This is a genomic window from Pseudomonas syringae group sp. 247E2 (assembly GCF_032587795.1).
Lineage (GTDB): Bacteria > Pseudomonadota > Gammaproteobacteria > Pseudomonadales > Pseudomonadaceae > Aquipseudomonas > Aquipseudomonas amygdali.
The window spans coordinates 172,680-228,531 of the sequence record NZ_JAWHPK010000014.1 but is presented as its reverse complement, the minus strand read 5'-3'; the positions used below and the strand labels follow the sequence as shown (position 1 = coordinate 228,531).

59 protein-coding genes (2 of these 59 only partly in view) are annotated in these 55,852 nt (G+C 59.3%); 18 read left to right on the top strand and 41 right to left on the bottom strand.

The window, feature by feature from the left end:
* Positions 1–124, bottom strand: partial view of an OsmC family protein gene (locus tag RYC18_RS15170; protein ID WP_005743963.1) — the 5' end (the start) only. 299 nt of this gene lie to the left of the window's left edge; 124 of the gene's 423 nt are visible here — the first part of the coding sequence; it begins with the start codon at positions 122–124; its stop codon lies beyond the left edge, outside the window.
* A 209-nt stretch (positions 125–333) separates the two neighbouring features.
* Here RYC18_RS15170 and crp point away from each other — a divergent pair, with 209 nt between their 5' ends.
* Positions 334–978 (top strand): cAMP-activated global transcriptional regulator CRP, encoded by a 645-nt coding sequence (crp, locus tag RYC18_RS15165; protein WP_005743964.1) that lies wholly within the window; start codon positions 334–336, stop codon positions 976–978.
* Between the two features lie 11 nt (positions 979–989).
* On the opposite strand, the gene RYC18_RS15160 is transcribed toward crp, so the two are convergent.
* The 25 genes from RYC18_RS15160 to RYC18_RS15040 all read right to left on the bottom strand — a co-directional run bounded on the left by RYC18_RS15160 (position 990) and on the right by RYC18_RS15040 (position 21,193).
* On the bottom strand, positions 990–1,685 hold the full coding sequence (locus RYC18_RS15160) for a lipoyl protein ligase domain-containing protein (protein ID WP_117140599.1): 696 nt from the start codon (positions 1,683–1,685) through the stop codon (positions 990–992).
* 29 nt (positions 1,686–1,714) lie between these two features.
* Positions 1,715–2,551 (bottom strand): indole-3-glycerol phosphate synthase TrpC, encoded by an 837-nt coding sequence (gene trpC / locus RYC18_RS15155; protein WP_005781013.1) that lies wholly within the window; start codon positions 2,549–2,551, stop codon positions 1,715–1,717.
* Positions 2,548–3,597, bottom strand: coding sequence for an anthranilate phosphoribosyltransferase (gene trpD, locus RYC18_RS15150; protein ID WP_004663830.1), 1,050 nt, complete (start codon positions 3,595–3,597; stop codon positions 2,548–2,550). The genes trpC and trpD overlap by 4 nt, the downstream gene beginning before the upstream one ends.
* Positions 3,598–3,618: 21 nt before the next feature.
* A complete protein-coding gene (locus tag RYC18_RS15145) occupies positions 3,619–4,218 on the bottom strand; it encodes an aminodeoxychorismate/anthranilate synthase component II (RefSeq protein ID WP_002551940.1) in 600 nt (199 codons plus the stop codon).
* 409 nt (positions 4,219–4,627) lie between these two features.
* The gene (locus RYC18_RS15140; protein WP_162883013.1) at positions 4,628–5,137 is read right to left on the bottom strand and encodes a lysis system i-spanin subunit Rz; all 510 of its coding nucleotides are present in this window, start codon (positions 5,135–5,137) and stop codon (positions 4,628–4,630) included.
* Positions 5,134–5,679 carry a glycoside hydrolase family 19 protein gene (locus RYC18_RS15135; protein ID WP_316886436.1) on the bottom strand — a complete coding sequence of 182 codons (546 nt, stop codon included), beginning with the start codon at positions 5,677–5,679 and terminating at the stop codon, positions 5,134–5,136. The genes RYC18_RS15140 and RYC18_RS15135 overlap by 4 nt, the downstream gene beginning before the upstream one ends.
* A gap of 112 nt (positions 5,680–5,791) precedes the next feature.
* On the bottom strand, positions 5,792–6,337 hold the full coding sequence (locus RYC18_RS15130; protein ID WP_005758025.1) for a hypothetical protein: 546 nt from the start codon (positions 6,335–6,337) through the stop codon (positions 5,792–5,794).
* Positions 6,338–6,347: 10 nt separating this feature from the next.
* Complete coding sequence (locus tag RYC18_RS15125) at positions 6,348–7,880, bottom strand: phage tail protein (RefSeq protein ID WP_316886435.1); 1,533 nt, start codon at positions 7,878–7,880, stop codon at positions 6,348–6,350.
* Positions 7,881–7,890: 10 nt separating this feature from the next.
* Positions 7,891–8,490, bottom strand: a complete 600-nt coding sequence (locus RYC18_RS15120) for a YmfQ family protein (RefSeq protein WP_010439013.1) — start codon at positions 8,488–8,490, stop codon at positions 7,891–7,893.
* Positions 8,478–9,518, bottom strand: a complete 1,041-nt coding sequence (locus tag RYC18_RS15115; RefSeq protein WP_003372716.1) for a baseplate J/gp47 family protein — start codon at positions 9,516–9,518, stop codon at positions 8,478–8,480. The genes RYC18_RS15120 and RYC18_RS15115 overlap by 13 nt, the downstream gene beginning before the upstream one ends.
* Complete coding sequence (locus tag RYC18_RS15110) at positions 9,508–9,906, bottom strand: phage GP46 family protein (RefSeq protein ID WP_004663819.1); 399 nt, start codon at positions 9,904–9,906, stop codon at positions 9,508–9,510. Before RYC18_RS15110 ends, RYC18_RS15115 begins: the two co-directional genes overlap by 11 nt.
* Positions 9,903–10,415 (bottom strand): phage baseplate assembly protein V, encoded by a 513-nt coding sequence (locus tag RYC18_RS15105; protein WP_016982698.1) that lies wholly within the window; start codon positions 10,413–10,415, stop codon positions 9,903–9,905. The genes RYC18_RS15110 and RYC18_RS15105 overlap by 4 nt, the downstream gene beginning before the upstream one ends.
* Positions 10,412–11,539 carry a phage baseplate assembly protein gene (locus RYC18_RS15100; RefSeq protein WP_004660747.1) on the bottom strand — a complete coding sequence of 376 codons (1,128 nt, stop codon included), beginning with the start codon at positions 11,537–11,539 and terminating at the stop codon, positions 10,412–10,414. The genes RYC18_RS15105 and RYC18_RS15100 overlap by 4 nt, the downstream gene beginning before the upstream one ends.
* Before the next feature lie 3 nt (positions 11,540–11,542).
* Positions 11,543–12,967, bottom strand: a complete 1,425-nt coding sequence (locus RYC18_RS15095; protein WP_316886434.1) for a DNA circularization N-terminal domain-containing protein — start codon at positions 12,965–12,967, stop codon at positions 11,543–11,545.
* A complete protein-coding gene (locus RYC18_RS15090; RefSeq protein ID WP_316886433.1) occupies positions 12,964–15,108 on the bottom strand; it encodes a phage tail tape measure protein in 2,145 nt (714 codons plus the stop codon). The genes RYC18_RS15095 and RYC18_RS15090 overlap by 4 nt, the downstream gene beginning before the upstream one ends.
* A 130-nt stretch (positions 15,109–15,238) precedes the next feature.
* Positions 15,239–15,535, bottom strand: a complete 297-nt coding sequence (locus RYC18_RS15085) for a phage tail assembly protein (protein ID WP_002551918.1) — start codon at positions 15,533–15,535, stop codon at positions 15,239–15,241.
* Positions 15,532–15,879, bottom strand: a complete 348-nt coding sequence (locus RYC18_RS15080; RefSeq protein WP_003316279.1) for a phage tail tube protein — start codon at positions 15,877–15,879, stop codon at positions 15,532–15,534. Before RYC18_RS15080 ends, RYC18_RS15085 begins: the two co-directional genes overlap by 4 nt.
* Before the next feature lie 60 nt (positions 15,880–15,939).
* Complete coding sequence (locus RYC18_RS15075; protein WP_057404121.1) at positions 15,940–17,436, bottom strand: phage tail sheath subtilisin-like domain-containing protein; 1,497 nt, start codon at positions 17,434–17,436, stop codon at positions 15,940–15,942.
* Between the two features lie 18 nt (positions 17,437–17,454).
* Complete coding sequence (locus tag RYC18_RS15070) at positions 17,455–17,643, bottom strand: DUF2635 domain-containing protein (RefSeq protein ID WP_316886432.1); 189 nt, start codon at positions 17,641–17,643, stop codon at positions 17,455–17,457.
* Positions 17,640–18,230 carry a hypothetical protein gene (locus RYC18_RS15065; RefSeq protein WP_316886431.1) on the bottom strand — a complete coding sequence of 197 codons (591 nt, stop codon included), beginning with the start codon at positions 18,228–18,230 and terminating at the stop codon, positions 17,640–17,642. The genes RYC18_RS15070 and RYC18_RS15065 overlap by 4 nt, the downstream gene beginning before the upstream one ends.
* 46 nt (positions 18,231–18,276) lie before the next feature.
* Positions 18,277–18,615 carry a hypothetical protein gene (locus tag RYC18_RS15060; RefSeq protein WP_003372736.1) on the bottom strand — a complete coding sequence of 113 codons (339 nt, stop codon included), beginning with the start codon at positions 18,613–18,615 and terminating at the stop codon, positions 18,277–18,279.
* Complete coding sequence (locus tag RYC18_RS15055) at positions 18,596–18,985, bottom strand: hypothetical protein (protein WP_003411734.1); 390 nt, start codon at positions 18,983–18,985, stop codon at positions 18,596–18,598. The genes RYC18_RS15060 and RYC18_RS15055 overlap by 20 nt, the downstream gene beginning before the upstream one ends.
* 122 nt (positions 18,986–19,107) lie before the next feature.
* Positions 19,108–20,280 carry a cellulase family glycosylhydrolase gene (locus tag RYC18_RS15050; RefSeq protein WP_044324306.1) on the bottom strand — a complete coding sequence of 391 codons (1,173 nt, stop codon included), beginning with the start codon at positions 20,278–20,280 and terminating at the stop codon, positions 19,108–19,110.
* A gap of 2 nt (positions 20,281–20,282) precedes the next feature.
* On the bottom strand, positions 20,283–20,477 hold the full coding sequence (locus RYC18_RS15045; protein WP_005733278.1) for a Com family DNA-binding transcriptional regulator: 195 nt from the start codon (positions 20,475–20,477) through the stop codon (positions 20,283–20,285).
* 272 nt (positions 20,478–20,749) lie between these two features.
* On the bottom strand, positions 20,750–21,193 hold the full coding sequence (locus tag RYC18_RS15040; RefSeq protein ID WP_004642425.1) for a hypothetical protein: 444 nt from the start codon (positions 21,191–21,193) through the stop codon (positions 20,750–20,752).
* A gap of 189 nt (positions 21,194–21,382) precedes the next feature.
* Here RYC18_RS15040 and RYC18_RS15035 point away from each other — a divergent pair, with 189 nt between their 5' ends.
* The 4 genes from RYC18_RS15035 to estP all read left to right on the top strand — a co-directional run bounded on the left by RYC18_RS15035 (position 21,383) and on the right by estP (position 24,787).
* Positions 21,383–21,994 carry a LexA family protein gene (locus RYC18_RS15035; RefSeq protein ID WP_003372744.1) on the top strand — a complete coding sequence of 204 codons (612 nt, stop codon included), beginning with the start codon at positions 21,383–21,385 and terminating at the stop codon, positions 21,992–21,994.
* Between the two features lie 152 nt (positions 21,995–22,146).
* Positions 22,147–22,395, top strand: coding sequence for a DUF1654 domain-containing protein (locus RYC18_RS15030; protein WP_002551908.1), 249 nt, complete (start codon positions 22,147–22,149; stop codon positions 22,393–22,395).
* 121 nt (positions 22,396–22,516) lie between these two features.
* Positions 22,517–22,759: a pyocin activator PrtN family protein gene (locus RYC18_RS15025; RefSeq protein WP_003316268.1), complete on the top strand. Its 243-nt coding sequence runs from the start codon at positions 22,517–22,519 to the stop codon at positions 22,757–22,759.
* Positions 22,760–22,864: 105 nt separating this feature from the next.
* On the top strand, positions 22,865–24,787 hold the full coding sequence (estP, locus tag RYC18_RS15020; RefSeq protein WP_316886430.1) for an esterase EstP: 1,923 nt from the start codon (positions 22,865–22,867) through the stop codon (positions 24,785–24,787).
* 355 nt (positions 24,788–25,142) lie between these two features.
* Here estP and trpE read toward each other — a convergent pair whose 3' ends face one another.
* From trpE to RYC18_RS14975, 9 genes are all read right to left on the bottom strand, one after another.
* Positions 25,143–26,624 carry an anthranilate synthase component I gene (trpE, locus tag RYC18_RS15015; protein ID WP_005743990.1) on the bottom strand — a complete coding sequence of 494 codons (1,482 nt, stop codon included), beginning with the start codon at positions 26,622–26,624 and terminating at the stop codon, positions 25,143–25,145.
* Between the two features lie 69 nt (positions 26,625–26,693).
* A complete protein-coding gene (locus RYC18_RS15010; protein ID WP_004667099.1) occupies positions 26,694–27,512 on the bottom strand; it encodes a phosphoglycolate phosphatase in 819 nt (272 codons plus the stop codon).
* On the bottom strand, positions 27,509–28,183 hold the full coding sequence (rpe, locus tag RYC18_RS15005) for a ribulose-phosphate 3-epimerase (protein ID WP_005733270.1): 675 nt from the start codon (positions 28,181–28,183) through the stop codon (positions 27,509–27,511). The genes RYC18_RS15010 and rpe overlap by 4 nt, the downstream gene beginning before the upstream one ends.
* A gap of 126 nt (positions 28,184–28,309) precedes the next feature.
* Positions 28,310–29,131: an ABC transporter permease gene (locus RYC18_RS15000; RefSeq protein ID WP_002551902.1), complete on the bottom strand. Its 822-nt coding sequence runs from the start codon at positions 29,129–29,131 to the stop codon at positions 28,310–28,312.
* Between the two features lie 11 nt (positions 29,132–29,142).
* Positions 29,143–30,390, bottom strand: a complete 1,248-nt coding sequence (locus RYC18_RS14995; protein WP_316886429.1) for an ABC transporter permease — start codon at positions 30,388–30,390, stop codon at positions 29,143–29,145.
* Between the two features lie 77 nt (positions 30,391–30,467).
* Positions 30,468–31,502: a polyamine ABC transporter substrate-binding protein gene (locus RYC18_RS14990; protein ID WP_002551900.1), complete on the bottom strand. Its 1,035-nt coding sequence runs from the start codon at positions 31,500–31,502 to the stop codon at positions 30,468–30,470.
* Positions 31,503–31,584: 82 nt separating this feature from the next.
* Positions 31,585–32,709, bottom strand: coding sequence for an ABC transporter ATP-binding protein (locus RYC18_RS14985; RefSeq protein WP_005733265.1), 1,125 nt, complete (start codon positions 32,707–32,709; stop codon positions 31,585–31,587).
* Positions 32,710–33,024: 315 nt separating this feature from the next.
* Positions 33,025–33,654, bottom strand: a complete 630-nt coding sequence (locus RYC18_RS14980; protein WP_004660136.1) for a response regulator transcription factor — start codon at positions 33,652–33,654, stop codon at positions 33,025–33,027.
* A complete protein-coding gene (locus RYC18_RS14975; protein ID WP_316886428.1) occupies positions 33,651–35,699 on the bottom strand; it encodes a histidine kinase in 2,049 nt (682 codons plus the stop codon). The genes RYC18_RS14980 and RYC18_RS14975 overlap by 4 nt, the downstream gene beginning before the upstream one ends.
* Positions 35,700–35,777: 78 nt before the next feature.
* On the opposite strand from RYC18_RS14975, the gene RYC18_RS14970 reads away from it, so the two are divergent.
* Positions 35,778–36,764: an alpha/beta hydrolase family protein gene (locus tag RYC18_RS14970; RefSeq protein WP_004663780.1), complete on the top strand. Its 987-nt coding sequence runs from the start codon at positions 35,778–35,780 to the stop codon at positions 36,762–36,764.
* 32 nt (positions 36,765–36,796) lie between these two features.
* Here the strand turns inward: RYC18_RS14970 and RYC18_RS14965 are convergent, their stop codons facing one another.
* From RYC18_RS14965 to RYC18_RS14955, 3 genes are all read right to left on the bottom strand, one after another.
* Positions 36,797–37,564, bottom strand: coding sequence for a TerB family tellurite resistance protein (locus RYC18_RS14965; protein WP_004660130.1), 768 nt, complete (start codon positions 37,562–37,564; stop codon positions 36,797–36,799).
* Positions 37,565–38,236, bottom strand: a complete 672-nt coding sequence (gene murU / locus RYC18_RS14960; protein WP_257111276.1) for an N-acetylmuramate alpha-1-phosphate uridylyltransferase MurU — start codon at positions 38,234–38,236, stop codon at positions 37,565–37,567.
* A 64-nt stretch (positions 38,237–38,300) separates the two neighbouring features.
* Positions 38,301–39,326: an aminoglycoside phosphotransferase family protein gene (locus RYC18_RS14955; protein ID WP_044321423.1), complete on the bottom strand. Its 1,026-nt coding sequence runs from the start codon at positions 39,324–39,326 to the stop codon at positions 38,301–38,303.
* A 129-nt stretch (positions 39,327–39,455) separates the two neighbouring features.
* On the opposite strand from RYC18_RS14955, the gene RYC18_RS14950 reads away from it, so the two are divergent.
* The 11 genes from RYC18_RS14950 (at position 39,456) to RYC18_RS14900 (ending at position 53,522) form a co-directional block, all read left to right on the top strand.
* Positions 39,456–42,236 carry an LPS-assembly protein LptD gene (locus RYC18_RS14950; RefSeq protein ID WP_002551892.1) on the top strand — a complete coding sequence of 927 codons (2,781 nt, stop codon included), beginning with the start codon at positions 39,456–39,458 and terminating at the stop codon, positions 42,234–42,236.
* Entirely contained in the window at positions 42,217–43,539 is a 1,323-nt protein-coding gene (locus RYC18_RS14945; protein ID WP_002551891.1) for a peptidylprolyl isomerase, read from the top strand. Before RYC18_RS14950 ends, RYC18_RS14945 begins: the two co-directional genes overlap by 20 nt.
* On the top strand, positions 43,536–44,525 hold the full coding sequence (pdxA, locus tag RYC18_RS14940; RefSeq protein ID WP_005744001.1) for a 4-hydroxythreonine-4-phosphate dehydrogenase PdxA: 990 nt from the start codon (positions 43,536–43,538) through the stop codon (positions 44,523–44,525). Before RYC18_RS14945 ends, pdxA begins: the two co-directional genes overlap by 4 nt.
* Positions 44,522–45,328, top strand: coding sequence for a 16S rRNA (adenine(1518)-N(6)/adenine(1519)-N(6))-dimethyltransferase RsmA (gene rsmA / locus RYC18_RS14935; protein WP_004660123.1), 807 nt, complete (start codon positions 44,522–44,524; stop codon positions 45,326–45,328). Before pdxA ends, rsmA begins: the two co-directional genes overlap by 4 nt.
* A 113-nt stretch (positions 45,329–45,441) precedes the next feature.
* Complete coding sequence (gene apaG, locus RYC18_RS14930) at positions 45,442–45,822, top strand: Co2+/Mg2+ efflux protein ApaG (RefSeq protein WP_005744003.1); 381 nt, start codon at positions 45,442–45,444, stop codon at positions 45,820–45,822.
* The gene (locus tag RYC18_RS14925) at positions 45,822–46,718 is read left to right on the top strand and encodes a symmetrical bis(5'-nucleosyl)-tetraphosphatase (RefSeq protein WP_005744004.1); all 897 of its coding nucleotides are present in this window, start codon (positions 45,822–45,824) and stop codon (positions 46,716–46,718) included. The genes apaG and RYC18_RS14925 overlap by 1 nt, the downstream gene beginning before the upstream one ends.
* Positions 46,715–47,035, top strand: a complete 321-nt coding sequence (gene glpE, locus RYC18_RS14920; RefSeq protein ID WP_316886427.1) for a thiosulfate sulfurtransferase GlpE — start codon at positions 46,715–46,717, stop codon at positions 47,033–47,035. The genes RYC18_RS14925 and glpE overlap by 4 nt, the downstream gene beginning before the upstream one ends.
* A 284-nt stretch (positions 47,036–47,319) precedes the next feature.
* A complete protein-coding gene (locus tag RYC18_RS14915; protein WP_002551885.1) occupies positions 47,320–49,242 on the top strand; it encodes a PrkA family serine protein kinase in 1,923 nt (640 codons plus the stop codon).
* Positions 49,243–49,363: 121 nt separating this feature from the next.
* Positions 49,364–50,635, top strand: a complete 1,272-nt coding sequence (locus RYC18_RS14910) for a YeaH/YhbH family protein (RefSeq protein ID WP_002551884.1) — start codon at positions 49,364–49,366, stop codon at positions 50,633–50,635.
* The gene (locus RYC18_RS14905) at positions 50,632–52,194 is read left to right on the top strand and encodes a SpoVR family protein (RefSeq protein ID WP_002551883.1); all 1,563 of its coding nucleotides are present in this window, start codon (positions 50,632–50,634) and stop codon (positions 52,192–52,194) included. Before RYC18_RS14910 ends, RYC18_RS14905 begins: the two co-directional genes overlap by 4 nt.
* A 98-nt stretch (positions 52,195–52,292) precedes the next feature.
* On the top strand, positions 52,293–53,522 hold the full coding sequence (locus RYC18_RS14900) for a multifunctional CCA addition/repair protein (RefSeq protein ID WP_004667103.1): 1,230 nt from the start codon (positions 52,293–52,295) through the stop codon (positions 53,520–53,522).
* A gap of 96 nt (positions 53,523–53,618) precedes the next feature.
* Here the strand turns inward: RYC18_RS14900 and folK are convergent, their stop codons facing one another.
* On the bottom strand, positions 53,619–54,143 hold the full coding sequence (gene folK / locus RYC18_RS14895; protein WP_316886426.1) for a 2-amino-4-hydroxy-6-hydroxymethyldihydropteridine diphosphokinase: 525 nt from the start codon (positions 54,141–54,143) through the stop codon (positions 53,619–53,621).
* Entirely contained in the window at positions 54,134–54,487 is a 354-nt protein-coding gene (gene folB, locus RYC18_RS14890; protein ID WP_002551880.1) for a dihydroneopterin aldolase, read from the bottom strand. The genes folK and folB overlap by 10 nt, the downstream gene beginning before the upstream one ends.
* Before the next feature lie 74 nt (positions 54,488–54,561).
* Here folB and plsY point away from each other — a divergent pair, with 74 nt between their 5' ends.
* Complete coding sequence (gene plsY / locus RYC18_RS14885) at positions 54,562–55,131, top strand: glycerol-3-phosphate 1-O-acyltransferase PlsY (RefSeq protein WP_004660108.1); 570 nt, start codon at positions 54,562–54,564, stop codon at positions 55,129–55,131.
* Positions 55,132–55,166: 35 nt separating this feature from the next.
* On the opposite strand, the gene tsaD is transcribed toward plsY, so the two are convergent.
* Positions 55,167–55,852 carry the 3' portion of a tRNA (adenosine(37)-N6)-threonylcarbamoyltransferase complex transferase subunit TsaD gene (gene tsaD / locus RYC18_RS14880; protein ID WP_005757941.1) on the bottom strand. Its footprint extends 340 nt past the window's final position, so only the last 686 of its 1,026 coding nucleotides appear in the window; its start codon lies beyond the right edge, outside the window; its stop codon occupies positions 55,167–55,169.

Below are 55,852 nucleotides of genomic sequence, written 5' to 3'. Positions count from 1 at the left end.
CCATCGGGCGTACACCCAGGTTGCGGCCACCGCTTTCAGGCGGGCCGTCCATCACTACCACATGACCGCTGCCGGATTCGCCGAGGAACATGGCTTCGCCAGCCCATTGAATGCGTGCCTTCATCGCCAGGACTCCACTGTAAAAAAGGGGTCGCCAGCTTAGCACAGCGCCAAACGCTGCCTGGACGCATTGGAAAAATGCTTTTCGTAGGAAACGCGTAGGAATATTCGCAAATAGCTTCCTACACGTCTGGAAAAGCTGGTGAGAATGCAGGCGCAGCCGATACCTACAGGTATGCCATTTGGCCATACACCTTATTTCGGAAGTCACGCATGGTCGCAATAACTTTTACGCCCAAAGCAAACAGTCTCGACAAGCTGCTGCCCCATGCGGAACGCCGCCGCTGCCCCGCCAAAAGCAACATCATCAATGCGGGTGATCGCTCTGAGTCGCTGTTTCTGATCTTGAAAGGCTCAGTCACGGTTCTGATCGAAGATGACGAAAGACGCGAGATGATCGTCGCCTATCTCAACAGCGGGGATTTTTTTGGTGAACTAGGTCTGTTTGAGCAGCCGGGACGCGAATCCGTGCGCAGCGCATGGGTGCGAGCCAAGACCGAATGCGAAGTGGCCGAGATTTCATACGGCGCCTTCCGCGAGCTGACCCGCCAGGAGCCGGAAATTCTCTACGCTTTGGGCAGTCAGATGGCCGAGCGCCTGCGCAACACCACACGCAAGGTCGGTGATCTGGCGTTTCTCGATGTCACCGGGCGAGTAGCTCGCACGTTGCTTGAGCTGTGCAAGCAGCCAGATGCAATGACCCACCCGGACGGGATGCAGATCAAGATTACCCGCCAGGAGATCGGACGCATCGTAGGCTGTTCAAGAGAAATGGTGGGGCGCGTGCTCAAAGCCCTGGAAGAGCAGAGCCTGGTCAACGTCAAGGGAAAAACGATGGTGGTGTACGGTACGCGCTGAACCTCTGCCAGTCAGAGTTCAGCGAGTAGCTGCCGATAGGCCTGCGCCAGGCGAGACAGAACGTCGACATCCGGAAACACTTCGTGCAAGGCAACGTGGCTTTCGGCCCGAATACGTGGCTCAAGCTCACAAAGCTCGTTGAAGCGGTTGACCGCTCCCGCCATCTGTACACGTTCATCATCCAGCAGCAATGCGCCGTGGGCCAACACCACAGGACGCGTTCCGCCCTGACTCTGCCGCCAGCGCTGGGCTGTTCCGACCATCTTGCGACCATCAAGGTTGACGTTGAAGCGGCCGTCACAGAATGCACCTGCCACTTCGCCCAATGAAGCCTGGCCGCCCAATTCGACCAGCAGGTCGAGCAGCGGCTGGCACAAGCGCAGGTAGGCGGTTTCTATGCGGTCACGATCAACATCAGCAGCGGGCTGTGCATAGACCAGTGCGATATTCACCGTGGAAGAGGATTGTGGCACCGGCTCACCACCGGTTTCACGCAACAACACGGGCCATCCGTTGTCAGCCAGAGTCTCGCTGGCCTCGACAAAACCCGGCAAGCGGCTCATGCGCCGCGGCATGACCAGCGCCCGATCAGTAGGTCGCCAGAACAGCAAACCATGATCGGCAGCGCCGGAGCACACAGCCGCCAGAAGGTCCTGCTCGGCCTGCAAGCCTTGTTCGACGCAGATGTCGATGATCGAGTCTTGCATGCCGGACCTCAGCGTGGTGTTCAGTTCAGTCAGTCGATGGACGGGCCGCTCGCCGCAAGCTTGCGCTCCGGAAAGAACAGCCGCTGCAACTCGGCGCCCGGGTGTTCGGCGCGCATGAAAGCCTCGCCCACCAGGAACGAATAGACATCGTTGATTTCCATCAGCTCGACATCCGCACGATTGAGAATGCCGCTTTCGGTAATGACCAAGCGATCACGCGGGATGCGCGGTAGCAACTCCAGCGTGGTTTCCAGGCTCACTTCAAAGGTGTGGAGGTTGCGATTGTTGACACCCACCAGCGGTGTATCAAGCGTCTTGAGTGCGCGCTCCAGCTCGTCGCCGTCGTGCACCTCGACCAGTACGTCCAGCCCGACACGCTTGGCAACGTCGGCCAGCTCAGCCATTTGCGCGTCTTCCAGTGCCGACACGATCAGCAGAATGCAGTCAGCGCCCAGCGCGCGAGCCTCGACCACTTGATAAGGATCGATCATGAAATCCTTACGGATCACCGGCAAATTGCACGCCGCCCGCGCTTCCTGAAGATAGGCATCGGAACCCTGAAAGAAATCGACATCAGTGAGCACTGAAAGACAGGTAGCGCCTCCCGCCTGATAACTTCTGGCGATCTCGCCCGGCAGAAAATTCTCCCGGATAACGCCTTTGCTTGGAGACGCCTTTTTGACTTCTGCGATGACGGCAGGCAGCTTCAACCTGGCCTGAGTGATCAGCGCGTTGGCAAAGCCACGTGGCGCATCGACGCTGGCGACCTGTTGTTCAAGTTCGGCGAGGCTGACAATTGCTCGACGGGCCGCAATTTCCTCGGCCTTTCGGACAAGAATCTTTTCCAGTACGGTTGGCACGCTCATGCTTCGTTCTCCTGTTTGAATACTGCCGTGAAGGCACCCAACTCTTCCAGCTTTTCCCGCGCAAGGCCGGTGTGCAGGGCATCGTGTGCCAAGGCCACACCCTCTTTCAGGCTGGTCGCATGATCGGCAGCATAGAGCGCGGCACCGGCATTAAGCACGATCATTTCCGCGGCTTTCTGCCCGTTCTCGGTCTTGCGTCGCCCAAGCGCATCACGAATCAGTTCCAGCGAAACTGCCGGACTTTCCACAGCGAGGCCATACAGACTCTGGCTTTTGATGCCCAGGTCTTCGGGCTGTACCCAGTATTCAGTCACTTCGCCATTTTTCAGCTCGGCAACGAAGGTCGGCGCGGCCAGACTGAACTCGTCCAGGCCGTCCTGCGAGTGCACCACCAGCACATGCTTGCTGCCCAAACGCAGCAGCACCTCGGCCAGCGGCCGGCACAACGCCTGATTGAACACACCGACGATCTGGTGACGAACGCCCGCCGGATTGGTCAGCGGACCAAGCATATTGAACAGTGTGCGCAGCCCCAGCTCGCGGCGCGGCCCGGCAGTGTGCTTCATAGCCGTGTGATGAGACTGGGCGAACATGAAACCGATGCCCACGCTGTCAATGCAGCGAGCCACCTGAACAGGCGTAAGGTTCAGATAAACCCCGGCGGCTTCCAGCAGGTCGGCGCTGCCGCTCTTGCCCGACACGGCGCGGTTGCCGTGTTTGGCCACCGTGCAGCCAGCAGCTGCGATGACAAAAGCCGACGCCGTGGACACGTTGAAAATATTTGCGCCGTCACCGCCAGTGCCAACGATGTCTACAACGCCATCCAGTGTTTTCAGCTCAACACTGCTGGCCAGCTCACGCATGACCGAAACAGCACCGACGATCTCATCGATGGTTTCACTCTTCATGCGCATGCCCATCAGAAACGCACCGATCTGCGCTTCGGTGCATTGGCCGGTCATGATCTCGCGCATGACGTCGCGCATCTCGTCAGTGGTCAGGTCCAGCTGGTTGACCACGCGGTTCAGCGCGCTTTTGATGTTCATGGGGGTAGTCATAAAAAATCCTTAGCCCTGACGATGGCCGCCGCTCTGCTTGAGAAAGTTGGCGAACAGCTCGTGGCCCTGCTCGGTCAGAATCGACTCAGGGTGAAACTGTACCCCTTCCACGTTCAACGTTTTGTGACGCAGGCCCATTATCTCGTCAACCGAGCCGTCTTCCAGCGCAGTCCAGGCGGTCACTTCCAGGCACTCGGGCAAGGTATCGCTTTTTACCACCAGCGAGTGGTAGCGGGTTACTACCAGTGGATGATTAAGGCCTTCGAACACGCCGCCGTCCTGATGCACCACCGGGCTGGTTTTGCCGTGCATCACCTGACGCGCACGCACCACATCGCCACCAAAGGCCTGCCCGATGGACTGATGCCCCAGGCACACACCCAGAATCGGCAGTTTGCCCGCGAAATGTTTGATCACTTCAAGCGAGACACCGGCTTCATTGGGTGTGCACGGGCCAGGCGAGACCACGATGCGCTCGGGGTTCAGGGCCTCGATCTGTTCAATGGTCAGTTCGTCGTTACGAATGACTTTGACATCGGCCCCCAGCTCACCGAGGTACTGCACGACGTTGTAGGTGAACGAATCGTAGTTATCGATCATCAGCAGCATTTTGCTATCAACCTTTTGATTTACTGACTTGATTCAGGCCTTCCGGATTCTGCTTCACTCATGCATCCCCTTGTCAGCCATAAGGCCGGGGGACGGAGAAAAACATCACAAAATCGAAGGCATACAGGTACGGGACCGGCAGGGCCGGCAAGGAAATAGTCAGGCGCGCCAACGCCAACGGGCGTGAGCCTTGATAACGCGCATCAAGAGTTTGCTGACAGTCGTCACGGAAGGGGTCTCATCGGTACGTTTCGGGACATTAGCGTACCGAACCGACCGGTGCAATATGAATGTACCGGGCTGCGCCGATTGAAAAGCGGTTAAAGGCTGAAAAGAGGGCCGCGCCTCCTTGTGGAGGCGGGATTGAGGCAGGGACACGATGGCCGAGGGTGGGGAGCCGAGAGGAACATCAGTGCGCAATCTCGCGCACGTAGGCTTGGCAGGCCTTCAAAGCGATCAATCCCTGATCGCCGTGGTCGGTGATGGCGACAATTCGTCCAGCAGCCGCTGGGTCAAGTTCGCCTCGCGAGCTTCCATGAACCACGCCGCCGGAACCGGAGGCGGTTGGCATTCCATCGCCACCGGTGGGGCCGGCAAGGAGGACTGACAGCCGCAAATCAGCGGTAGCCAGACGATCACGCAAGCGGGCCTGAGAAGTCTGTGCATCGCTCAATTCCTTATGAATGGTTGTATCGTTATCTTGCAGACGGAGTTCCAGCGCCCGCCTTCGCGCTTGTTCAGCGTTCTGCCAGTCGACGACCGCCAGCGCCGCCTGCTCGCGCTCTTGCTGCCAAGCCAGCGTTTGCGTAGACATTTGCAGACCATATTGAGCCGCCTGCCACTGCCAGGCGGCCCATGTACCCAGCCCTGACCCCAGCACGAATGCGAGGATCAGGAATCGCATCTCCAGCACTTTCACGGCAGCACCTCCAATGCCCGCTGGTAAAGCGCCTGCCGATCTGCCAGGCCATTGGTGCCTCCGTTGATACGCCGGGTGATCATCAGAAAATCACCCTTGTCTGCCAGCGCGTTGAGGTTGGCACGGTCCCAGAACCACGCTGCCGACATGGCGGCATGCTCCGGCTGTTCAAGCAGTTGCGGCTGGCGCAACAAGTCCAGCCCCAGCGCCTCCCCGCACGCTTCGTAGTTAGCCCGCCCCGTCACCTGAATCAGCCCGCGCCCTCGGTACAGTTGACCGTCGCCATCTGCCTCTGGCGTGTTGCCCAGACGCAGCGCCAACTGCCCGGTGTCGTACTTGGCCAGATAGCTGTCGCTACCCAGCTCGCGCACATAACGAAGCTGCCCGGATTCATGCCCGATCTGAGCGATGAACCCAGCGATACGCAGGCGGGTGTTGATGGCGTAAAGGGCCATGGCGGCGTTGAGCGCAGGAACAAAAACGCCGGCTTTAGGGCCGGCGTTGGGGAGGATTTTTAGTAGTTGTTGCTGGCTGATAGGCATCGGTCCTCCTATTAGGGGTTACAGGACTAACCCGCCCCCTGAGTCGATAAAATTCCCCTGTTTAAAAGCAAGTTGAACGGCAGATAAAACAACGCCCCGTCAATGCGGGGCGTTATGGCTTGGGCAGTTCGTCTTCACTTACGCCCCTTGGAATCGCGAGCTTTTCCGGAGGCCGCACGTCGACAAATGGCGTAGCAGGCGGAACGGGCCAATCGAACGACATAGGAAAGCCTGAGCGTGCGTCGAGCTGAGCAAGTTGCACCCGATAAAGCCTATACGCATCTAACTCAGCTTTCAGCACAGGCAGCGCTTCCCGTTGAGCCTCAGTAGCCAAACCCAATGCGACGGCATCTTGCAAAGTATCCAGCTCATTAGCCAATGCGTTGATTTTTTCCGTAGCCCCGGCCGAATAGCCGCCGCGCAGAATCATGACATGTGCCATGACCATCTCTTCGGTCGGCTCAAGAATCTCGCCAAATTCACCGGCGATTGCGCGATTGAAAAGATCTACGCCATGCGGCTCCGAGTCATCGGCGGAGGCAGCGAAAGGTACCTCGCCATACAAATCCTTGGTTTCCTCGAAGATTACCCAAAGAACAATGGATGTATGGGCCTGATCAGCCCAGCGAGGGTTGCGAGCGCTTGATACTGTGTTCATATGATTACCTTTACGAAACTCGTTGAAAGAGAGTGCGTTCACCGCTAGAGAAGGCGCCGTGTGCACGCCAGGTGCCTACGCCAATGAGGCCAGAGTTGTTACCAGCGCCATCGCCGCCGTTTGTGGAGCTATAAATCAGATTGGAACCCGCTATCATCCCTCCCTGATTGACTTGGCCCTGAGAAGAAATGACCCGCGCAAAAGCGTAAGAACCAATTGCACTCATACCCAACCCGGCAAGTTTCGTAGGCAGGTTGTAATCATTCGTCAGGTCGCCGAAGTCAGTGACATCTACTTGAAGGCGCAGGCTGCCGGCACTGTTATAGCCAAGGCGAACTTTGTTGGTCGACATGTTCGGGCCGCCGCCCTGTTCAATAGGCGGAAATCCCAGACGCGGCTGCAAGTAATAAACCTGGCCATCCGAAGCCCTGCGCATGTACGGAAGGTTTACGTCATTACCGGCAAACCCCACATATGAAATAGAATCCGCCATAGCCCGCTGTAAGTCACGGGCATCACTTTCAGCCTTTGTATACGCATTGGTAATGCCATACGCAGCAAGCGTACTGCCCCAATTGGCTTTGCTACCTGGATCGAAGTTGTTGGCGTACCAGAGAGTCCCCATATCAGTAGCATCAACGGTCGCCTTGAGACCGTTGTCCGACCAACCAATCTTCACAACATTATTGAGCTGCCCTACGCCAGTGCCCTGCTGAACGGGTGCGTAAAGCAATTTAGTCTGAAGCCAGCAGGTAGCGGAGTCAGAAGAACGTCGCATGTAGGGCTGTCCCAGAACTCCGCCTGCAAGCCCCACGTAAGAGATGGCATCGGCTAAAGCCCTGCTGTCCAAGCGCGTGTCAACTTCACTTTTGGCATACACCTCAGCCTTGGTGTACGCATCCGAAATACCATTACCGCTAAGTGTCGTAGGGTTACTCCCCACCTCAACCTGCCCGAACTTATTGACCTTGACCCGCGTGTAATCACCCGCGGCCACACCACTGCGTCCCAGCAGACGCTCGAACGCAAGGTCAGTTGTACCCAGCACCGGCACTGTCGTATTGACCAGCTGCCATACGGTGCCTGCGTTTTTCGTGCCAGCCTGCACCGGCACCAGATGACCCGGCGTGCATTCGGTGCTTTCGTTCGCATCCTGCGCACGTGCCCAGGCGCCTGCCGCGGCCACGTAAATCCAGTTCTGCGACGCAGTGTCCTGATTCTTGACCAGCACCCGATCACCGGCCACCAGCGTGACGTCATCAATGGTCTGCAAACCGCTCAGCCCAATGGAAACTGTCGTGGCGCAACGCACGGATTTTTTGTAATCGGATGCTGCCAGGCCAAGAATGGCTCGATGTAACTGGGTGACATCCTCCTCGTTAGGTACGAGACCAGCCCCCAGGATCACGTTCAAGATCTCCTGCGTCACCGAGTTGCCCCACTGCGCCGGGATCAGCGAACCAGGGGTGCCGGTTGCTGGGTTTTCATCTACAAACTTGCCGCTTGCCAAGCCTACGCCCGGCACACTCTTGGGATAATCCACATTGTGTTCCTCAGTTGAAGTTTACGAATTCGACGCTGTGCGCCGGTGCTGCTCGACGGATCAAACATTCGATTGCGAGCCCGGGATTCACCCCGAACCGCTCGCCCCAGTAGCTGGCCCCGAAGCGTCGGCCCAGCCGCTGGCGACCGCCGGTGTTCAGGGTCCACATGAACTGCGCATTCCAGGTGCCGAAGTGCGCCTGGCCAAAACGCGAACGCCCCATACGGGGCGCTCGGTGTTCGGTCACGGTGGCATCGGGGTAGCCCTGGCTGATGGCAATGTCGATGTAGAACGCCGCGTTCTGCCCTCCTGTCGCCACAAGCCGCTGGCGCACCGACAGACGCCGGTCTGCAAACAACGGTTTGAGCCCCAGGCACGGATCAGGCAGGTTCATCACCCGCTCCCAGTCCGGTACCAATTCACTGACGGTTGCAGGGTCCATCTCGTTGAGCAGGTCGAACGCGCGGCCATCGATGCGTGCGAACTCGCGGGACAGGCCGGTAATGACCTGCTGCAATTCCGGCACCCGCTCCGGATCCCACGCGGGACCAGGTGGCAACAGCGCCTGCAGTTGTCCGGCGTAATGTTCGGCAGTTCTTATGACGACCATTGAATACCCCCGAACGTGAGCAACTGGTTGGCCGCAGCAGTAACGTTGGCCACGGGTGAAACCAGCACATGATCGGTTTCGCCTGTCGCGCGGCTGATGGCCTCGGCGATGTGCGTGAGCAACAGGGTTTCGCCCAGTCCGCCCTCACGGTTGTGCAGGTCCAGCAGTTGCGCTTCGACCGCCGCCCGCACGGCGGAGGTATCCGGTGTGAGCCGGATGGTGTAGACCACCGGTTTCTGCACCGGCGCCAGCACATACACGTCTGCGGTGACCGGACGCAGCGGCTCGATATACGCAGCGACCGCAGCCAGCTGCTCGGCGTCAGGAATGGGATCGGCCTGGTCGTCACGCATGAAGAACACCGCCACCGTCCCCGGCCCCATGAACCGGCGCACACACCAGGCGCGCGTCACGCCCGGCACTTCCAGCGCCCAGGTCACGTAATCATCCTGATTGCCGCCATGCGGGATGACCCGGTAGGAGCGCACTACACGCGCACGCAACGACTCGATACTTTCCTGCGAGATGCCGCCGGAAAGTCCGTCGGCAATGACGGTGAAGGTGCTGTCGATGCCTTCGACCGGTTGCACGGCAGTCATGACCAGACCGGCATCCGCATTACCCAGAACACCGGCATCGACCGCTTCGACCGTGGTGGTATTATTGCCCGCAACCGTGGTGACGCCTTTGGTCACGCGGTAGAAGCGTCCATCACTGAACTGCAGCACAGTGTCCGCATCCAGCACCGCGCCGGCTGCAGCGGTAAAGCGCACCGTGCCGGTAGCGGCCTGTGCCACCTTGCGCGGTTGCCTCAGGCGCAGGATGGCCTGCCGCTCAAGGGTTTCCTCGTCGGCGGTGTCCGGCAGAATCTGGTCGGCGATCCAGTCCTGATAGCCATACAGTCCGTAGGCCGCGCCGCTGTGCGCACGGGACAGTACCCGAGCATCGGACTGACGCAGCGCTTCGTCGGCGAGGTCGACCTGGGTTCGGTTGATCAGCGCCGGTAACGTAGGTGTTTCAAACGGCATAAATCACCTGCCACTGTTCAGAAGGGTTGAAGCGCACGATCTGACCGTCCGAAACGACCAGCTCGACGCCCAGGTTCAGGCGATTGCTCTGAACCTGTTCGGTAAGGATGTTGATGTTGCTGACCTGACCGTCATCGATCAGCCAGGCAAGCGCTTCGCGCGCATAGAACTCGGCGTCGCGCTGGGTCTGCGCAGTGAGCCGGACCCTGCGCAGCAGCCACAGCCTGGAGCCGATACGGTCATTGGCCTGTGCCGGGTAGGTGTCGCCCCACCAGCCATAGCGCTCGGCATCGTCGAACGGGTCGTCCGCTTCGGCACGCCGCCAGGTGAACAGGCTGATGACCACCGAGCGCAGCAAGGACGCCTGCAGAGAGCCTTCAATAATCATCCGGCACCTCCAGTGGGCGGTCCGCTCTGGCCGTTACCTGCCTGAACACCGCCATGCAGATGGCTGATCTGACTGATGCCAGCGGCAAGCTGGTCGCCTTTGGAAACAATCTTTCCGGTCTGGGTGATCTGCGGTGTGTCGAAGTTCACCGCTACCGCGGCCTTGATGTTCAAGGTGTCGGTTTCAATGTCGATGACCTTGCCGCGCTTGAGGTGAATCTTGTCGCCCTCGTCGGTATAGATCGCCACTTCGCCCGACTCCAGGCCCTTGAGGCGATAGCGCCGGTCGGCCACTACCAGCAGCAGACCGTGCGACCGGTCGCCACCAATGAAGGCGGCGATGCCCTCGGCGCCGGCCAGCGGGTTGCTGGTGAAGCCATAGGGTTCGAAGTGCTCCATGTCGTCCTTGACCTCTCCGGCGGTGAGGCGCATTTGCAGCGCCTGCATTTTGCTGCTGGCCCTGGCGAGCACCACCGTGCCGCGCACCAGCATGCGATTGAGTAAGCTCATGAGGTTGTTTCCTCGTCTATGGGCAGCAGCCAGGAGTAAGCGTCCTGATTGACCTGCACCTTGCTGCGCTTGTTGGGGTCACCTGGCTCGGCCTGGAAACCTTCAGGCGGACCGACCACCAGTGTGGTGATCGTGCCTTGGTCGCTCAGCGAGTAGGTCACGGCTGAAATCAGCATGTTGCGGCTTGTGAAACCGATGACCGGATCAATCACCCGGACCATGGTGTTGTGCCGCCAGAGCGCCCCGTTGGACTGCCGCCAGCCCTGGACCTTGTAGGTGGTGAGCAGTGCCTTGCCGGCCCGCTGACCACGCTCCCAATTGGCGCGACTCAGGGCGAGCTTCGGTGTGATCGGCGCATCCTCATGAACGACCAGTACGCGAAGACGCTTTTTATGCGCGGGGTCGTCATGCCGGTCATCCGTGACCTCTGCCGAGACCTCCGACGACTCCTTGCCGAACGTCTGGTCATTACCGGTCTGTTGACCAATGACCCGGTATTCGGAAAAAAGCCCGGAAAAGTCCCGCGCGATGACGGCGCTCAACACATTCTTGCCGAGTTCGAGCGCGTCTGCGCTCTGCCCGCGACTACCCGGCCTGGCCAGCACCACATTGCCGTATTCGTCATCGGTGGAAAAAATCCGGAACAGGGTCAGCAGCCGGTCAATGGACTTGAACACGGTTTCGGCAGGCTCGATGGTGTGATCGGCCATCTTCGAGGTCTCCGGTATTTCGCTGATCACCGACAAACCATAAGGAGCAGCCAGCGCTTCAACGATCTTCAACACCCCCACCTCCTTCCACTGGCTCGGCCTGTTGATGGCCGAGCAGTCGATGAGGTCGGCGGTTTTCGAGCGTCCGGAAATCTTTAGCGTGATTTGCTTGCCGTCATAGCTGATCGGCGCGGCAAACACCCAGCCGGTCAGAATCAACTCGCCGCCGATACGTACTTCGCACGCTGCGCCGGGCGTGATCGGATGCGAGATTTCAGTGCCCGGCCACTGCCAGGTAATGCTCACGTCAAAGCTGCGCGCCTGACGCTCGATCCCGGCAGAGATTTCCACCGACTTCCAGCCGGCATAGTCGTGCTCATCAACCGTCAGGGTGACAACGTTAGGGTCGATCATGGGTCACTCCTGTGCGATCTTCAGCGTGCCTGGCGGTACGAAACCCGGGTGGGCCAGCCGATTGCGCTGCACCATTTCCTGCGCCCGGCTGGCGTCACCGAATCGGCGGTAGGCCAGCACCAGCGCGGGCAAAGGCTCGGAGACCTTCATGTCCACCAGACGTACACCGGAGGCCGCCACCGCGTTGAGGTGCCTGATCAACGCCTGACGCAACGTGTTGAGCGCCAGGTAATGTCCGGGATCGGCTTTCAACGACGCTTCCCAGATGGCCGAACTCAGCGTGTCGCGCAGTTCGATGACGTCATCGGCAACCGGCACATCCACGCGTTGCAGGGCTTGCGTCACCTGCTGATCAAGCGAGGGCACCACGTTGAGCGGCGTGACCGTCGTCGCAATCGGCATGCTCGCGACGATTCTCGCCACCTTGACCAACAGCGCATCCTGAACCAGGTTGGCAGTGGCCTGAGCCGTCACACTGGTATCACGACCGCTGCCCTGGCTGACCAGATTGATACCGGACACCGCCTCTGCCTGTTGTGTGGCCTCGGAAATCACAGACCGGTAATCGACCGTTTCAACAGAGGACACGCCGCCATTGCTGCCGGACCTTGCTGCCGCGCTACTCGCAGCGGTGCCGTTACTGCCACTCGCGGAACCGCTGCCTGAACCGCCCCCTGTCGAGCTGCCGGAACCTGACCCGGCATTCGTTCCGGTACTCGCCCCGCCAATACTGCTGGTGCCGTTCGCTCTTCTGGCTCGACGACTGTCCCCGTCGAAACTGGCGAAGAACGTGGTAAACAGCGTACTGACCGTCAACGGCGCATTGACCAGCGAATGCACCAGCGCGGTGACATCCGAATAGATCGTCATGAACGGTGTGAACTGCCGCTGAATGGTCGCGAATACACCCGACAGGGCGCTGCGCAGCGCCTGAATATTGATACGCACCGCGTCCACCGTGGCCATCACCGAGCGGTAGCGCCTGAGCGCCGAGTCCAGCAGGCTCTCGGACGCGCCCAGCAACTGCCGTCGCGTATTGAGGGTCGACACGGGAAACTTGAGCGGGTTGGCCGGATAGAATTTCAGGTCCAGCCGGACGAGCCCGCCTTCGCTCAGGTTGTGTGTGACGCCACATTCGCCGACCTGGACCTGCACGCGACCCAGCCAGGGATGCACCAGCTCGCCGGCACCTTCCTGCTCCAGTGCCTGTAGCAGTCTGTCTCGCTGTTCGAAACAGTCGGGACCGACAATGAACCCCGTCAGCGTATGCACTTTCGACTGTTTGCCCAGCGACTCGAAATAAGGCTCGTCGCGTTGTGGAAACTCATGCAACTGCCCCTTGCGGCCTGCCGGGACGACGGCTTTTTCAATGAAAAAACCGACGCCCCGGAAAGACGCTGGTAGCAGGCTGTCACGCCATGTACTCATGATCCGGCTCCTGCGCCGAGGGTTCGATAACCGACGTTTGGCGATATCGTCAAACCCGGCTGGTTGGTTTGCACTTGTCCGGCGCGCATGCCCGGCGGCGCGTTTTCAAAGCGAATGTTGAGCTCGCCCTCAAGTCGCGGGCCGGCCCCGGCTGCGCCCTGTTGCAACAACAGGCTGCCGGGGGCCAGCGGGGTGGGTACGCCGAGCAATTGGCTGGTCGAGGGCACGCCAGTGGCCTGATTGAGCAACTGCTGATTCGTGCGAACGTTCTCGACGGCACCGGCCGCCAGAAACGCCCCGGTCCCGCCGCCTGGCCCTGCGTTACGTATCCGCTGTTCTTCCGCGAACTGATTGGCCTTCTCGGTCGCCCGCTGCAGGACGGTCTTATTCGTGTCGCCACCAAACCAGCTCATGATCGGCTCGATGAATGGCTTGATGTCCGCCCACAGACCTGCGAACCAGGTTTTGATCGGCTGCCAGTTCTCGATGACCATGCCCAGCGGCGAAAAACTGAACAGCGTTGCCAGCACATCGGTAAACGGTTGCGCCTCGGCCTTGATGGTTTCCCACAGGCCGGCCAGGTACTCGGACAACGGCTGCCAGTTGGCCACGACCATGCCCAGCGGCGACCACGCAAACAGCGTTTGCAGAAAATCGAAAACCGGCGTGGCCAGTGCCCTGATCACGTCCCACAGCGCAGCAAAGAATTCGGTCAGTGGCTGCCAGTTGGCTGCGATCATGCCCAGCGGCGTCCAGGCGAAGACCGCCTTGAGCACGTCCCACAGCGCCATCACCGGTCCGCGAATCGCCTCCCAGACCGCCTGGAAATAAGGCGCGACAGTGGACCAGTTGGCGATCAGAAAACCTGCCGCCAGCGCGAGGCCGCGCACGATCAGGCCGAGCGGGGACATGCCCATGACCGCAGCCAGCAGCCCGGCGGCACTCGTCGCAGCGAGAACGGCGACTTGCAGTACGCCGAAAGCAATCGCGGCGCCCACGACGCCCTTGATCACCTCTGGATGTTCGGCCGCCAGCGCGGCGACCTGAGAAATCATCGGCCCGATCACGGCCATTGCTTCGTTCATCGCCGGCAGGAACATACTGCCGATATTGATGCCCAGACGATCGACACGGTTGGTCATCTCTTTGATGGCTGTGGCCGTGGTCTGGGAGTTGTCTGCGAACTCCTTCTCGATGGAACCGCTGTTTTGCACGCCCTCCCCGACCCTGGCCAGGTTCGACCTGAGCACATCGAGGTTGGCCAGCAGCGGCGTGATCGCGCCCAGCGATTCAGCACCGAACAGCTGCGTGATGACGTCCGACTGTTTGCCGGGATCAACACTGGAAACCGCCGTCAGAACCTTTTCAATGGTCCCGGACGGGTCACTCTGCATGCCTTGGGTTAACTGATTGACGTCGAGCTGCAACGCCTCGAACGCCCCGGCTTTCGCCGCGCCCCCTTCGGTCAACGACTGCATGAAACGCTTCATGCCGCTGGCGGCCACATCGGCCGGCACATCGACGCTGGCCAAGGTCGCACCCATTGCCGCCAGTTGCCCGGAGGCCATCCCCGCCACCGGCCCGAGCGGGCCCATTGCAGTCACCATGGTGGCGATTTTCTTTTCCAGATTGTTGCCGCCGAGCACGTTGATCTTCTCGGACAACGCCGCGACCTGCGGCTGAGTCATCTGAAACGATGACCGCCACGAGGCCATCATGTCGCCCGACTCGGCCGCTGTCTGATCGAATGCGACGCCCATTTTCACGGCGTCGCTGGCAAACCCGGTCAGTTCTTCGCGCGGTACATTGGCCTTGGCACCCGCGGCGACAATCGCCGCGATACCGTTGGCGCTTTCCGGCAGTCGTTCACTGAGGTCCAGAATGTCGGAACTCATCTGCTGGAACTGTTGCGGTGTTTCAAAGGTGACCGATCGTTTCACGCCGGCCATGCTGGTCTCGAAACCGATCGCTGCCTTTACTCCGGCAATCAAAGGCCCCGCCAAAGCGTTGTCCGTGACTGCCTTGCCAAGGTCTATGGCCCCCAGACTGGTCTCGAGGCCTTTGACATTGTTGCGGATAGTTGCCAGCGTTGGAGACAGCTGGTCGACGCCGGTAATCAGCGTTCTGATAGTGTCTGCCATCACTCCCCCTGCAGGATCTGGTTGATGCGTTGCGCCTGCAAGATCGATTCGGTGATGACGTCCAGCTCCCTGGACATCATCAGTTCGGGATCGGTCTTCCAGAAGTACGCGAGGTCGTAAACGACGGCGATCAGTCCTTCAAGGTTGCTGATGCCGCTGCCATGAAAAAACTCGCAACCTTCCAGCTCAACGTATTGATGTCGCACAGGTCCATCTGATTGACCGACGAGGGCGGGATGCCGGCGCAGACGGCGATGTACTTCGCCGCCACGTCCAGATCCAGGGAAACTTCCTCGTTCTTGTCGATCCTGTACGGCAGGGCCTTGATAGCCCGCGCTTCCTGCGCCGTAGGGCGCCGGAAGGTCAGTTGCGAAAGGGTTTCGCCGTGCGCTTCGATCGGGCTGGCCAGGTCGATGACTTCACTCATTGCCAGCTCCCCTGATTGCCGTCGAATTGCAGTTCGATGGTGCCGTCGTCAGCCTTGCTGCTCGGCTCATCGACCAGGTAGGCGCCGGACAGGACGTAGGTCTTGCCGTTCTTGAACTCACAGGTGATGGTCATATCCACACCGGTAGTGAGCAGCTTGAGCGGCAGATCCGCGGTATGCACGGCGGTGAATTTCAACCAGGCAGCCTTTTCGGTTTCCTTGTAGTAACCAGGCACGACCGTCTCGCGCTTGATGTTCATCAGAGGCGCTTCGCCGCCGCCGCTGATGGTCAATTGGGTGCCATCCACTTTGATGTAGCAGGTACCCGCAACTTTCTGACCCATGTTGTTTATCTCCAGAATGAAAAAACCCGCACGAGGCGGGCTTGAAAGGGTTGGTTAGGTTTATGCCGCTTCGTCGTACTGCAAGCGGAACTGGTTGAGCAGCGCGAACACGCGCAGGCCGTTGATGTAGTCAGGCGGGAACATCACGTTCACGCGGCTTGGGTCATTGCCGTCACGCTCGACGATCAGGTGCTGGGCGAACGTTTCGGCGTTCTCCACATGACCCTCTTCTTCAAGACGTGCGTATTGCGCAATCAACTCGCCACGGATGGTGCTCGGCGTGATGATCGGCTGGCCGGCACCGAAGCGCGTGCCATCGTTGGCCAGCTTGTGGCGGCCGTACTTGCTGGTGATGATGCCTTGCAGACGACGGATGATGAACGCCGACTGGTGCATGGTTTCGCTGTCCAGGTACGAGTTGTCAGCCTGGCCGTAAGCGTTCTTCTGATAGGTGGTGATCGAACGCTGAATGCGCACGTAACCGCCTTCGTAGTACGCAGTGGCGATGCCGTAACGCAACAGCGACTCACGCTCGGTCAGGGTGAAACGCTGACTGGCCGGAGCCGGATCGATGCCAGGCATGGTGCCGCTCTGGGTCGGACGGCTGGCGTCGGCAGAGATGAACACCGCCGTGCGTGCAGCCAGGGCAGCGGCCTGCAGCCAGACCGGTTGCGGCACACCGTTTTCGACACCCTGCAGGGTGATGTGCTGATCGTTGCGCAGTTGACCTGCGGCCACCAGCGTACCGACCGTGCCGCGCTTGGCGCTGTAAACGTGACCGTACAACTGACGCGCCCAGCTCCAGCGACCGGTGCTGTCGTCCATTGCCGCTTTCCAGGCATCCAGCGTGGCAGTGTCGGTCCAGGGCATGCAGATGAACTCGAACGGCTCATCGCCCAGCGCAGCCAGTGCCTTGAGCTGATCAGGCGTACCCACGCCGCCGGTCATGGCCGTGACTGCCGCCGTCAGGCCAGCCGGAATGACTTCGCCATTGGTTTTACCCAGTCGGTTGAATTCCAGCTGGATGTCATTGCCGCTTGCCCCGCTCCATTTGCAGGAAAAGCTCAGCACACCCGCTTCAACAGCTGCGGTGATTGGCAGATCCGGCGTAGCATTGATCTTCACCGACAGTGCAGTGGCCGCCTGGGCAGCGGTTGCGCCATTAACGACAGTGGCCTGCACTCGCATGCCGCCGACATACAGATTCAGCAAACCGGCTTCGGTCGCCGCCCCGCTGAGGGTGACTTTCGCGCCGGCCTTGGCGCCTTCGGTATTGAGCAGCGGCAGGCACCAGACTTCGCCGGTGGGGTCCGCCTTGCGCCAGGTTTCATACATCGAGGCCAGCATGGAGCCCTGACCGCCGATGTTTTTCGCCAGCGCCACGCTCGGCACCAGCACCAGAGAACCCAGTTCGGGGCCGGACACATCGTCGTTGACCTGCGCAACGATCAGTCGACGCATGCTGGCCGACGCGCTATTGGCGGCAGAGTTGTCCATCTCCGCATAAAACAGCGGCACGCGAACATCGGATGGAATGTTGTTAAAGCTGATAGCCATTGTTTGGCTTCCTCTTGGTTAAGCCTTGAAGGCTTGATGGGTGGTGGTGGATTGCTCGGTTTGAAGGGTGATGTCGCCGTCGTTCTGACGACGCTGCCACCAGGCGTTGAAGGTCACCTGCCGACCTTCGACGGGCAGCAAATCGCCCGTCTCCGGATCCGGCACAGTGCGGCCCTCGGCCGGTACTACAGTGATGCGTTGAGTCATGGTGTTACCTCTATTGTGAATTTCGCTTCGATACGGCCATCAGGGCCGGGGGATTTCAGGTTCGGATCTGCGGGGTCAACGCAGTCCATCTCGAGGGTGGCGCCGGTAAATCCGGGCAAACCGTCCAGATACGCTTCATGCCAGGTCTCGGCAGGCTGATCGGAGGTGTTGCGGCCCAGTTGAAACTGCGCTGCAAACCCGAAGCGATACGTCACCCGGTCGCCGCTGATCTGCACCAGCGCGCCACCGGTGTACTGCATCGCGTCGTAATCGCGATCCGGGTTCCAGCCCACCAACGCTCGCCACAACTCAGCGCGCAGGGTGTGCAGTTGCTCACTGGCTTCCTGCCCGCGCTTGTCACCGCCGTCGAGCACCACCACCACGTCAATCCAGTCGGTGATGTTCTGGCGAATAACGTTCTGCAAATCGTTGGCGGTGGACTGATCGCCAGTGGCAATCACGTACGCCGACGGGTGAGCGAGCTGATCGCCCAGAGCGACGGCAGCCCAGTCGATACCGGCACTGATTCGCCCGGCAAAGCTCGGGCAGGTCGCCTGCAAGTGGGCAACTATCGGGGTTATCTTCATGAGGGGTTCCGCGTGTGTTGAAGGTTGATTGCGGCGTGGGAAACGCCTACTGGTTCGCCTTGCCCAACGCCTCATCAGCCTTGTCTGCAGCACGGCTGGCCGTGTGAGCAGCCTGATTGGCAATTGATGCAGCACTCTCGACCTTGTCTGCCGCCTGGGTGGTGGTTTCGGCCAGCCTGTCCAGGCGCCGGTCGCGCTTGCCCAGCGCTGCGTCGTAGGCATTGCGAACCTCGGCCAGCTGCTGCGTATGCTCGGCATTCGCCGACCACTGCCCGGCCTGAAAACCGAGCATCAGGCAGCCGGCGATCAGCAGCACGGAAATCAGCCAGACCTCCAGGCGCCGCCACCAATGGCGAGCGATGAAATCAATTGCGCATCTGTGCATCGTTTGCACCTCCGAGTTGGGATCGCAGGCGGGCTATTTCGGCGCTTTGCGTGGTGACCTTGTCGGTGAGTTGAACGATGTGGCTGGTTAGGGCTTCGATCTTGCCCTCCATCCGCCCAACCGCTGCGGCGAGCTCGTTGCGCTCCTTGGCGAACTGATCAGCCCGCGCTTCGGCTTCCTTGCGCGCCTGGCGCTCGGAGTCGAGCAGCTCATTGAGGCGGCGCACCGTACCGATGTCCGCGTTGTCCATCGCCCGGTCTGTTGCATCTCTGGAAAGAAACTTGCGCAGCCAAAGAAAGCCGCCAAGCAGTATTGTGCCCGTGCCGCCCAGCCAGGTAGCTGTGCCTGGGCCTAGGTCGGTTGGGTCCATTGGTGCTCCGTAATAGGGTGGTGGACTCTCAAGGCCCTCGAAAATCGAAAGCCTGAATAAACTGGAAAGAGCCCCTTGATGCGGGGCTCCGTTGTTAGGTCAGAACGGAATGACTTGCACCGTCATGCCTGTGCATAACCCCACAGGGCAATGCGCTCGGCAAAGTACGGTGTGACCAGTGCGACGGTCTCCGCCTGATTGCTGGCCTCCAGGCTCATCTTTTCGCCATCGGTGCCTGGCCCTGTGACCCACAGTGTCACTGGCACTTTTTCCGCCTTCGCTTTATCGAGCAGGTTTTTCAGCGCGGTGCGACCGGCAGCCGTTGGCGGAATCCCTGTTTCGCCGATAAATGCGGCCATCTTGTTGGTCTTGGCATAGGTCAGAAACGGACCCACGATTTCATCGCGCAGAACGGTCGGCGAGATCAGGTCGTTGTTATTGGCGTAGGCACCGCTGGAGCTTTTATCGTAATCGCCGTAAGCGTGGGCTTCCCAGACGATGGCATTGGCCGGGTCGACGATCTTCGACTGAAGGTTGGCAGAGACGGTGGCCCAGTTTCTGGCGCTTGCAAACTCAAGCCCACAAATGAACACCGGCTTTTTCGAGCTGTTGCGCAACGCCTGCAGCACGGTATTCATCGTGCTGATGTACAGCGCCTCAAGAGCAGGGAACGTAATGTAGTCCTTGGCACCCACCGTAGTATTCGAATACGGCTCGTTACCCAACCCCCAGCCCAACACCATTGGATCGTCGCATTCGGTGACCAGCTTCTGGTGAAAGTTGGCCAGGTGAACGGCGCTCCAGAAAGTGCCGTTGACACCGTTCCCATCCTTGATCAATACCGACTCGGTTGCCTTCCAGCCGTTCTGATTACCGGCCTCCGCGGCAGGAAGAATGCGCCCGGTCAGGTTCCCGTTTGCATCGGTTTCGTAGCGATGCAAACGCATGTAGTGGTGCGGATCAGGAATGATTCTGGCCTCGCCATTGGAGTCTTCACGAATCCAGCCAAGCATTTCTTTCCAGCGCTTCACGAAGTCGGTATTCAGGTTCGCCCCTTGACCTGGCAGGCCGTCCAGAGTCGACAGCTGAATAGCGCGCTGAAGTTCGAACGGGAAACGGATCAGACGCACGCCCCGATTCTTGACCCAGGTAGTGATGGTTCCACGATTGGGCCACTGATAATGAGTCCCTGCCTCGCCAGGCACGATCTGCCCGGCGTTAGCCACTGAACCCAGGTTGATACCTACCAGCGGAATATTCTTGAGCTGGCTGACAGCAGAACTGCTATTGGACATGATTAATACCTCTGATTAGCACCGCGAGGCAGCAACGACGCTGCTGTACCTCTGTCGCTCAACGGCGATAACTCGAGGCTCGCGGCCTTCACATGATTCAACGTTCCGCAGCGGGAACATTTGATCTGGAGCTCTGTGTACTCACCCATGCGGGCCAGCAGTTTCTTGCACTGCCCGCATCGAAAGTCCTTCAACATTTGCACTGGCCTCCGTGTGCCTGACCCAATGAAAAACCCCGCCGAGGCGGGGTTTGAGATGGGTCGCGAGTGACCGGTTGTGGCTGTTGATCAGCCTGTTTCCGGCTGCTGCCCTGAGGCGCAAATCGCATATCGTGGGACCTTTTTACCCCCCTCCGGAAAGGCTGGGAAGGGGCAGTTTCGGGGTGGGTCGAGTTTGACCGGAGTTCAACACGAGTTCGGCCACAGCTGTGCAATCGACCCGGATAAACGGCGTGAAACCGTGTCTTCGTTCAGCCCTGTGCAGCTTTGTTGGCGACGGCGTTGTTGCTTCTGGAAGCGCTGCGCTCAGCGAGAATTGCCAGCACTTGCTGGTGAAGCTTGTTGATCCAGTTGCGATAGGTGCGGTCTGCGCCTTCATTGATGCCCACCAGACGCATCTGCTCGCGCACCGGCAACGACTCGACATAACGCAATGTCGCCAGTTGGGCCAGTTCAGGCCCGCGGCTCTTTGCAGGGCTGCGCGAAAGCTGCGCCACAGCCGCCTCGACTTCGCTGCTTATATAGTCCAGGCCGCTGCCATTACCCACCAGTGCGCGCGAGCCGGGTGTGCGACGCGGAATGTACGCGCCCCACTCCATGATCCCGGCCATCGGGCTGCTCAGTCCGCCGCCCAGGCCAATGCGCATGCGCTGTTCCCCCCAATGCTGCATCACGGCTTCTATTTTCTCGATCATCGTGTCTCTCCTGTAGGACCTTTCTGAAACGCTGCGCAACGTCTTTCGCTGCGCAGAACCAAGGCCTTACAATACATTTTGTATTTTTATGACACAACGAAGCATTACATTATGTATATTGCTCAACACCCTACAGCCTGTATGATTCGATGCATGAACAGAAAATGGTATGAAGTCGCAAGACAGGTCATGGAAACCCAGCAGATCAGCCAGGAAGAGATGGCTGAGCGGATGGGCGTGACGCCCGGCGCGGTAGGGCATTGGCTGAATGGCAAGCGTGAGCCGAAGATCGAGGTCATCAATCGATTCCTGACCGAACTCGGCCTGCCGATTCTCACCACCTCCATTCCGGCCAGCGAGCCCGGCATGCACAACGTGGAGCCCACGGTGCAGCCCTCGCGTTTCTATCGCTATCCGGTCATCAGCTGGGTAGAGGCCGGTGGCTGGAGTGAAGCCGTCGAGCCCTACCCTGCCGGCTATTCGGACACCTTCGAGATCAGCGACTATAAAGCCAAGGGCAGAGCCTTCTGGCTGGTGGTCCGTGGCGATTCGATGACCGCACCCGCAGGCCAGAGCATTCCTGAAGGCATGTTGATTCTGGTCGACACCGGAATCGAGCCCACTGCCGGCAAGCTGGTCATCGCCAAACTGCCGGAAAGTAACGAGGCCACGTTCAAAAAACTGGTCGAAGACGCCGGACGCTACTTTCTCAAGCCGCTGAACCCCGCCTACCCGACCCTTGCGGTGACCGAGGAGTGCAAACTGATCGGTGTCATCAGGCAGATGACGATGCGTCTCTGACCCGGCATGCCACGTCCAAGCCCCGATAACCGGGGCTTTTTCATGCGCCACTGTTTCACCCCGGGCAGGTGTCCGTGTAGGAAACATTTGTAGCTTGCGTGAGAAACACCCCTCAATTACTGTATGCACATACAGTAAAAAGGAGTTCACTCATGCTCAAGCAGTTCCCCGACACCTCGCAACATGACGCTTACCTGGCCTTGGCACAGCGCATTCAGGACGCTATCACCAGTGACAAGGCGCAGATCGAGCATCAGGTCCTGCTGATCAGGGAGCCTGGCGAATCGGTGGCTCACTGGGAGCGCATCATGGATCAGATCAGCGAGGCCGAAGGTATCAGCGTCACCCGCAACCCTGAAAACGGCACTGCTCGCGTGTCCTGGTACATCGATTCCCTGTAAGACGAACAATACAAATCGTATTTAAAATACAAACTGTATTGTCACGACGCGCTACATATCGTATTGTTTGTCTGCACCCCATCTCGGGAGTACTCACATGCAAACCACAGGGAGTCATGGAATGAACGAAATACTGGATCAACTTCGCAAAGAATTCGCCACGCCGTGCCCTTCGCTGAGCGCCGTCAGAGAGCGTTATTTTTCGCACCTGTCGAACGACAGAAATCTGCTGCGCAAGATCAACGCAGGACGCATCGACTTGAAGGTCAGCCGCACAGGCGGCAGTCGTCAGGGTCACCCCTTCGTGTACCTGCATGACCTGGCCAACTATCTGAGCGCCATCGTGACCAACAGGGCTGCCTGAGGTCAAAAAAGCACCGCCGCAGCGCGATAATGTTCATCAAACTTTGCAGCCATGAAAAATCTTGCTACGTTTCCGGTACAAAACAAAAACAATCGGGATCCGTTCATGACCAAGACATCGAGGCGCTGGCCCTTCGCGGCCTGCCTGTTATCGCTTGCCTGCGGCACCGCTGCTGCCGCGCCCTATTCGACCATGGTGGTATTCGGTGACAGTCTGGCCGATGCCGGGCAGTTTCCGGATACCGCAGGGCCCAGGGGCTCTACGCTAAGGTTCACCAATCGTGTCGGCCCCACGTATCAGGACGGCAGCGGTGAAGTGTTCAATCTGAACTCATCGACGCTGATTGGCAGAATGCTCGGTGTTCCGGCAGGAGATCTGGCGGCCTCCACGTCGCCAGTCAATGCTGCGCTGGGCGCCCCGGATGGCAATAACTGGGCAGTCGGCGGCTATCGGACCGACCAGATTCTTGAGTCGATCAACTCGCAATCCACCGTTGTCGACCCGAACACAGGCACACTGCTGCGCAGCCGGACCGGCTACCTGCCCGCAAACGGTTTTCGCGCCGACCCCAATGCGCTTTATTACCTGACCGGAGGCGGCAACGACTTCCTGCAGGGTCGCGTGGTGAGTGCCAGCAGCGCAGCGCAAGCCGCCAATCAGCTGGCTGACAGCGCGCAAGCCCTGCAACAGGCCGGTGCGCGCTACATCATGGTCTGGTTGCTGCCGGATATCGGTAAAACGCCAGCCTTGAGCGGTTCGCCACTGGCTTCGGCAACTTCCGCACTCAGCGCGGGCTTCAATCAGCAACTGGTCAGCCGACTGGCGCAGATGAATGCCCAGATCATTCCACTGAATGTTCCATTGCTGATCAATGAAGTCCTCGCTGAACCGGCACGCTTCGGGTTCGATCCCAACGAGAACCTGGTCAGTACCTGCTTCAGTGGCGACAGCTGCACAGAAAGCGCAGCCAACGGCAGGTCCAGCGCGACGCCGAATCCGAGCCGAGTGTTTTTCAACGACCGCGTCCACCCGACGGAAGCCGGACAACGACTGCTGGCCGACTACGCCTATTCGTTGCTCTCGGCCCCATGGGAAATAACCCTGTTGCCGGAGATGGCCAATGGCACGCTGCGGATGCATCAGGACGAGATTCGCGCGCAGTGGCTGAGCGACTGGGGCAACTGGCAAGGCGTCGGCCAGTGGCAGAGCATCATCGCCGCAGGCGGTCAGAAAATGGACTTCGACGCGCAGGACAGCTCGGCCGATGCTGATGGAAGAGGCTACAACCTGACCATCGGCGGCAGCTACCGATTTGCCGAAAACTGGCGCACCGGCGTTGTTGCCGGAGCGTATCGGCAGAATCTTGAGGCAGGCCCCAGGGACTCGGACTACAAACTCAACAGCTACATCGCCACCGCGTTTCTACAGTATCAGGCCAACCATTGGTGGGGTGATCTGGCGGTTTCAGGCGGCAAGCTGGACTACGAAAATGCCGAGCGCAAGTTCGCACTGGGGGTCAGCGAGGGTCAGGAAAAAGGCGATACCGACGGTGAGATTTGGGCGGCCAGCGGTCGAGTCGGCTTCGACATCGCGGGGGCTTCCAGCCGCTGGCATCTGTCGCCTTTTGTCAGCGCCGACTACGCGCACATCGATGTCGATGGCTACTCGGAAAAAGGTGATCGCTCGACGGCACTGACCTTCAGCGACCAGACCCGCAAGTCGCGGCGTGCAGGCGTGGGTGTGCAGGGCAAGTTCCAGGTGACACCGAGCACACAGGTATGGGGAGAAGTTGCCCATGAACGGGAGTTCGAGACCGATCAGCAGGACGTGACCATGGCGCTCAACAGCGTCCAGTCAGTGGGTTTCACGCTGGAAGGTTACACACCGCAACGCGACCTGAATCGGGCAACGCTGGGCGTCAGCCAGAAGCTGACTCAAGACCTGACACTGCGCGGCAACTACAACTGGCGCAAGAACGACGACGTGACCCAGCAAGGTGTGAATGTTGCGTTGAGTATGAGTTTCTAGAGAGTCCGCTGGGCAGCCTCACTATCGTGCGTGGCGCTTTTTCGGGGTTTCACTATCGTGCGACGCTCCGCGTCGCATGCCGTTCTGGACGCTCTGCGTCCTCTCCTGAGAACTGCGGCGCGGCGCAAATCTGTGACGCGGAGCGTCACCCAAGGCATTCCCACGCTGGAGCGTGAGGAACGATAATCTAGGCTATCGTGCGACGCTCCGCGTCGCATGCCGTTCTGGACGCTCCGCGTCCTCTCCTGAGAACTGCGGCGCGGTGCAAATCTCTGACGCGGAGCGTCACCCAAGGCATTCCCACGCTGGAGCATGAGGAACGATAGCTATCTAACTACCAGAGCAGCACGCCTGCTCAACCCTCGGCAGGCTGCGACGCCAGGGCAACAGCGCGGAACATGGCGCGGCGCTTGTTCAGGGTTTCTTCCCATTCCAATGCCGGCACCGAGTCGGCAACAATGCCGCCACCGGCCTGTACATGCAGTTCGCCGTTCTTGATCACCGCAGTACGAATCGCGATAGCCGTGTCCATGTTGCCATTCCAGGCCATATACCCCACGGCGCCGCCATAGACACCGCGCTTGACCGGCTCCAGCTCATCGATGATTTCCATGGCGCGAATTTTCGGCGCACCGGACAACGTGCCAGCCGGCAGAATCGCCCGCAGTGCGTCCATTGCCGTCAGCCCGTTTTTCAATTGACCGGTGACGTTGGAAACAATGTGCATCACGTTGGAATAACGCTCGATAACCATCTTCTCGGTCAGTTTGACCGTACCGATCTCGGACACCCGCCCAACGTCATTACGGCCCAGATCGATGAGCATCAGGTGCTCGGCGATTTCCTTGTGATCGGACAGCAGGTCTTCTTCCAGCGCAAGATCGGCCTCTTCGGTGGCACCGCGAGGGCGAGTACCGGCGATTGGACGCACCGTAATCAGGTTGTCCTCGACCCTTACCAGCACTTCCGGCGAACTGCCGACGACATGGAAGTCGCCGAAGTTGAAGAAGTACATGTAAGGCGTCGGGTTGAAGCAGCGCAGCGCCCGATACAGATCGATGGGCGCGGCCTTGAAATCGATGGACATGCGTTGCGACGGCACAACCTGCATGACGTCACCCGCGAGGATGTACTGCTTGATCGTGTCGACCGCAGCCTCGTAATCATCCTGAGTAAAGCTGGAGCGAAACACCGGGTCGGCAGCCGGAGGCCGGTCCAGGTCCAGACCGCGACGCGGAGTGATCGGCTGACGCAGCTTGTGCATCAGTTCATCAAGCTGCGCGACGCCACGTGCGTAGGCATCCTGCTGCGCCGGATCGACCAGCACGATGGCGTGCATCTTGCCCGCCAGGTTGTCGAACACCACGACCGCGTCAGACACCATCAACAGGATATCCGGCACGCCCAGCGGGTCCGGGTTCGGGCAGTTGGCCAGACGCTTCTCGACATAGCGCACACAGTCGTAGCCAAAGTAGCCCACCAGCCCGCCGTTGAAGCGTGGCAGCCCGGCAATCGTCGGTACGTTGTAACGCGCCTTGAAGGTCTCGACGAAGTCCAGCGGGTCTTCGACATCCAGGCTTTCGATCTCGACGCCGTCGTGGGTCACGCTGACGTGATGGCCATGAACGCGCATCACGGTGCGGCATGGCAGGCCGATGATCGAATAACGCCCCCACTTCTCGCCGCCCTGAACCGACTCCAGCAAGTAGGAGTTGGGCTGATCGGCAAGCTTGAGGTAGATCGACAGCGGCGTATCGAAGTCGGCCAGGGTTTCGCGGGCAAGCGGGATGCGGTTGTAGCCTTCGGCGGCCAAACGCAGGAATTCTTCACGGTTCATGAGCAACCTCGTGGTTTGAGGAAAAACGGTCAGTCAGGCAAACGTGCCGGCAGGCCGGCCAGGATCAAGTCAGGCGCGCCAACGCCAGCGGGCCAGGGCCTTGATGACTTTCATCCAGAGCTTGCGAGTGACCACCACGATGGATTCTCTTGAGGAGGGACGTTTGATGTCGGGCAACAGTATCTCAGCGTCCATGTCCAGGCAACCGGGAATCAGTTTGCGCAGATCATCGATGACCATCGCCGGGTTTTCCTCGGCAATCGGCCGCCCATGGTTGTAGCCATAACTCAACGCGACGCAGGCCACACCGGCCGCCTTGGCAGCCTGTACATCACTGCGCGAATCGCCAACGAACAGCGCTTGCGAGGCAGGCACACCCGCCATTTTCATTACAAAAAACAGCGCGGCAGGGTCAGGTTTTTTCTGCGGCATGGTGTCACCACCGATGATCCAGCGAAAGAAACGCCCCAGCTTCATCTCATCCAGCAGCGGCGCGACAAAGCGCTCTGGTTTGTTGGTGATGAGGGCCATTTCGACGCCCATCTTCTGCAGCCATTTCAGGGTTTCACGTACGCCGGGGTAGACCACGGTGAACTCGTGCTTCTGAGCGTAGGCACGCATGAATATCTCCAGACCCTGCTCAGCCAGTTCATCATCGACGCCACTGTGGTCGAGGTGGTTGGCCAGCGCGCGGCGTACCAGCACCGGTGCGCCATTGCCGACCCAGGCGCGGACCGACTCAAGCCCGGCTATTGGCCGGCCAAGTTCAGCCAGCATGGTATCCACCGCTACTGCCAGATCAGGGACCGAGTCCACCAGGGTCCCGTCCAGGTCGAACATGATCAGCTTGGGCAACTTGCCTGCAAACAGCTGCTCAAAGCCGCTCATGCGCGGGATGCTGCCAGTTCTGCACGCATTTTCTCGATCACTTCCCGGTAGTCCGGCGCGTTGAAAATGGCCGAACCGGCAACGAAGGTATCAGCACCTGCCGCTGCGATCTCACGGATGTTGTTGACGTTTACGCCACCGTCGATTTCCAGACGGATGTCACGGCCCGACGCATCGATCAACGCCCGCGCTTCACGCAGCTTGTTGAGCGTGCCGGGAATGAACTTCTGCCCGCCGAAACCCGGGTTGACGCTCATGAGCAGGATCATGTCGACCTTATCCATCACGTACTCCAGCAGGTTCAGTGGAGTTGCCGGGTTGAACACCAGCCCCGCCTTGCAGCCGCCTTCACGGATCAGTTGCAACGACCGATCAATGTGCTGGGTCGCTTCCGGATGAAAAGTGATGTAGGTGGCACCGGCCTCGATGAAATCACCGATGATGCGATCCACCGGACTGACCATCAAATGCACATCGATCGGTGCAGTAACGCCATATTTGCGCAACGCGCTGCACACCATCGGACCAATGGTCAGGTTCGGGACGTAATGATTGTCCATCACGTCGAAGTGAACGAAGTCGGCGCCGCTGGACAGCACATTGTCGACTTCCTCACCCAGACGGGCGAAGTCAGCGGAAAGAATCGATGGGGCAATAACGAAGGGCTGCATGACGCACCTGTTTGAGCAGAATCACGGTGCGCGGATTGTACGCCAAGCTTCGCCTGGAGCGGTAAGCCTCAAGCTGCACGCCAATGGATTCGCCTTGGCTGGCAGCTTGAAACTTGCGGCGCCCGGTTATTGAGCCGTTCGGAGTTTTTCACTGCGCCCGCGTAACCACTCCAGTACCAGCAGCAACAGCACGGAGAAGCCGATCAGCAAGGTCGCGGCGGCAGCGATGGTCGGGCTGAGGTTTTCGCGAATGCCGCTGAACATCTGCCGAGGCAAGGTCGCCTGCTCCGGCCCGGCGAGGAACAGCGTCACCACCACTTCGTCGAACGAGGTCGCGAAGGCGAACAGCGCACCGGAAATCACCCCTGGCGCAATCAACGGCAGGGTCACACGACGGAATGCAGTCAGCGGCGATGCACCGAGGCTGGCGGCAGCGCGTACCAGATTGTGGTTGAAACCCTGCAAAGTGGCCGACACGGTAATGATCACGAACGGCACACCCAGTACCGCGTGGACCAGAATCAGCGAGGTGTAGCTGTTGCCCAGGCCCAGCGGCGCGAAGAACAGGTAACTGGCGACACCGACGATAACCACTGGCACCACCATCGGCGAAATCACCAGCGCCATGACCAGCGCCTTGCCGGGAAAGTTGCCACGGGTCAGGCCGATCGCCGCCAGCGTGCCGAAGCCCATCGCCAACAACGTAGCGGCCGGGGCAACGATCATGCTGTTCTTCAGTGCGCGCATCCACTCTGCGGAGTTGAAGAAGTCCTGATACCACTGCAACGAGAACCCTTGCAGCGGATAGACCAGAAAGCTGCCTGAATTGAACGACAACGGCACGATGACCAGCACCGGTAACACGAGAAACAGCAGCACCAGCGCACAGATGATGCGCAGGGCGTAATACCAGATGCGTTCGATCGGCGATGTGTAGGGGTTCAACATGGTGACACTCCTCAGCTCAGATGCAGGCGGCTGGCGCCGACCAGCCAGCTATAAATCAGGTACAGCACGATGGTCGCCAACAGCAGTAACCCGCCGAGCGCGGTGGCCATGCCCCAGTTGATGCTGGTATTGGTATAGAAGGCGACGAAGTAACTGACCATCTGGTCGTTCGGACTGCCCAGCAAGGCCGGGGTGATGTAGTAGCCGATCGACAGAATGAACACCAGCAGACAGCCTGCACCAATCCCGGCGTAGGTCTGTGGGAAGTACACGCGCCAGAAACTGGTGAACGGATGGCAGCCAAGTGAAATGGCGGCACGCATGTAGGTCGGGGAGATGTTCTTCATCACGCTGTAGATCGGCAGGATCATGAACGGCAGCATGATGTGCACCATCGAGATGTATACGCCCACCCGGTTGAAGACCAGTTCCAGCGGCTTGTCGATAATGCCCATCGCCAGCAACGCGCTGTTGATCAGACCGCTCGACTGCAACAACACGATCCAGGCAGCCACACGTACCAGAATCGAGGTCCAGAACGGCAACAGCACCAGAATCATCAGCAGGTTGCTCTGCCGCGCAGGCAGGCTGGCCAGCAGGTAAGCCAGCGGATAAGCCAGCACCAGACAGATCGCGGTAATCACCAGGCCCATCCAGAAGGTACGGGCAAAGATATCCAGATAGATCGCCTGATCCGGGGTCGCAGGCGCGACTTCCCCAAGGTCATCGATACGATGGTCTACCGCCGCCAGCAGGTAATACGGGGTGATGCTGCTGGTATTGCGGCGCACCGCCTGCCAATAGGCCGGGTCACCCCAGCGCTCGTCCAGCGCTTCGAGCGCTTCTTTATAAGAGGCCGGTTCAGTCTTGAACGGCAAGGCGCGAGCGGTCTTGCTCAGCAGGCTGCGATAACCGGCCAGTTCCATGTTCAGACGCTTGGACAGATCGCCCAGCGTGGAATTCTTGCGTGTTTCGGCCAGGTCCAGGCTCATTGCCTTGTAGACCGACTCGGGCGGCAGCCCTTTTCCATCCCACTTTTGCACTTCGACCACAGTGGTCGGCAATGCGGCGACGACTTCGGGGTTGCCGACACTCTTGTAGAGCAGCGCAGCAATCGGCACCAGAAACACTAACAGCAGGAAAATCACCAGCGGAGCGATCAATGCCTGAGCCTTCCAGCGGTTGACCCGCTCGGCGCGAGCGAGACGTTGCTTCAAGTTAGGGCTGGCGCCTTCAGTCAGGGGCACGGCGATGGCCATAGCGAACTCCGGAATCTTTCAACGAGAGGGCGCTCCCTACAGCAGAGAGCGCCCGGATCTGACGTGATGCAGCCTGATTACTTGGCAGCCCAGGCAGTGAAACGCTGCTCAAGGGATTCGCCGTTGTCGGTCCAGAACGCTACGTCCATCTGCACCTGATCCTTGATGTTCTCAGGCGTGGTCGGCATGTTCTGCAGGGTTTCCTTGTCCAGCAGCTTGACCGCCTGGGTGTTGGCCGGGCCGTAGGCGATATTCTGCGAATAGGTCTTCTGCTGCTCGGGGCTCAGCATGTAGGCGATGAACTTCTTCGCGGCATCGGCGTTTTTCGAGCCCTTCGGGATGGCCCAGGCATCGAAGTCGTACACGCCGCCAGTCCATACGACCTTGAGGTTGCTTTCCTTCTGCACAGCAGCGATCCGGCCGTTGTAGGCCGAGCTCATCACCACGTCACCGGAAGCGAGGTACTGCGGCGGCTGTGCGCCTGCTTCCCACCACTGAATGTTTGGCTTGAGTTCATCGAGCTTCTTGAACGCGCGGTCCTGGCCGTCTTTGCTGGCCAGCACTTTATAAACGTCTTTCGGCGCAACGCCGTCAGCCATCAGGGCGAATTCCAGGGTGTACTTGGCGCCTTTACGCAGACCGCGCTTGCCTGGGAATTTCTTGGTGTCCCAGAAATCGGCCCAGCCGTTTGGAGCTGTGGCGACCTTGTCGGCGTTGTAGGCCAGCACGGTGGACCAGACGAAGAAACCGGCACCGCAGGTGGTGATGGCGCCAGGCACGAAATCAGCGGCATTGCCCAGTTGTTTCGGGTCCAGCTCCTCAAACATGTCCTCATCGCAACCACGGGCCAGTTCCGGCGATTCGACTTCTACCAGGTCCCAGGAAACGCTCTTGGTGTCGACCATGGTTTTGACCTTGGCCATTTCACCGTTGTATTCACCGGCGATGATCTTGCCGTTACCGGCCTTTTCCCACGGCGCGTAGAACGCCTTTTCCTGAGCGGCCTTGTTGGCACCGCCAAAGGAGATGACGGTCAGGTCGGTGGCAGCCATGGCCTGCGCGGCGCACATCAGGCCCAACGTGATAGCGGTGAACTTCAAAGACTTCAACATAGGTTCTTTTCTCCACGAGCAGTGTTGGTAAGCGATTGGGATGGGCGATCAGGTCGCCTCTGTTATTGCTTTTATTGATAGATCAATGCACTTGCTGCAAGGGGTCGAGCGCGCGGACGTGCTCGACTTGCCAGCCGATCGGCACGACATCGCCCACGCTGAGCGTCGGGTCCAGTTCAGCAATCGGCTGTTTGACGAAGAAGTCGTTCTTGCCGGCTACCTCCAGACGCACGCGAACGTGGTCGCCCAGGTAGATGAACTCGGCCACGCGGCCGGAAAAACGGTTTGCACAATTCTCGCTGCGACCATTGAGGTTGATGCGCTCAGGGCGGATAGAAAGGGTCACCGGGCCGCCAGGCTGGCCGACGTTGATCGCCAGCGCATGCACTTTTTCGCCGCGCTCAAGCTCGACGACACAGCGGTCGCCATCCTGACTGACCAGACGTCCGTTCAGCCGGTTGTTTTCGCCAATGAAATTGGCCACAAAGGTGTTCTTCGGCTCTTCGTACAGGCTGCGTGGCGGTGCGATCTGCTGGATCTCGCCCTGATGGAAGACGGCGACCCGGTCGGACATGGTCAGGGCTTCGCCCTGGTCGTGGGTCACGTAGACCACGGTCACACCCAGACGCTGATGCAGATGTTTGATCTCCATCTGCATGTGCTCGCGCAGTTGCTTGTCGAGCGCGCCGAGCGGTTCGTCCATCAGCACCAGTTGCGGTTCGAACACCAGCGCACGCGCCAGCGCCACACGCTGCTGCTGGCCACCGGACAACTGCGCCGGGTAGCGATGCGCAAAGGTGTCCAGCTGGACCATGCCCAGCGCCTTTTTAACTTTCTCGCCAACATCGGTCTTGCTCATGCCACGCACTGACAACGGGAACGCCAGGTTCTCGGCCACCGTCATGTGTGGAAACAATGCATAGTTCTGGAACACCATGCCGATGTCGCGCTTGTGCGGCGGCACGTTGTTGATGGCGCGGCCACCGAGGAGGATTTCACCAGCCGTCGGGGTCTCGAAACCTGCCAGCATCATCAGGCTGGTGGTCTTGCCCGAGCCGGAAGGCCCGAGCAGGGTCAGGAACTCACCCTTGCGAATATCCAGGTTAAGGTCTTTGACGATCAGTGCTTCGCCGTCGTAGCTCTTCTGCACACCACGAAAGCTGACCAGAACATCATTTGCTCCAGCGCTTGTATCGACGTCGCTCATTACCCACACCTTTGTTTTGTCTGCGTGGGCTCAAGCCTAGAGCAGCCTGAATGCCCCGCAAATCGGCAGCCGGGAGAGAATCGCCTAGGCAGGCTGGAAGGCTGAGGGTAGGGATTGCCCTACAGCGATGGCGCGATTGAGTATGTGAGTGAGCCTGATCGTTGCGCACGCCCCAGCGTGGGAATGCAGTGCGTGACGCTCTGCGTCACAAAAGAGGACGCAGAGCGTCCAGAACGGCATGCCGACGCGGAGCGTCGCACGATAGTTGTGAGTAAGGCACCGACCCGACACTCAACTGGAGTGTCGTTTTCAGACTCAGAGCAGTTTGTGCTCCATCGCGTATTTGACGAGATCGGCCAGTGAGTTGAGTTTCATTTTCTGCATCAGCCGCGCCTTGTGGGTACTGATGGTTTTGCTGCTCAGTGCCAGTTGCTGGGCGATGTCGTTAACGTTGGCGCCCTGCGCCAGGCGCTCGAACACCGAGAACTCGCGCTCCGACAACAATGAGTGCAAAGGCCGGCTATCGGTCAGGCCCACTTCAAAGACCATGCGGTCGGCGAGGTCCGGGTCGATATAGCGCCCGCCTGCCGCTACCCGACGAATTGCCGTCAGCAGCAGTGCCGGGTCACTGTCCTTGGTGGCATAACCTGCGGCGCCGACTTTCAGCGCACGTGCCGCCATCTGTGCTTCATTGTGCATCGACAGCACCAGAATGGCGGGCGGACTGGCCAGTGCGCGAATTCGCGGAATCGCCTCAAGACCATTGACGCCGGGCATGGAGATATCCAGCAACACCACTTCGCAGGCCACATGACGCAAGGTTTCGAGCAGCTGCTCGCCATTGCTCGCCTCACCGACCACTTGCAGGTCTCTGGCCAGACCAATCAACTGCTTGATCCCTTCACGCACGATGGTGTGGTCTTCGGCTACCAAAACACGAATCACTGGCTTCGCTCCTGTGCGACGGGGTCCAACGGGATGTAGGCGCGCAAGGTTGTGCCCTCACCGGCATCGCTGTCCAGCTCCAGTCTGCCGCCGAGCATCAGCACCCGCTCGCGCATCCCGACCAGACCGAATGAAACCACCCTGCCCGACTCGACGACAAACCCCTGCCCGTCATCGGCGATGCTCATGCACATCATGCCATCCTGCAACGTCAGGCTGATTTCCACCGTGTGCGCCTGGGCGTGGCGCATGACGTTGGTCAGCGCTTCCTGGAGAATCCGGAACATGCCAGTGGCTCTGGCATCGCTAAGCATCGGTAGGTTGTCCGGCACCTGCACCAGGCAAGGGATTTGCGTGCGCGCCTCGAAACGGCGTGCCTGCCACTCGATGGCCGACGCAATGCCGGCGTCGAGAATCGGTGGCCGCAATGCCGTGGCAACATCACGCACCAGTTGAAACAGCTGAGCGATGAGACGCTTCATGCTGTCCAGTCGCTCACCAAGGCCGGGGTCCAGGTCAGCATAGGCCAGTTCGCACATTGATGTTTCCAGCTTCAGCACCGTCAGCATCTGCCCCAGCTCGTCATGCACCTCGCGAGCAATACGCGCCTTCTCTTCTTCACGCACGCTTTCCAGGTGCGCTGATAATTCACGTAACTGATCATGCGCACGGCGTCGTTCGCTGGCGTCGCTGAGAAACACCACCAGGTATTCCGCCTCGTGAAAGCGCAGGAAGCTCAACGAGACATCGGCAGGCAGAAGACTGCCATCAGCGCGCAGACAATGGGCCTCGAACACCTGCGGGCTGTCTTCGCGGGAACGTGCGTTCTTCCACAGGTTGAGCCAGCGGTCCATGTGCAGACCGGGCTCGAAATCAATCAACGGGCGCTCGACCACCTGTCCCGGCGCGTAGCCGAGCATGGATTCCGCCGCCCGGTTGGCGTAACGCACACGACTGTCCCAATTGACCCAAAGGATGCCGACAGTGCTCTGGTCGATGGAGAATTGCGCCAGACGCAGCGCCTCCTCCCCCTCGACGCGACGGGCGAGTTCTTCTCGCGCGCAAAGCAACTCCTGCTCCTGCGCTTGCTGCTGGCGACGCTGCCAGATCACGATGGTGAAACAGGCCAGCAACATTACCAGGAGCAGAATGCACAGATTTTTCCAGAGCTTGGTCGACTCGATGAAATGCGATGGGGTGAGTGGCATCCAGCGCGCGTGCAGTTGCTCCAGCTCTTTGGCAGGAATCGCGCGCAACGCTTCGCTGACAATGGCGGCCAGCTCCGGCATGTCACGGCGTGAAGCCACGCGCAACAATTGCGGCAGCCCGATATCCCCCACTATCGCAAGCCCGGCAAACTCCGGCTCGCGGAGCAGGCGGCTGAGCTGCGCTTCGTCCACCACGGCATAGCGTGCCTGCTGACTGAGTAACAATTGCAGCGCCTGACGCTCCAGCGGTACGCCTTGCAGGTTCAGGTGCGGAAAATTGCTGCGCAGGTAATCAGCGGCAGGGCCTGGCATGCGCACAGCAACCCGCGAAAGGCTGTCGAGTTTCTCGAGGTCCACGGCAGTGCTGCCGTCACGTTCGCCGATCAACAGTTGCGAAACACGCAGATACGGATCGGAAAACAACCACAGACGCAGGCCCGCCGGGGTCTGCATCAAACCAGGCGCAACATCGATTTCACCATTGGCCAGAGCCTTCTCAAGCGCCGCCTGATCAGGAAAGTTCCGCCACAGCAACTCGACCGGCAGCGTTGCTGCCAGCGCGTTCATCAGGTCGACGTTAGCGCCGGACAACTGCTGCAAACGCTGATCGAACTGGGCGTAAGGCGCGCGCAGTACCAGGCCAATCCGCAATGGGCCATGCTGATCGAGCCAGCTACGCTGTGCTGAACTCAACTGCGCAGGTTCAGGCGTTTGTGGCTCGTCGGCCTGCGTATTCGCCATCTGAACCATCAAGAGCAAAGCCAGGCAGCCGATAAAGCCGGTGCGCAGAAGACCAATCATCAATGTGTCGCTCTCGTGTGTTCGTATGACGGCCATATGCCGCGCAGGCTCAGGCCTGACAAAAGCCGATCAACCCATTAGGCTGCCGGGACAGTTTCTGGCTTGGAATATCCGATGTCCTACACCTTTCGCGCAACGTTTCCTGCATTGTTTCTGTCATTGGTCCTGCCTTGCGCATTGCCTGTGCTCGCAGCCGATCCGGCCCCGGCCAAGGACGCGGCTGCCGAAGCGCCGGTAGAACGGGCACCGCTGCTCAGCCGCTCGCAGGAAGACGCGATAGCGCTGGAGCGTCAATTGCCTCGCGAGGATCAGCAGCAACTTCAGGCGGGTGACGAAAGCTTTCTCGCGCTCTGGAAGCCCGCAAACAGTGACGAGCCCCAGGGCGCGGTGATCATTGTGCCTGGCGACGCCGAGTCACCGGACTGGCCGGATGCCGTCGGCCCGCTGCGCAGAAAATTTCCGGATGTCGGCTGGTCAAGCCTGAGCATCACCCTGCCGGATGCGATAGACAACAGCCTGGTGCCACGCGAGCCCGACGCCGCCTCGACCGACGCGAACGCTGCCAAACCCAAGGAATCCCCCAAGGACGCCAGTGCGAAAGCGCAAGACCCGGCAGCTGAAGCCGAGGCTCTGGCTGCCGCAGCAACCGCAAAGGCAGCTGCCGACGAGGAACTCAACAAGGCTCAGGCCGAGCGCATCTTCGCGCGGATCGAAAGCGCGATCAGCTTTGCGCAGCAGAACAAGGCTCGCAGCATCGTATTGATCGGCCATAGCAGCGGTGCCTATTGGGCAGCCAGATTCCTCAATGAACGCACATCGCCTGCCGTGCAGAAGCTGGTGATGCTTGCTGCGCGCGAGCCGGTCAATGCTGCGCCTTCTCTGCTGGACATGGTGCCTCAGCTGAAAATAAAGACCGCCGACTTCATCTACAAAAACTCGCCGGACCAGGCCGCCAAAGCACGTCTGCAGGCCAGCAAACGCGCCAAAGGCCCCGGTTTTACGCAGATTGGTCTGATCAATATCGTGGGCAATGAAGATACCGAGCAAGAACAACTGTTCCGCAGGGTTCGTGGCTGGATAGACGCCAAGGAAGAAAAATAAGCTTCACCCCGAGCGCCCGACGCACAGCAGGCTCAGTTGAACCCGCGTCGGGCCTTTACCACCCGATAGGCGTTATGCAGCTGGCTGGTCTTGTCGGTAGCCACCCGCACTTGCTGAGGGTTGGCACCCGAACCGGCAACCTTGTCAGGGTGATGCCGACTGAGCAGCCGACGGTAGGCGCGCTTGATGCTTAAAGGATCGGTGTCCGGTTTTATTCCCAGAAGCGTCATCGCGCTTTTGTAGTCATCACCGCTACTGACCGGCGAACGCTTCATCGGGTCGTGATCGGCAGCCAGCGCTTCGACTTGTGGTCCTGTCCAGCCCAGCCACATGCCCCATACTCCGATCAGCTCGCGCTCGACCCGGGAAGCCTTGCCATCCGCCCAGGCCATGCGCCAGCAGGCACGCAACAACTCCTCGGCGGTGTCCGGCTGCCCGTGCAGACCGCGCAAATAACTGCGCAGGCCGTCGGCACCGTCACGACCGCGTTTGAAGGCGTTGATGGCGCGCAACTGATCCGCCTCGTTCAGGTTCAGACGGCGCATTTCGGTACGGGCCTGATTAATATGACTGGCCAGGACACGTCCGTCACTCTTGGCCAGACGGCCCAGCAATACAAACAGCAGCCCATCGGCGGGTATCGCCGCCCGCCCGCCCAGACGCTCGCGCAGGTGCGCCCAGCTCTGCAGCTTCAGGCGCCGGTCCAGCGCCTGCCCCAATAGAGCACCCAGCATCGCGCCCGGGATGCTGGCAATTGCATAGCCGACACCCGCGCCGATCAATGTGCCAGGCCAAAGCATTCAGCGGGTCTCCGCAAGCAACTGCTCGACTTCAGCCAGACGCTCGTGCGTGCCGACATCGACCCACCGCCCTCTGTGGTGCTCTCCCGTTACCAGGCCTTGATGCATGGCCTCACGCAACAACGGCGCAAGCTTGAACGCACCGGGCTCACAGTTGGCAAACAACTGTGGATGCAGGATAGCGATACCGCTGTAGGTGAGCCGCTGACCTGCCGAATCGTCATCGCGTACCTGACCGTCGACCAACGAGAAATCGCCAGTGGGGTGATGTGCCGGGTTATCGACCAGCACCAGATGCGCGAGACCGGCTAGCGGCACGCGCAAAGCGCTGAAGTCATAGTCCGTCCAGATATCCCCATTGATCACCACAAACGGCTCAACGCCCAGCAATGGCAAGGCCCGATGAATCCCGCCGCCTGTTTCCAGCGGCTGGCCTTCGGGGGAATAACGGATGCTCAGGTCGAAACGCTGACCGTCGCCCAGATAATCCTCGATCTGCTGCCCCAGCCAGGCATGGTTGATGACCAGCTGGTGAAACCCGGCTGCGCGCAAGGCGTTCAGGTGGTGCTCGATCAACGGCATCCCCCCGGCACGCACCAACGGTTTGGGCGTGTGCAGGGTCAACGGGCGCATTCGCTCGCCTTTACCGGCGGCGAGAATCATGGCTTTCATGCAGTCCTCTTCAACACAATCAGGTTTCTTTCAAAATAGCCATTTTCAGGCCGTCGCTGGCGTATCAGACAGCGGTCTCTACCGGTTGCTGCAGACTGGTAAGCAATTGCCCGAGTTGGGCCAGCTCGGGGCGACGCGACAAAACTGCCTCTATATAAGCGAAAAAGCGCGGGACGTCTTGCAGATAGCGCGGTTTTCCATCGCGGTGGCAGATGCGGGCAAAAATACCGATCACCTTCAAATGGCGCTGAACACCCATCAGATCACTGGCGCGCTCAAAGGCTGCAAAATCTTCCTGCACCGGGATACCAACTGCACGCGCCTGATCCCAGTAGATTCTGAGCCAGTCGCTGACGCGTTCTTGTGGCCAGCTCAGGAACGCGTCCTTGAACAGACAAGTCACGTCATAGGTGACCGGGCCGTAGACAGCGTCCTGAAAATCCAGCACGCCTGGATTGGGCTCGCTGATCATCAGGTTTCGCGGCATGTAGTCGCGATGCACCAGCACTTTGGGCTGCGCCAGAGCGCTGTTGATCAACAACTCGCTGGCCTGCCGCCAATCGCTCAGTTGCGCCTCGTCCATCTCGATACCCAGGTGGCGCTTTACGTACCACTCGGGGAAAAGCTCCAGTTCACGGCGCAACAACGCGACGTCATAGCTGGGCAGCGGCGCGTCCATCGGCAATTGCTGATAGGCCAGCAGCGCCTGGATTGCATCGGCGAACAAGGCATCGGCATTGTCAGCGTCAATCACATCCAGATAGGTCTGACGGCCAAGATCATTGAGCAGCAAAAAGCCTTGCGTCAGGTCTTCGGCATAAATTTCTGGAACATTAATGCCCGACTTTTTCAGTAAATGAGCGATATCCACAAACGGTTTGCAGTTTTCCTGCGGTGGCGGCGCGTCCATCACAATAAAAGTTCGGCCAGCGCCCTCCCAGCGAAAATAACGACGAAAACTTGCGTCACTACTGGCCGCAGTCAATGTAGCCGGGGGTACAGCGCCCCAATTTTGCGCCGCAAACAGCGCTGGCAACTGCTCATCGAGCCAAACTTTCAGGGATTGCAGGCGTATATCTTGATCTGACATTACAAGGGTCTCCGACGGCGCTAGCCGTCAAGCGGGTCATGCTTTATTATCCGGAATCTTTTTCAGCCCATCGAGAGGCGTGCGGCCCCCCCGCGGGCAGATGGCGCGCAGGAAGCCCGGACTAATAAGATGGCATTGAAATCCCCCGCGTTTCGTAAAAAATTTCCGTTGCTCGTAACCGGCAGTCTGCTGGCGATGCAACCTCTGGCCACTCAGTTCGTGGTCGCCGCGGAACAGTATGACTGCTCAGTCTCTGCTTCGGGTGCCTGGAACTGTGCGCCGAAATCCAATGCTGCTGCAGTGGACCTGCCTCCGCGCCCCGTGCATGACACGACGTCGGTCAGTTCCAACGGCACAGTCACCTCGCAAGGCACCTCTTCGGGTGAGCAGGTTGCGGGTACGCAACTGGTTACCGAAGCCAAGGGCAAAGGTCTCAGGTCGCGTAGTGCTGACTACAGCCACCTTGATTGGGTTCCTCGTGAAAAGCTCACCGCAGCACAACTGGCCGAAACCGGCCCGTATTGCTCGGGTGCTTACGTCGAGCCAATCCGCCCTGGCATGGACGACAAGACGCCGATGAAAGACGCGCCTATGTTCGTGGGTGCCAAGGCTTCGCGTTACGAACAGGAAGCGCAGGTCGCGACGCTGGCAGGTGATGTCGTGTTGCGCCAGGGCAGCATGCAGGTACAGGCCCAGGAGGCAGCACTGCATCAGGCCGAAAACCGTGGCGAGCTGAACGGCGATGTCCGTCTGCGCGACAACGGCGCGCTGATCGTCGGTGACAAGGCCGAGTTGCAACTCGATACCGGCGAAGCCCGTGTCGACAATGCCGAGTACGTCCTGCACAAGTCGAACATTCGCGGTAACGCCCTGTACGCCAAGCGTGCAGAGAACGCGATCATCCGGCTCAAGGACGGTACCTACACCTCGTGTGAGCCGAACAGCAACGCTTGGACGCTCAAGGGCAACAACATCACGCTGAACCCGGCCACCGGCTTTGGTACAGCGACCAACGTTACCCTGCGGGTCAAGGACATACCGGTTCTGTACACGCCGTATATCTACTTCCCGATCGACGACCGTCGCCAGTCCGGCTTCCTGCCGCCGACCATTGCGGCAGGCGGCGATAACGGTTTCACGCTCGTTACTCCGTACTACTTCAACCTGGCACCGAACTACGACGCCACGTTGTACCCGCGTTACATGGCCGACCGCGGCCTGCTGATGGAAGGCGAGTTCCGCTACCTGACCAAAGGCAGCGAAGGCCAGTTTGGCGGCGCGTACCTGAACGACGAGAACGACGACCGCAAGCTGCAGTCGGACTACGACAAGACTCGCTGGATGATCAACTGGCAGCACAAGGGCGGGCTTGATACGCGCTGGCTGACCCAGGTTGATTACACCGACATCAGCGACCCGTATTACTTCCAGGATCTGGAAACCGATCAGATCGGCGTTAAACGGACGGACTTCCTCAACCAGCAGGGCTCTTTGACCTACCGTGGCGACAGCTACTCGGCAGTGCTCAACGCTCAGGCTTACAAGCTGGCTACGGTTGCGAACGTTACGCCTTACAACCGCCTGCCACAGTTGACGCTCAACGGTACGTTGCCTTACAACCCGGGTGGTCTGAAGTTTGATTATCAGACTGAAGCCGTTCGCTTCGAACGTGATCTGCGCAGCGGCGCGTTCATCGATGAAGATGGCAACTCCGAGACACGCCTGGACAACAACATCACCGGCCTTGCCCGGGCAAACGGGGACCGCCTGAATCTGGCGCCGTCCGTCAGCCTGCCAATGAACTGGACCTATGGTTTCCTGACACCGAAGCTTAAGTACGTCTACACCCAGTACGCGTTGGACCTGGACAGTCAGGGCAAAAGCTCGCTTCTGGCTGGCGAGGAATACAGCAGTAGTCAAAGCCGCAGCGTGCCGATCTTCAGCGTCGACAGTGGCCTGTACTTCGACCGCAACACCAACTGGTTCGGCAAGGATTACCGTCAAACCCTGGAACCGCGCCTGTTCTATCTCTATGTACCCGAGAAAGACCAGACCGACATCCCGGTATTCGACACCAGCGAAAGCACGTTCAACTATGCCTCGCTATTCCGTGACAACCGCTTCACCGGTTCCGACCGCATCGGCGACGAGAACAAGCTGTCGCTGGGTATCACCAACCGCTGGATTGAAAGCAACGGCTTTGAACGTCAACGCTTCAGCATCGGCCAGGCGCTGTATTTCGAAGACCGCAAGGTGCAATTGCCTGGCGTAGTGTTCGCTGATCGTGATGATGCGCGCGCCAACGTTTCGCCTTACGCACTGGAATATGAATACCGCTTCAACCGCGACTGGCGCTTCAACTCCGATTTCAACTGGGATCCGGACAGCAAGAGCACCCGTTCGGGCAGCGCAATGTTCCATTACCAGCCTGAAGACAACCCGAACAAGATCGTCAACCTCGGCTATCGCTATCGCAACGACCAGATTCGTTACGACGAAAGCACTGGCCGCTGGATCGTGGGGGGTGGCGACTACGGACGTCCGGGTGATGCCAACTACGTGAAGGACTACTACAAGATCCAGCAGCACGATTTCTCGGTCATCTGGCCAATCGTGCCGCAGTGGAGCCTTATCAGCCGCTGGCAGTATGACTACAACCGTGAGCGCACCATCGAAGCTTTCGGCGGGTTCGAGTACGACAACTGCTGCTGGAAAATGCGTCTGGTCAACCGCTATTGGGTCGACTACGACGAGTTCAGTCAGGCAGCGCCTCAGAACGAGAAAGGCGACCGCGGCATATTCCTACAAATCGTGTTGAAGGGGCTCGGCGGTGTAACTGGCGCCAAGGTAGACAGCTTCCTCGACAAAGGCATTCAAGGTTATCGTGAACGTGAAGACCAAGCTTTCTGATTGTCTGCGCCCGCTGATGCTGGGCGCGTTACTCCTGAGCGGTGCAGTGCATGCTGCGGTTCAACCTCTGGACAGTGTCGTGGCTATCGTCGACAACGATGTGATCATGAAAAGCCAGATGGACCAGCGTGTACGTGAAGTTCAGCAGACCATTGCCAAGCGTGGCTCTGGTGTACCGCCTGCAGAAGCCCTGCAACCACAGGTTCTGGATCGTCTGATCCTGGAAAACCTGCAGTTGCAGATGGGCGAACGCTCTGGCATTCGCGTCTCAGACGACGAACTCAATCAGGCCATTGGCACCATTGCCCAGCGCAACAACATGAGCGTGGAGCAGTTCCGCGCCGCGCTGGCTCATGACGGTTTGTCCTATAACGATGCACGCGAGCAGGTGCGCCGGGAAATGATCATCAGCCGTGTGCGTCAGCGCCGGGTGGCCGAACGTATCCAGGTATCCCAGCAGGAAGTGAAAAACTTCCTCGCCTCCGATCAGGGCAAGGCTCAGTTGTCTGAAGAGTTCCACCTGGCCAACATCCTGATCGCCACGCCTGACAGCGCCTCTTCGGATGCCATCCAGGCTGCAGCGGTCAAAGCCAAGGGCATTTATGACCAGTTGAAGAAAGGTGCTGACTTCACTCGACTCGCAGCCACCACCTCCTCCAGCGAAAACGCACTGGAAGGCGGCGACATGGGCTGGCGCAAGGCTGCGCAACTGCCACCGCCATTCGGTGACATGCTCAGCGCAATGCCTGTCGGCGACGTGACGCCTCCAGCGCGCACGCCGGGCGGTTTCATCATCCTCAAGTTACTGGAAAAACGTGGCGGCCAGGGGCAGGCACAAATGCGTGATGAAGTGCATGTGCGTCATATCCTGATCAAACCAAGCGAGATCCGTAACGAAGAAGAGACCAAGCGTCTTGCCGAGAAAATCTACGACCGCATCCAGAATGGCGAAGACTTCGCCGAACTGGCGAAAAGCTTTTCGGAAGATCCGGGCTCGGCACTCAATGGCGGCGATCTGAACTGGGTTGATCCGAACTCTCTGGTTCCGGAGTTCCGTCAGGTCATGAACGAGACGCCACAAGGCGAATTGTCCAAACCGTTCAAGACCGCTTATGGCTGGCACGTTCTGGAAGTTCTCGGTCGTCGTTCCACGGATGCTACCGATCAGGCGCGTGAACAGCAGGCGTTGAACGTACTGCGTAACCGCAAGTACGACGAAGAGCTGCAAACCTGGCTGCGTCAGATCCGTGACGAAGCCTACGTTGAGATCAAACTCCCTGGCGCGACCCAGGCTGCGCAGTGAAACCCAAGCGTTTCGCCCTGACACCCGGCGAGCCGGCCGGCATAGGCCCTGACCTTTGCCTGCTGCTCGCCACGCAGCCTCAGCCATACCCCCTGATCGCCATCACCAGCCGTGACCTGCTCCTTGAGCGGGCCGCGCAACTGGGTGTGGCGGTCAGTCTGCTTGACGTCACCCCTGATACGCTTCCCGACCTGCCTGCGCCTGCCGGCAGTTTGTACGTCTGGGATACGCCCTTGGCAGCTGCGGTAGAAACCGGCGTACTGAACAAGGCCAATGCTGCATTCGTCCTGGAAACCCTGATTCGCGCGGGCCAGGGCTGCCTGGATGGGCTGTTCAGCGGCATGATCACCGCCCCGGTGCACAAAGGCGTGATCAACGACGGCGGTATCGCGTTTTCCGGACACACCGAATTTCTTGCCGAACTGACCCACACTGAACAGGTGGTGATGATGCTGGCGACCGGCGACCTGCGCGTGGCGCTGGTGACCACGCACCTGCCGTTGCGCGAGGTGGCTGATGCCATCACGCCAGACCGACTGGAGCGCGTGACACGCATCCTGCATGCCGATCTGGTGAACAAGTTCGGCATTGCCCGCCCGCGTATTCTGGTCTGCGGCCTCAACCCTCATGCAGGCGAAAGCGGGCATCTGGGCCGTGAAGAAATCGACATCATCGAACCGACTCTGGAGCGCCTGCGCAGCGAGGGCCTGGACTTACGCGGCCCACTGCCTGCCGACACTCTGTTTACCCCCAAATATCTGGAGCACTGCGACGCAGTGCTGGCGATGTACCACGATCAAGGCTTGCCCGTGCTGAAATACAAAGGTTTCGGCGCAGCAGTCAATGTGACGCTCGGCCTGCCAATCATCCGCACCTCTGTCGATCATGGCACGGCGCTGGACCTGGCTGGCACCGCAAACATCGACACCGGCAGCCTGCACGTTGCACTGCAAACCGCCTACCAGATGGCCGAGACCCATTCATGACCGAGCAATACCAACACCGGGCGCGCAAGCGTTTCGGTCAGAACTTCCTGCACGACGCAGGCGTTATCGACAAAATCCTGCGCGCCATTCGTGCCAAACCTGAAGACCGGCTGCTGGAAATCGGACCGGGCCAGGGCGCGCTGACCGAAGGGCTGCTCAACAGCGGCGCACAGCTGGACGTGGTCGAGCTGGACAAGGACCTGATCCCGATCCTCACCGGCCAGTTCGGCAACAAGCCAAATTTCAACCTGCATCAGGGTGATGCACTGAAGTTCGACTTCAACAGCCTGGGCGCCGAACCGCGCAGCCTGCGTGTCGTGGGCAACCTGCCGTACAACATCTCGACGCCGTTGATTTTTCATCTGTTGCAGAACGCCAGCCTGATCCGCGACATGCACTTCATGTTGCAGAAGGAGGTGGTCGAGCGCATGGCTGCCGGTCCCGGCGGCGGTGACTGGGGTCGCCTGTCGATCATGGTCCAGTACCATTGCCGCGTGGAGCATCTGTTCAACGTGGGGCCGGGGGCGTTCAACCCGCCGCCGAAAGTGGACTCGGCCATTGTGCGTCTCGTCCCTTACGAAACATTGCCGCACCCTGCCAAGGATCACCGCGTGCTGGAGCGGGTCGTGCGCGAAGCGTTCAACCAGCGTCGCAAGACCCTGCGCAATACACTCAAATTATTGCTGAGCAGTGACGAAATTACCGCTTCCGGGGTAGACGGCAGTCTGCGTCCCGAGCAACTCGACCTGGCTGCATTCGTCCGCCTGGCAGACACTCTCAGCGAAAAAGTTGTGACAGAGTGAACCCTGAGGACAAGTAAACGGCACTGCCAGTCGTCATTTCCCGCTTACTTGTCCTAGACTTGTCTACCTGCCGCACACGCCCTTTTTTCGTTATAGATTTCAAGGCCTATTGCATGCCCGATTCTCGTTACCAGGTCGACGTCAGCGTCGTCACACGCTTTCTCTCGGAACAGTCGCAACCCGAGCAGAATCGCTTCGCTTTCGCCTATACCATCACCGTGCACAACAACGGTGAATTACCTGCCAAGCTGCTGTCGCGTCACTGGGTCATCACCGACGGCGACGGCCATGTCGAAGAGGTGCGCGGCGAGGGCGTGGTCGGTCAGCAACCGTTGATCGAGGTCGGTAAAAGCCATACCTACAGCAGCGGTACGGTAATGACCACCCGCGTGGGCAATATGCAGGGTTCTTATCAGATGCTGGCTGAAGACGGTAAACGCTTTGATGCGGTCATAAAGCCCTTTCGTCTGGCCGTCCCGGGTTCGCTGCACTGATGGCGGTGTACGCCGTTGGTGACCTGCAAGGTTGCCTTGAACCTCTGCAATGCCTGCTCGAGCACGTCCACTTCAACCCCGAGCATGATCGACTCTGGCTGGTGGGCGATTTGGTCAATCGTGGCCCGCAATCGCTGGAAACACTTCGCTACCTGTACGACCTCCGTGAATCGCTGGTGTGCGTGCTGGGCAATCATGACCTGCACCTGCTTGCGGTCGCCCGTAAACACGAACTGCTCAAAAAAGGCGACACGCTGCGCGAAATCCTTGAAGCGCCGGACCGTGACGAATTGCTCGGCTGGGTGCGTCGGCAAAAGCTGATGCACTACGATGCAGAACGCAACGTTGCCATGGTGCATGCGGGTATCGCGCCGCAGTGGTCGTTGAAAAAAGCCTTGAAGCACGCAGCCGAAGTCGAGCAGGCACTTCAGGAAGACCAGCTATATGGCGCTTTTCTCGACGGCATGTACGGCAACGAGCCGGCCAAGTGGGACAACGACCTGCAAGGCGTCACGCGTTTGCGGGTCATTACCAACTACTTCACCCGTATGCGCTTCTGCACCAGCGATGGCAAGCTCGACCTGAAGAGCAAGGAAGGCGTTGAAACCGCCATACCTGGCTATGCGCCCTGGTTCAGCCACCCGAAACGCAAGACCCGTGAGCTGAAAATCATTTTTGGCCACTGGGCGGCGCTTGAGGGTCGCTGCGACGAGCCGGGCGTCTTTGCCCTCGACAGCGGATGTGTCTGGGGCGGTTCGATGACGCTGCTCAACGTTGATACCCTTGAACGTCACCAGTGCAATTGCGATGCTGTCGGCCATGCCGCCAACGGGCTTGTTACAAGCGCACAGGCCGGCACCGCCACTAACCCCCAGGCTCAGGAGCCCAGGCAATGACCGAATTCAAACGTATTCCACCTGAACAGGCACAGGCGCTGCGCGAGCAAGGCGCAGTGCTGGTCGATGTTCGTGATGCGCAGACCTTTCAAAGCAATCACATTCCTGACTCCGTGCATCTGGACAATTACTCGATTGCCGACTTCATCGCCAAGGCCGATCTGGACAAGCCGCTAGTCGTTGTCTGCTACCACGGCAACTCCAGCCAGAGCGCCGCAGCCTATCTGGTCGGCCAGGGTTTCTCCGAGGTGTACAGCGTCGACGGTGGTTTCGAGCTGTGGCGCGCCACTTACCCTGACGAAACCGTGCAAGGCTGATAAAAAATATTTTTATGACAGCTGATCCCGCGTTCTACGCGGGCTCGCGAGCCATCTGACGAACGGTCAGCCCGTCTTCTCGCGCATCCCTTCTTTATCTTTCCGAATCCGAACTATCCTTAGCCTAGGCCATCCGTATTCAGGGGAGAGCCGGTACACCGGCGCGTGGGTCATCGGTAGTTACTTTTAAGGTGTTCTGGGGGGAAACAGCAGCCGCATCGCGGTCGCTGCCAGCATCGACTGACGATCCGCCGCCGGCTCCACGTATCGAGCGAGGTGACGTCATGAGTATATTCAGCCACTTCCAACAACGCTTCGAAAGCACACGGCAAGAAGAGCTCTCGCTACAGGAGTATCTGGAGCTCTGCAAACAGGACCGCAGCGCCTATGCCTCTGCCGCAGAACGTCTTCTGCTGGCCATTGGCGAGCCCGAACTGGTGGATACCTCTACCAACTCCAGGCTCTCGCGAATATTCTCCAATAAGGTGATACGCCGCTATCCAGCCTTTGCCGACTTCCACGGGATGGAAGAATGCATCGACCAGATTGTTTCGTATTTCCGCCATGCCGCCCAAGGCCTGGAAGAGAAGAAGCAAATCCTTTACCTGCTCGGCCCGGTTGGCGGCGGTAAGTCGTCCCTGGCTGAAAAGCTCAAGCAACTGATCGAAAGAGTCCCGTTCTACGCCATCAAGGGCTCGCCAGTCTTCGAGTCGCCTCTGGGCCTGTTCAACGCCACTGAGGACGGCGCGATTCTGGAAGAAGACTTCGGAATTCCGCGACGCTACCTGAGCACTATCATGTCGCCGTGGGCGACCAAGCGCCTGGCCGAGTTCGGTGGTGACATCAGTCAGTTCAAGGTTGTGAAGCTCTACCCTTCGATTCTCAACCAGATCGCCGTAGCGAAAACCGAGCCCGGCGACGAAAACAACCAGGATATTTCCGCGCTGGTCGGCAAGGTCGATATTCGCAAACTGGAAGAATTCCCACAGAACGACGCCGACGCGTACAGCTACTCGGGCGCACTGTGCCGGGCCAACCAGGGCCTGATGGAATTCGTCGAGATGTTCAAGGCACCGATCAAGGTCCTTCACCCGTTGCTGACCGCGACCCAGGAAGGTAACTACAACAGCACCGAGGGGCTGGGAGCCATCCCGTTCACCGGTATTCTGCTGGCGCACTCCAACGAATCGGAATGGCACAGCTTCCGCAACAACAAGAACAACGAAGCCTTCATCGACCGTATCTACATCGTGAAAGTGCCGTACTGCCTGCGTGTCAGCGACGAGATCAAGATTTACGACAAGCTGCTGTTCAACAGCTCGCTGTCCAAAGCGCATTGCGCGCCTGACACCTTGAAGATGCTCGCGCAGTTCACCACGTTGTCGCGCCTCAAAGAGCCTGACAACTCCAACATCTACTCCAAGATGCGCGTGTATGACGGCGAAAACCTGAAAGATACCGACCCCAAAGCCAAGTCGATCCAGGAATACCGCGACAGTGCGGGCGTCGACGAAGGCATGAACGGTCTCTCTACCCGCTTCGCGTTCAAGATTCTGTCCAAGGTCTTCAACTTCGATCCACACGAAATTGCTGCCAACCCGGTGCACCTGCTGTACGTACTGGAACAGCAGATCGAACAGGAGCAATTTCCGGCCGAAACGCGTGAACGCTACCTGCGTTTCATCAAGGAATACCTGGCCCCCCGCTACATCGAGTTCATCGGCAAGGAAATCCAGACGGCGTACCTGGAATCCTACAGCGAGTACGGTCAGAACATTTTCGACCGCTACGTGCTGTATGCAGACTTCTGGATTCAGGATCAGGAATACCGCGATCCGGAAACCGGCGAGATTCTCAACCGCGTGGCCTTGAACGAGGAGCTGGAAAAGATCGAGAAACCGGCCGGCATTAGCAACCCGAAAGATTTCCGCAACGAAATCGTCAACTTCGTGCTGCGTGCCCGCGCCAACAACAACGGCAAGAATCCGACCTGGCTCAGCTACGAGAAGCTGCGCGTGGTGATCGAGAAGAAAATGTTCTCCAACACCGAGGACCTCCTGCCCGTCATCAGCTTCAATGCCAAGGCCAGCAAGGAGGATCAGCAGAAGCACAACGACTTCGTCACACGAATGGTCGAGAGGGGCTACACGGACAAGCAGGTACGTCTGCTGTCCGAATGGTATCTGCGCGTGCGGAAATCGCAATAAAGCAGCTGCAAGCTTCAAGCTATCAGCTGCAAGCGAAAAGCGATCGAGGCCCGGTTTCGGGATCGATGGCGCGCTCGCTTGCAGCTTGAAGCTTACAACTTGAAGCTCCTCGGAGGAGCCTATGAGCTACGTGATCGACCGACGTCTCAACGGTAAGAACAAGAGCACGGTAAACCGGCAGCGGTTTCTGCGGCGTTACCGTGACCACATTAAAAAGGCAGTGGAGGAAGCGGTCAGCCGGCGCTCCATTACTGACATGGAACACGGCGAGCAGATCAGTATTCCCGGACGCGACATTGACGAACCGGTGTTGCATCACGGTCGTGGCGGCAAACAGACCGTTGTTCATCCAGGCAACAAGGAGTTCACCACAGGCGAGCACATCGCCCGCCCTCAAGGCGGCGGTGGCGGCAAAGGGCCTGGCAAGGCAGGCAACTCCGGCGAAGGCATGGATGAGTTCTCGTTTCAGATTACTCAGGAAGAGTTTCTTGAATTCATGTTCGAAGACCTGGAGCTGCCGAACCTGGTCAAGCGCAACCTGACCGGTACCGACACCTTCAAGACCGTGCGCGCAGGGATCAGCAACGAAGGCAACCCTTCACGCATCAACATCATCCGTACCCTGCGCTCGGCGCATGCGCGACGCATTGCGCTGTCCGGCAGCAGCCGGGCAAAACTCAAAGAGGCCACTGTCGAGCTTGAGCGTATGAAGCGCGAAGAGCCCGACAACTTCGGCGATATTCAGGAACTGGAAGTAGAAATCGATCGACTGAAAGCACGTATTCGTCGCGTACCGTATCTCGATACGTTCGACCTTAAGTACAACCTGCTGGTCAAACAACCCAACCCCAGCTCCAAAGCAGTCATGTTTTGCCTGATGGACGTCTCCGGATCCATGACCCAGGCGACCAAAGACATCGCCAAGCGCTTCTTCATCCTGCTGTACCTGTTTCTCAAGCGTAATTACGACAAGATCGACGTTGTGTTCATTCGCCACCACACCAGCGCCCGCGAAGTGGACGAGGAAGAGTTTTTCTATTCCCGGGAAACCGGCGGCACCATCGTTTCCAGCGCATTGAAACTGATGCAGGAGATCATGGCCGAACGCTACCCAAGCAGCGACTGGAATATTTACGCGGCACAGGCCTCGGACGGAGACAACTGGAACGACGATTCGCCCATTTGCCGGGAAATCCTGACCAAACAGATCATGCCCTTCGTGCAGTACTACACGTACGTGGAGATCACGCCGCGTGAGCACCAGGCCTTGTGGTACGAATACGAGCGTATCGGTGAAGACTACGCCGACACGTTCGCCCAGCAGCAGCTGGTCTCTGCCGGTGATATCTATCCGGTATTCCGCGAACTCTTCCAGCGAAGGTTAGTGTCATGACCGCCAGAGAGCAGAAGCGCCAACCCCTTTCCACGGGGTCAGAGTGGACATTTGAACTGATCCGGGCCTACGACCGTGAGATCGGCAGAATTGCCGAACGGTATGCTCTGGACACCTATCCCAACCAGATTGAGGTGATCACTGCCGAACAGATGATGGATGCCTACGCCTCGGTGGGCATGCCCCTGGGCTACCACCACTGGTCATACGGCAAACACTTCCTCAGCACTGAAAAATCCTATTCGCGTGGCCAGATGGGGCTGGCGTACGAGATTGTGATCAACTCGGACCCGTGCATTGCCTACCTGATGGAAGAAAACACCATCTGCATGCAGGCACTGGTCGTTGCGCACGCCTGCTATGGCCACAACAGCTTCTTCAAGGGCAATTACCTGTTCCGCACCTGGACCGACGCCAGCTCGATCATTGATTATCTGGTGTTCGCCAAGCAGTACATCATGCAATGCGAGGAGCGGCATGGCATCGACGCCGTGGAAGATTTGCTCGACTCGTGCCACGCGTTGATGAACTACGGCGTGGACCGCTACAAGCGTCCGTATCCGATTTCCGCTGAAGAGGAACGGCGGCGTCAGAAGGATAGGGAAGAACATCTTCAGCGCCAGATCAACGATCTTTGGCGCACTATTCCGAAGAACGCCGAAAAAAACAGCAAAGAGGACAACGCACGCTTTCCTGCCGAGCCGCAGGAAAACATTCTCTATTTCATCGAGAAACACGCGCCGCTGCTGGAGCCCTGGCAGCGCGAAGTGGTGCGCATTGTGCGCAAGATCGCGCAGTACTTTTATCCACAGCGCCAGACACAGGTGATGAACGAAGGCTGGGCAACGTTCTGGCATTACACGCTGATGAACGACCTGTACGACGAAGGACTGGTCACCGACGGCTTCATGATGGAGTTTCTGCAGTCGCACACCAGCGTGATTTTCCAGCCCGGTTTTGACAGCCCCTACTACAGCGGCATCAATCCCTACGCGCTGGGCTTTGCCATGTATCAGGACATACGCCGGATGTGCGAAAACCCTACCGATGAGGACCGGCAGTGGTTTCCGGAAATTGCCGGCACCGACTGGCTGACGGCGATCAAGTTTGCGATGACCAGCTTCAAGGACGAGAGCTTCATTCTCCAATACTTGTCGCCCAAGGTGATTCGCGACCTCAAGCTGTTCAGCATCATGGACGACGACCAGCAGGAAGACCTGCTGGTGCCTGCCATTCATGATGAAAACGGTTATCGGACCATTCGCGAGATCCTCGCTGCGCAATACAACCTGGGCAATCGGGAGCCCAACGTGCAGATCTACAGCATCGACCGCCGAGGCGATCGCTCGCTGACCCTGCGCCACCAACAGCACAATCGAAAACCGCTGGGTGATTCGACAGACGAGGTGCTCAAGCACCTGCACCGGCTATGGGGCTTTGATATCCATCTGGAAACCCTGCAGGGCGATCAAGTGGTCAAGACTCATCACGTACCTCCAAAAGGCGAGCATGCCGACAGTGAGTATCCCCGGCTTGATATGGCGGTCGTCCACCTTTAGGCGTTAGGGAAAAAGGCTGTTTAAACGGCTGCTCATGCAGCTTTAGCCTCCGCAAGCACGGCACAAGGTTTATCCTGTCGCGCTTACGGAGGCTTTTTATGCAGATTTATAAAGTGGGCGGTGCTGTACGGGACCGCCTCCTGGGTCAACCTGTCACTGATATCGATTGGGTCGTGGTCGGCGCGAGCACTGAGGACATGCTGGTCAAGGGCTATCGCCCGGTCGGCACAGACTTCCCGGTGTTTCTGCACCCGCTGACCAATGAGGAATACGCGCTGGCGCGCACCGAGCGCAAAAGCGGCGTGGGCTATGGAGGCTTTGTTTTTCATGCAAGCCCCGAGGTAACGCTTGAGCAGGACCTGATTCGGCGCGACCTGACGATCAATGCCATGGCCGAAGACAAGGACGGTAACCTGACCGACCCGTATAACGGTCAGAAAGACCTTGAAGCGCGAATATTGCGCCACGTTTCCCCCGCATTCGCCGAAGATCCGCTTAGGGTCTTGCGCGTGGCCCGGTTCGCAGCGCGCTACGCACGTTACGGTTTCACCATCGCACCCGAGACCTTGGGGCTGATGCGCCAGCTCAGTGAATCCGGCGAACTCAAGGCGCTGACTGCCGAACGAAGCTGGAAGGAAATCTCACGCGCACTCATGGAAGAGCAGCCTCAGGTGTTCATCCAGGTACTGCACGACTGCGGCGCACTCAAGGAACTGATGCCTGAGGTTGAAGCGCTGTTTGGCGTGCCGCAGCCCGCTGCGCATCATCCGGAAATTGACACCGGCGTACACGTCCTCAGCGTGCTAGAGCAATCTGCGATTCACAAACACCCGCTGACCGTACGCTGGGCCTGCCTGCTGCACGATCTGGGAAAAGGGCTGACGCCAGAAGCCGAATGGCCCAGGCACATTGCCCATGAACATACCGGCCTGCGCCTGATTAAAGCGGTCAACGAGCGTTTCCGGGTACCCAGGGAATGCCAGGAACTGGCGCTACTGGTCGGCCAGTACCACACCCACGGCCATCGGGCGCTGGAACTGAAACCCTCGACTTTGCTGGAGCTGCTGCAAAGTTTCGACGTCTACCGCCGCCCGCAGCGTTTTGAAGAGTTCATTGCGGCGTGCGAGATGGACGCGCGAGGACGTCACGGCTTCGAACAACGCAGTTATCCACAGGCTGATTACCTGCGCGGTGCAGCACAGGCCGCTCGAACGGTGTCAGTACAGCCGCTGCTGGAGAAAGGCTTCAAGGGCAAGGAACTGGGCGACGCGCTAAAGAACGAACGCCTCAAGGCGCTGAAAATCTATAAGGCGGAGCACGTCGCCTGACTCTAACTGACTACTATCGCTCCCACGCTCCAGCGTGGGAGCGCAGCCCTGGACGCTCTGCGTCCGATCTTCAGCACCCGAGAACCACGAACCCACTCAGCTACGCAGCAGACTCTCAGGCGTAAGGCCCAAGCCACGCCATTCAAAAGCCACAGGCCAGAGCTGCTGATCGATCTGCGCGTCAGCCCAGAGCTTGCTGAAGGCAATCCCCACACCCGGATGCAGACGCTCAGGGGCAATCAATGCCAATGGGCACAGCACAAAGGCATTCTTCAGAATTTCCGCTCTCGGCAAAATCAAACCGTCGAAATTGCCGACCTGCTCGCCATACAACAGCACATCGATATCCAGCGGCAGCCCTTTGCGATCCGGGGCATAGCGGCCATTATCGGCCTCGATGAATTTCAGGCGGCGATCAAGCTCCATCAACGGCAGATCGGTCAACGCCGACACCACCAGATTGAAGAATGGCCCGCTCTTGATGCCCACCGCATGGCTTTCAAAAACCGGCGAGCAACTGAGGTCAGTCAAAAAGCCATCCAGCGCATCCAGCCCGGCATGCAGGTGACGTTCGCGCTCGATATTGCTCCCCAGGCCGAGGAAAATCCGCGTCAGCGACATCCGCGCTCGATCTCCACGCCCACACCGGCAGCGGCCGCTACGGCACCCGGCTTGGTCAGTTTCAGACGCAGCCAGGGAATATTGAATTCGCTCATCAGCACTTCAGCCAGCCGCTCAGCGAAGGTCTCTACCAACTGAAACTGAGCCTGCTCGGCGAAAGCCTGAATACGTGTCGAAACACTGGCGTAGTCGAGGGCCTTGCTCAGGTCGTCGCCTGCCGCTGCAGGGCGATTGTCCCAGGCGAAGCTGAGGTCCAGACGCAGGCACTGGCGAATGCCGCGCTCCCAGTCATAGGCGCCGATGACCGTATCAACCTCAAGGCCCTCGATGAAAACTCTGTCCAAGCACTACTCTCCACTGCACGACAAGGGCGCGATGCGCCGTTAGAATCAGGGCATCCTCGCCCGGAATGGTTAGCATGTTTTGGTTACTGGCCACCTTCGCCTACCTGCTTGGCTCGCTGTCCTTCGCCATTCTGCTCAGCCGCCTGAGCGGCAGGCCAGACCCGCGCGCCAGTGGCTCGGGCAATGCCGGTGCTACCAACATGCTGCGTCTGGCCGGAAAAAAACTGGCCATCCTGACCCTGCTTGGCGACCTCTGCAAAGGCCTGCTGCCAATCCTGATCGCCAGCGCCTGGAACCTGAACATCGCGCAACAGGGCTGGATCGGCGTCTGCGCAGTGCTGGGCCACCTGTTCCCAGTGTACTTTCGCTTCCGTGGTGGCAAAGGTGTCGCAACAGCCGCCGGCGTGCTGCTGGGGCTGTACCCGCCCGCAGCCGCCCTTGCCATAGCGGCCTGGTTGCTGACGCTCTACCTGACGCGTACCAGCTCGCTTGCCGCCCTGATTGCCACACCGCTGACCCTGCCATTACTGGCATGGCAAGAACCTCATGCGCTGTTGCCGATGAGCGTATTGACGCTGCTCATCGTCTGGCGCCATCGCGGCAATCTACGCGACCTGCTCGCCGGGCGCGAACGACATTTCTGAAGGGCAACCTGAAATCATCTCACCCTCGCCTGTCATCACAGCCCCGGCAACTGCTCCATGGGCCAACGCGCCTGCACGCTGATGCTCAAATCTTCCTTCTGCCCTGCCTGCAAACGCTGACAGCCCGCAAAGGCGATCATTGCGCCGTTATCGGTACAGAACTCGGGTCGTGCGTAGTAAACATGGCCGCGCAGGTCGCCGAGCATGCTTTCCAGCGAAGCCCGCAGCGCCTTATTCGCGCTGACGCCGCCCGCAATGACCAGGCTTTTGAGGCCGGTCTGTTTGAGCGCACGCTTGCACTTGATGGTCAAAGTCTCCACTACCGCCTGCTGGAACGCCAGAGCGATGTCGCAGCGGGTTTGCTCGCTGTCGTCTCCAGCGCCCTGACATTGCTGCCAGGTATTGAGCGCAGAAGTTTTCAAGCCGCTGAAACTGAATTCCAGCCCGGGACGATCAGTCATTGGCCGGGGAAAGACAAAACGCCCCGCCACGCCCTGCATCGCCGCCTTGGAAATCTCCGGGCCGCCTGGGTACTGCATGCCCATCATTTTGGCGGTCTTGTCGAACGCCTCACCTGCCGCATCGTCCAGCGTCTCGCCCAGCAGTTCGTACTGACCGATGCCATCGACGCGCACCAGTTGCGTGTGTCCACCGGACACCAGCAACGCGACGAACGGGAACTGTGGCGGGTTTTCTTCCAGCATCGGGGCCAGCAAATGGC

Excerpts from the sequence above, each read along its gene's own strand:
- RYC18_RS15040 (WP_004642425.1), bottom strand. The coding sequence starts at position 21,193 with ATGATCGAGAAAATAGAAGCCGTGATGCAGCATTGGGGGGAACAGCGC.
- RYC18_RS14970 (WP_004663780.1), top strand. The coding sequence starts at position 35,778 with ATGTCCTACACCTTTCGCGCAACGTTTCCTGCATTGTTTCTGTCATTG.
- RYC18_RS15145 (WP_002551940.1), bottom strand. The coding sequence starts at position 4,218 with ATGCTGCTGATGATCGATAACTACGATTCGTTCACCTACAACGTCGTG.
- RYC18_RS15045 (WP_005733278.1), bottom strand. The coding sequence starts at position 20,477 with ATGTTGAAGGACTTTCGATGCGGGCAGTGCAAGAAACTGCTGGCCCGC.
- RYC18_RS15135 (WP_316886436.1), bottom strand. The coding sequence starts at position 5,679 with ATGCCTATCAGCCAGCAACAACTACTAAAAATCCTCCCCAACGCCGGC.
- RYC18_RS15085 (WP_002551918.1), bottom strand. The coding sequence starts at position 15,535 with ATGAGTGAAGTCATCGACCTGGCCAGCCCGATCGAAGCGCACGGCGAA.
- folK (WP_316886426.1), bottom strand. The coding sequence starts at position 54,143 with ATGTCGCTGACGCGGATTTTCCTCGGCCTGGGGAGCAATATCGAGCGC.
- glpE (WP_316886427.1), top strand. The coding sequence starts at position 46,715 with ATGACCGAATTCAAACGTATTCCACCTGAACAGGCACAGGCGCTGCGC.
- RYC18_RS14955 (WP_044321423.1), bottom strand. The coding sequence starts at position 39,326 with ATGTCAGATCAAGATATACGCCTGCAATCCCTGAAAGTTTGGCTCGAT.
- apaG (WP_005744003.1), top strand. The coding sequence starts at position 45,442 with ATGCCCGATTCTCGTTACCAGGTCGACGTCAGCGTCGTCACACGCTTT.
- RYC18_RS15100 (WP_004660747.1), bottom strand. The coding sequence starts at position 11,539 with ATGATCGACCCTAACGTTGTCACCCTGACGGTTGATGAGCACGACTAT.
- RYC18_RS15055 (WP_003411734.1), bottom strand. The coding sequence starts at position 18,985 with ATGGACCCAACCGACCTAGGCCCAGGCACAGCTACCTGGCTGGGCGGC.
- RYC18_RS15130 (WP_005758025.1), bottom strand. The coding sequence starts at position 6,337 with ATGAACACAGTATCAAGCGCTCGCAACCCTCGCTGGGCTGATCAGGCC.
- RYC18_RS15090 (WP_316886433.1), bottom strand. The coding sequence starts at position 15,108 with ATGGCAGACACTATCAGAACGCTGATTACCGGCGTCGACCAGCTGTCT.
- RYC18_RS15105 (WP_016982698.1), bottom strand. The coding sequence starts at position 10,415 with ATGAGCTTACTCAATCGCATGCTGGTGCGCGGCACGGTGGTGCTCGCC.
- plsY (WP_004660108.1), top strand. The coding sequence starts at position 54,562 with ATGTTTTGGTTACTGGCCACCTTCGCCTACCTGCTTGGCTCGCTGTCC.
- RYC18_RS15110 (WP_004663819.1), bottom strand. The coding sequence starts at position 9,906 with ATGATTATTGAAGGCTCTCTGCAGGCGTCCTTGCTGCGCTCGGTGGTC.
- rsmA (WP_004660123.1), top strand. The coding sequence starts at position 44,522 with ATGACCGAGCAATACCAACACCGGGCGCGCAAGCGTTTCGGTCAGAAC.
- RYC18_RS15060 (WP_003372736.1), bottom strand. The coding sequence starts at position 18,615 with ATGCACAGATGCGCAATTGATTTCATCGCTCGCCATTGGTGGCGGCGC.
- rpe (WP_005733270.1), bottom strand. The coding sequence starts at position 28,183 with ATGCAGCCCTTCGTTATTGCCCCATCGATTCTTTCCGCTGACTTCGCC.
- RYC18_RS15160 (WP_117140599.1), bottom strand. The coding sequence starts at position 1,685 with ATGCAAGACTCGATCATCGACATCTGCGTCGAACAAGGCTTGCAGGCC.
- RYC18_RS14915 (WP_002551885.1), top strand. The coding sequence starts at position 47,320 with ATGAGTATATTCAGCCACTTCCAACAACGCTTCGAAAGCACACGGCAA.
- RYC18_RS15115 (WP_003372716.1), bottom strand. The coding sequence starts at position 9,518 with ATGCCGTTTGAAACACCTACGTTACCGGCGCTGATCAACCGAACCCAG.
- RYC18_RS14905 (WP_002551883.1), top strand. The coding sequence starts at position 50,632 with ATGACCGCCAGAGAGCAGAAGCGCCAACCCCTTTCCACGGGGTCAGAG.
- RYC18_RS15010 (WP_004667099.1), bottom strand. The coding sequence starts at position 27,512 with ATGAGCGGCTTTGAGCAGCTGTTTGCAGGCAAGTTGCCCAAGCTGATC.
- RYC18_RS14950 (WP_002551892.1), top strand. The coding sequence starts at position 39,456 with ATGGCATTGAAATCCCCCGCGTTTCGTAAAAAATTTCCGTTGCTCGTA.
- trpE (WP_005743990.1), bottom strand. The coding sequence starts at position 26,624 with ATGAACCGTGAAGAATTCCTGCGTTTGGCCGCCGAAGGCTACAACCGC.
- RYC18_RS15070 (WP_316886432.1), bottom strand. The coding sequence starts at position 17,643 with ATGACTCAACGCATCACTGTAGTACCGGCCGAGGGCCGCACTGTGCCG.
- RYC18_RS14990 (WP_002551900.1), bottom strand. The coding sequence starts at position 31,502 with ATGTTGAAGTCTTTGAAGTTCACCGCTATCACGTTGGGCCTGATGTGC.
- trpC (WP_005781013.1), bottom strand. The coding sequence starts at position 2,551 with ATGAGCGTGCCAACCGTACTGGAAAAGATTCTTGTCCGAAAGGCCGAG.
- RYC18_RS14900 (WP_004667103.1), top strand. The coding sequence starts at position 52,293 with ATGCAGATTTATAAAGTGGGCGGTGCTGTACGGGACCGCCTCCTGGGT.
- RYC18_RS14995 (WP_316886429.1), bottom strand. The coding sequence starts at position 30,390 with ATGGCCATCGCCGTGCCCCTGACTGAAGGCGCCAGCCCTAACTTGAAG.
- trpD (WP_004663830.1), bottom strand. The coding sequence starts at position 3,597 with ATGAACATCAAAAGCGCGCTGAACCGCGTGGTCAACCAGCTGGACCTG.
- RYC18_RS14925 (WP_005744004.1), top strand. The coding sequence starts at position 45,822 with ATGGCGGTGTACGCCGTTGGTGACCTGCAAGGTTGCCTTGAACCTCTG.
- RYC18_RS15075 (WP_057404121.1), bottom strand. The coding sequence starts at position 17,436 with ATGGCTATCAGCTTTAACAACATTCCATCCGATGTTCGCGTGCCGCTG.
- crp (WP_005743964.1), top strand. The coding sequence starts at position 334 with ATGGTCGCAATAACTTTTACGCCCAAAGCAAACAGTCTCGACAAGCTG.
- RYC18_RS15095 (WP_316886434.1), bottom strand. The coding sequence starts at position 12,967 with ATGAGTACATGGCGTGACAGCCTGCTACCAGCGTCTTTCCGGGGCGTC.
- RYC18_RS14910 (WP_002551884.1), top strand. The coding sequence starts at position 49,364 with ATGAGCTACGTGATCGACCGACGTCTCAACGGTAAGAACAAGAGCACG.
- RYC18_RS15050 (WP_044324306.1), bottom strand. The coding sequence starts at position 20,280 with ATGTCCAATAGCAGTTCTGCTGTCAGCCAGCTCAAGAATATTCCGCTG.
- RYC18_RS15080 (WP_003316279.1), bottom strand. The coding sequence starts at position 15,879 with ATGGGTCAGAAAGTTGCGGGTACCTGCTACATCAAAGTGGATGGCACC.
- RYC18_RS14985 (WP_005733265.1), bottom strand. The coding sequence starts at position 32,709 with ATGAGCGACGTCGATACAAGCGCTGGAGCAAATGATGTTCTGGTCAGC.
- RYC18_RS14965 (WP_004660130.1), bottom strand. The coding sequence starts at position 37,564 with ATGCTTTGGCCTGGCACATTGATCGGCGCGGGTGTCGGCTATGCAATT.
- estP (WP_316886430.1), top strand. The coding sequence starts at position 22,865 with ATGACCAAGACATCGAGGCGCTGGCCCTTCGCGGCCTGCCTGTTATCG.
- RYC18_RS15030 (WP_002551908.1), top strand. The coding sequence starts at position 22,147 with ATGCTCAAGCAGTTCCCCGACACCTCGCAACATGACGCTTACCTGGCC.
- RYC18_RS15120 (WP_010439013.1), bottom strand. The coding sequence starts at position 8,490 with ATGGTCGTCATAAGAACTGCCGAACATTACGCCGGACAACTGCAGGCG.
- RYC18_RS15025 (WP_003316268.1), top strand. The coding sequence starts at position 22,517 with ATGAACGAAATACTGGATCAACTTCGCAAAGAATTCGCCACGCCGTGC.
- murU (WP_257111276.1), bottom strand. The coding sequence starts at position 38,236 with ATGAAAGCCATGATTCTCGCCGCCGGTAAAGGCGAGCGAATGCGCCCG.
- RYC18_RS15035 (WP_003372744.1), top strand. The coding sequence starts at position 21,383 with ATGGAAACCCAGCAGATCAGCCAGGAAGAGATGGCTGAGCGGATGGGC.
- RYC18_RS14975 (WP_316886428.1), bottom strand. The coding sequence starts at position 35,699 with ATGGCCGTCATACGAACACACGAGAGCGACACATTGATGATTGGTCTT.
- RYC18_RS15000 (WP_002551902.1), bottom strand. The coding sequence starts at position 29,131 with ATGTTGAACCCCTACACATCGCCGATCGAACGCATCTGGTATTACGCC.
- RYC18_RS15065 (WP_316886431.1), bottom strand. The coding sequence starts at position 18,230 with ATGAAGATAACCCCGATAGTTGCCCACTTGCAGGCGACCTGCCCGAGC.